At 52.3% G+C, this 56,865-nt stretch carries 50 protein-coding genes, 6 tRNA genes, 1 pseudogene and 2 riboswitches; of the genes and pseudogenes, 11 read left to right on the top strand and 46 right to left on the bottom strand.

The features are described 5' to 3' along the window. Positions 1-56 precede the first annotated feature (56 nt). Positions 57-968 (bottom strand): DMT family transporter, encoded by a 912-nt coding sequence (locus BN54_RS08705; RefSeq protein ID WP_019206809.1) that lies wholly within the window; start codon positions 966-968, stop codon positions 57-59. Between the two features lie 155 nt (positions 969-1,123). Between BN54_RS08705 and BN54_RS08700 the strand changes: the two genes are divergently transcribed. Then, a complete protein-coding gene (locus tag BN54_RS08700) occupies positions 1,124-1,783 on the top strand; it encodes an NAD(P)H-dependent oxidoreductase (protein ID WP_019206808.1) in 660 nt (219 codons plus the stop codon). A 220-nt stretch (positions 1,784-2,003) separates the two neighbouring features. Continuing rightward, entirely contained in the window at positions 2,004-2,888 is an 885-nt protein-coding gene (locus tag BN54_RS08695; protein ID WP_019206807.1) for an Rpn family recombination-promoting nuclease/putative transposase, read from the top strand. 60 nt (positions 2,889-2,948) lie between these two features. On the opposite strand, the gene BN54_RS08690 is transcribed toward BN54_RS08695, so the two are convergent. The 7 genes from BN54_RS08690 to BN54_RS08660 form a co-directional block, all read right to left on the bottom strand. Next, positions 2,949-4,340, bottom strand: a complete 1,392-nt coding sequence (locus tag BN54_RS08690; RefSeq protein ID WP_019206806.1) for a flavocytochrome c — start codon at positions 4,338-4,340, stop codon at positions 2,949-2,951. Between the two features lie 13 nt (positions 4,341-4,353). Next, positions 4,354-5,742, bottom strand: coding sequence for a class II fumarate hydratase (locus BN54_RS08685; protein WP_019206805.1), 1,389 nt, complete (start codon positions 5,740-5,742; stop codon positions 4,354-4,356). Positions 5,743-5,920: 178 nt separating this feature from the next. Further along, positions 5,921-6,595, bottom strand: coding sequence for a potassium channel family protein (locus BN54_RS08680; protein WP_019206804.1), 675 nt, complete (start codon positions 6,593-6,595; stop codon positions 5,921-5,923). Next, entirely contained in the window at positions 6,588-7,931 is a 1,344-nt protein-coding gene (locus BN54_RS08675; protein WP_019206803.1) for a TrkH family potassium uptake protein, read from the bottom strand. The genes BN54_RS08680 and BN54_RS08675 overlap by 8 nt, the downstream gene beginning before the upstream one ends. 97 nt (positions 7,932-8,028) lie before the next feature. Beyond that, positions 8,029-10,260 (bottom strand): C39 family peptidase, encoded by a 2,232-nt coding sequence (locus BN54_RS08670; protein ID WP_019206802.1) that lies wholly within the window; start codon positions 10,258-10,260, stop codon positions 8,029-8,031. A 169-nt stretch (positions 10,261-10,429) separates the two neighbouring features. After that, entirely contained in the window at positions 10,430-10,924 is a 495-nt protein-coding gene (locus BN54_RS08665; RefSeq protein ID WP_019206801.1) for a mucin-binding protein, read from the bottom strand. Positions 10,925-11,051: 127 nt separating this feature from the next. Beyond that, complete coding sequence (locus BN54_RS08660) at positions 11,052-11,351, bottom strand: hypothetical protein (RefSeq protein WP_019206800.1); 300 nt, start codon at positions 11,349-11,351, stop codon at positions 11,052-11,054. Between the two features lie 54 nt (positions 11,352-11,405). Here BN54_RS08660 and BN54_RS10330 point away from each other — a divergent pair, with 54 nt between their 5' ends. Continuing rightward, entirely contained in the window at positions 11,406-11,585 is a 180-nt protein-coding gene (locus BN54_RS10330) for a hypothetical protein (RefSeq protein ID WP_019206799.1), read from the top strand. 20 nt (positions 11,586-11,605) lie between these two features. Here BN54_RS10330 and BN54_RS08650 read toward each other — a convergent pair. The 8 genes from BN54_RS08650 to BN54_RS08610 form a co-directional block, all read right to left on the bottom strand. Then, a tRNA-Pro gene (locus BN54_RS08650) sits at positions 11,606-11,679 on the bottom strand. A gap of 8 nt (positions 11,680-11,687) precedes the next feature. Then, positions 11,688-11,761, bottom strand: a tRNA-Arg gene (locus BN54_RS08645). A gap of 13 nt (positions 11,762-11,774) precedes the next feature. Next, positions 11,775-11,846: transfer RNA gene (locus tag BN54_RS08640), tRNA-Gly, on the bottom strand. 222 nt (positions 11,847-12,068) lie between these two features. Next, positions 12,069-12,152, bottom strand: a tRNA-Leu gene (locus tag BN54_RS08635). A 12-nt stretch (positions 12,153-12,164) separates the two neighbouring features. Next, positions 12,165-12,237, bottom strand: a tRNA-Val gene (locus BN54_RS08630). Between the two features lie 58 nt (positions 12,238-12,295). After that, positions 12,296-12,937: a deoxynucleoside kinase gene (locus tag BN54_RS08625; protein WP_019206798.1), complete on the bottom strand. Its 642-nt coding sequence runs from the start codon at positions 12,935-12,937 to the stop codon at positions 12,296-12,298. Positions 12,938-13,040: 103 nt separating this feature from the next. After that, positions 13,041-14,522, bottom strand: coding sequence for an amino acid permease (locus tag BN54_RS08620; protein ID WP_019206797.1), 1,482 nt, complete (start codon positions 14,520-14,522; stop codon positions 13,041-13,043). Between the two features lie 99 nt (positions 14,523-14,621). Beyond that, a riboswitch (Lysine riboswitch) is annotated at positions 14,622-14,796 on the bottom strand. Positions 14,797-14,836: 40 nt separating this feature from the next. After that, the gene (locus tag BN54_RS08610) at positions 14,837-15,289 is read right to left on the bottom strand and encodes a GNAT family N-acetyltransferase (protein WP_019206796.1); all 453 of its coding nucleotides are present in this window, start codon (positions 15,287-15,289) and stop codon (positions 14,837-14,839) included. 39 nt (positions 15,290-15,328) lie between these two features. Here BN54_RS08610 and BN54_RS08605 point away from each other — a divergent pair, with 39 nt between their 5' ends. Next, complete coding sequence (locus BN54_RS08605; protein WP_019206795.1) at positions 15,329-16,150, top strand: lp_1002 family arylesterase; 822 nt, start codon at positions 15,329-15,331, stop codon at positions 16,148-16,150. A 129-nt stretch (positions 16,151-16,279) separates the two neighbouring features. Here BN54_RS08605 and pgmB read toward each other — a convergent pair whose 3' ends face one another. From pgmB to BN54_RS08575, 6 genes are all read right to left on the bottom strand, one after another. After that, positions 16,280-16,945, bottom strand: a complete 666-nt coding sequence (gene pgmB / locus BN54_RS08600) for a beta-phosphoglucomutase (protein ID WP_019206794.1) — start codon at positions 16,943-16,945, stop codon at positions 16,280-16,282. A 93-nt stretch (positions 16,946-17,038) separates the two neighbouring features. Next, positions 17,039-19,291, bottom strand: a complete 2,253-nt coding sequence (locus BN54_RS08595; RefSeq protein ID WP_019206793.1) for a glycoside hydrolase family 65 protein — start codon at positions 19,289-19,291, stop codon at positions 17,039-17,041. Positions 19,292-19,324: 33 nt separating this feature from the next. Then, entirely contained in the window at positions 19,325-20,668 is a 1,344-nt protein-coding gene (locus BN54_RS08590; RefSeq protein ID WP_019206792.1) for an SLC45 family MFS transporter, read from the bottom strand. 221 nt (positions 20,669-20,889) lie between these two features. Further along, entirely contained in the window at positions 20,890-21,843 is a 954-nt protein-coding gene (locus BN54_RS08585; protein ID WP_019206791.1) for a LacI family DNA-binding transcriptional regulator, read from the bottom strand. Positions 21,844-21,961: 118 nt separating this feature from the next. Next, positions 21,962-22,636, bottom strand: a complete 675-nt coding sequence (locus tag BN54_RS08580) for a phosphatase PAP2 family protein (RefSeq protein WP_019206790.1) — start codon at positions 22,634-22,636, stop codon at positions 21,962-21,964. 86 nt (positions 22,637-22,722) lie between these two features. Further along, positions 22,723-23,385: a metal-dependent transcriptional regulator gene (locus BN54_RS08575; RefSeq protein ID WP_019206789.1), complete on the bottom strand. Its 663-nt coding sequence runs from the start codon at positions 23,383-23,385 to the stop codon at positions 22,723-22,725. Positions 23,386-23,586: 201 nt separating this feature from the next. On the opposite strand from BN54_RS08575, the gene BN54_RS08570 reads away from it, so the two are divergent. Then, complete coding sequence (locus BN54_RS08570; protein WP_019206788.1) at positions 23,587-24,933, top strand: FAD-dependent oxidoreductase; 1,347 nt, start codon at positions 23,587-23,589, stop codon at positions 24,931-24,933. A 46-nt stretch (positions 24,934-24,979) separates the two neighbouring features. Here the strand turns inward: BN54_RS08570 and BN54_RS08565 are convergent, their stop codons facing one another. From BN54_RS08565 to BN54_RS08520, 10 genes are all read right to left on the bottom strand, one after another. Continuing rightward, positions 24,980-25,678, bottom strand: coding sequence for a hypothetical protein (locus BN54_RS08565; protein WP_019206787.1), 699 nt, complete (start codon positions 25,676-25,678; stop codon positions 24,980-24,982). Then, complete coding sequence (locus BN54_RS08560; protein WP_019206786.1) at positions 25,671-26,540, bottom strand: ATP-binding cassette domain-containing protein; 870 nt, start codon at positions 26,538-26,540, stop codon at positions 25,671-25,673. Before BN54_RS08560 ends, BN54_RS08565 begins: the two co-directional genes overlap by 8 nt. Then, entirely contained in the window at positions 26,533-26,904 is a 372-nt protein-coding gene (locus BN54_RS08555; protein ID WP_019206785.1) for a GntR family transcriptional regulator, read from the bottom strand. Before BN54_RS08555 ends, BN54_RS08560 begins: the two co-directional genes overlap by 8 nt. A 162-nt stretch (positions 26,905-27,066) precedes the next feature. Continuing rightward, the gene (locus tag BN54_RS08550; protein WP_019206784.1) at positions 27,067-27,768 is read right to left on the bottom strand and encodes a VIT1/CCC1 transporter family protein; all 702 of its coding nucleotides are present in this window, start codon (positions 27,766-27,768) and stop codon (positions 27,067-27,069) included. Between the two features lie 12 nt (positions 27,769-27,780). Continuing rightward, positions 27,781-28,464 (bottom strand): VIT1/CCC1 transporter family protein, encoded by a 684-nt coding sequence (locus BN54_RS08545; protein ID WP_019206783.1) that lies wholly within the window; start codon positions 28,462-28,464, stop codon positions 27,781-27,783. Positions 28,465-28,622: 158 nt separating this feature from the next. Further along, positions 28,623-29,096: a universal stress protein gene (locus BN54_RS08540; RefSeq protein WP_019206782.1), complete on the bottom strand. Its 474-nt coding sequence runs from the start codon at positions 29,094-29,096 to the stop codon at positions 28,623-28,625. A 181-nt stretch (positions 29,097-29,277) separates the two neighbouring features. Continuing rightward, positions 29,278-30,501: a CPBP family intramembrane glutamic endopeptidase gene (locus BN54_RS08535; protein WP_019206781.1), complete on the bottom strand. Its 1,224-nt coding sequence runs from the start codon at positions 30,499-30,501 to the stop codon at positions 29,278-29,280. 145 nt (positions 30,502-30,646) lie between these two features. Further along, positions 30,647-32,446, bottom strand: a complete 1,800-nt coding sequence (gene rnjA / locus BN54_RS08530) for a ribonuclease J1 (protein ID WP_019206780.1) — start codon at positions 32,444-32,446, stop codon at positions 30,647-30,649. Between the two features lie 320 nt (positions 32,447-32,766). Continuing rightward, on the bottom strand, positions 32,767-33,096 hold the full coding sequence (locus BN54_RS08525; RefSeq protein ID WP_019206779.1) for a hypothetical protein: 330 nt from the start codon (positions 33,094-33,096) through the stop codon (positions 32,767-32,769). 61 nt (positions 33,097-33,157) lie between these two features. Beyond that, the gene (locus tag BN54_RS08520) at positions 33,158-33,610 is read right to left on the bottom strand and encodes a MerR family transcriptional regulator (protein ID WP_019206778.1); all 453 of its coding nucleotides are present in this window, start codon (positions 33,608-33,610) and stop codon (positions 33,158-33,160) included. 188 nt (positions 33,611-33,798) lie between these two features. Here BN54_RS08520 and BN54_RS08515 point away from each other — a divergent pair, with 188 nt between their 5' ends. The 4 genes from BN54_RS08515 (at position 33,799) to apf (ending at position 38,071) form a co-directional block, all read left to right on the top strand. Continuing rightward, on the top strand, positions 33,799-35,286 hold the full coding sequence (locus BN54_RS08515) for an MDR family MFS transporter (RefSeq protein WP_019206777.1): 1,488 nt from the start codon (positions 33,799-33,801) through the stop codon (positions 35,284-35,286). A gap of 3 nt (positions 35,287-35,289) precedes the next feature. Next, a complete protein-coding gene (locus BN54_RS08510) occupies positions 35,290-35,991 on the top strand; it encodes a DUF4811 domain-containing protein (protein WP_019206776.1) in 702 nt (233 codons plus the stop codon). A gap of 128 nt (positions 35,992-36,119) precedes the next feature. Beyond that, positions 36,120-36,971, top strand: coding sequence for an aldo/keto reductase (locus BN54_RS08505; protein ID WP_019206775.1), 852 nt, complete (start codon positions 36,120-36,122; stop codon positions 36,969-36,971). Positions 36,972-37,450: 479 nt separating this feature from the next. Then, entirely contained in the window at positions 37,451-38,071 is a 621-nt protein-coding gene (apf, locus tag BN54_RS08495) for an aggregation-promoting factor (RefSeq protein ID WP_019206773.1), read from the top strand. Between the two features lie 60 nt (positions 38,072-38,131). Here apf and tenA read toward each other — a convergent pair whose 3' ends face one another. From tenA to BN54_RS08480, 3 genes are all read right to left on the bottom strand, one after another. Next, positions 38,132-38,785 (bottom strand): thiaminase II, encoded by a 654-nt coding sequence (gene tenA / locus BN54_RS08490; RefSeq protein WP_019206772.1) that lies wholly within the window; start codon positions 38,783-38,785, stop codon positions 38,132-38,134. Positions 38,786-38,853: 68 nt separating this feature from the next. Beyond that, positions 38,854-38,959: riboswitch (TPP riboswitch) on the bottom strand. Positions 38,960-38,988: 29 nt separating this feature from the next. Next, the gene (locus tag BN54_RS08485; RefSeq protein WP_019206771.1) at positions 38,989-39,873 is read right to left on the bottom strand and encodes an RluA family pseudouridine synthase; all 885 of its coding nucleotides are present in this window, start codon (positions 39,871-39,873) and stop codon (positions 38,989-38,991) included. A gap of 61 nt (positions 39,874-39,934) precedes the next feature. After that, positions 39,935-40,010: transfer RNA gene (locus tag BN54_RS08480), tRNA-Asp, on the bottom strand. Positions 40,011-40,139: 129 nt separating this feature from the next. On the opposite strand from BN54_RS08480, the gene mprF reads away from it, so the two are divergent. Beyond that, on the top strand, positions 40,140-42,740 hold the full coding sequence (gene mprF / locus BN54_RS08475) for a bifunctional lysylphosphatidylglycerol flippase/synthetase MprF (RefSeq protein WP_019206770.1): 2,601 nt from the start codon (positions 40,140-40,142) through the stop codon (positions 42,738-42,740). Between the two features lie 144 nt (positions 42,741-42,884). Here the strand turns inward: mprF and BN54_RS08470 are convergent, their stop codons facing one another. The 6 genes from BN54_RS08470 to BN54_RS08445 form a co-directional block, all read right to left on the bottom strand. Continuing rightward, the gene (locus BN54_RS08470; RefSeq protein WP_019206769.1) at positions 42,885-43,457 is read right to left on the bottom strand and encodes a DJ-1 family glyoxalase III; all 573 of its coding nucleotides are present in this window, start codon (positions 43,455-43,457) and stop codon (positions 42,885-42,887) included. After that, positions 43,450-44,445 carry an alpha/beta hydrolase gene (locus tag BN54_RS08465; protein ID WP_019206768.1) on the bottom strand — a complete coding sequence of 332 codons (996 nt, stop codon included), beginning with the start codon at positions 44,443-44,445 and terminating at the stop codon, positions 43,450-43,452. The genes BN54_RS08470 and BN54_RS08465 overlap by 8 nt, the downstream gene beginning before the upstream one ends. A 31-nt stretch (positions 44,446-44,476) precedes the next feature. Beyond that, entirely contained in the window at positions 44,477-45,964 is a 1,488-nt protein-coding gene (locus BN54_RS08460; RefSeq protein ID WP_019206767.1) for an MFS transporter, read from the bottom strand. A 19-nt stretch (positions 45,965-45,983) separates the two neighbouring features. Beyond that, positions 45,984-46,655, bottom strand: coding sequence for a uracil-DNA glycosylase (locus BN54_RS08455; protein ID WP_019206766.1), 672 nt, complete (start codon positions 46,653-46,655; stop codon positions 45,984-45,986). Then, positions 46,637-47,977: a threonine/serine exporter family protein gene (locus BN54_RS08450; protein ID WP_019206765.1), complete on the bottom strand. Its 1,341-nt coding sequence runs from the start codon at positions 47,975-47,977 to the stop codon at positions 46,637-46,639. Before BN54_RS08450 ends, BN54_RS08455 begins: the two co-directional genes overlap by 19 nt. 143 nt (positions 47,978-48,120) lie before the next feature. Then, on the bottom strand, positions 48,121-49,749 hold the full coding sequence (locus BN54_RS08445; protein WP_437176732.1) for a malolactic enzyme: 1,629 nt from the start codon (positions 49,747-49,749) through the stop codon (positions 48,121-48,123). A gap of 167 nt (positions 49,750-49,916) precedes the next feature. Between BN54_RS08445 and BN54_RS08440 the strand changes: the two genes are divergently transcribed. After that, positions 49,917-50,807 carry a LysR family transcriptional regulator gene (locus BN54_RS08440; protein ID WP_019206763.1) on the top strand — a complete coding sequence of 297 codons (891 nt, stop codon included), beginning with the start codon at positions 49,917-49,919 and terminating at the stop codon, positions 50,805-50,807. 42 nt (positions 50,808-50,849) lie between these two features. On the opposite strand, the gene BN54_RS08435 is transcribed toward BN54_RS08440, so the two are convergent. The 5 genes and pseudogenes from BN54_RS08435 to aroF all read right to left on the bottom strand — a co-directional run bounded on the left by BN54_RS08435 (position 50,850) and on the right by aroF (position 56,766). After that, a complete protein-coding gene (locus BN54_RS08435) occupies positions 50,850-51,434 on the bottom strand; it encodes a peptidylprolyl isomerase (RefSeq protein WP_019206762.1) in 585 nt (194 codons plus the stop codon). A 145-nt stretch (positions 51,435-51,579) separates the two neighbouring features. Continuing rightward, positions 51,580-53,619, bottom strand: coding sequence for a transketolase (tkt, locus tag BN54_RS08430; RefSeq protein WP_019206761.1), 2,040 nt, complete (start codon positions 53,617-53,619; stop codon positions 51,580-51,582). A gap of 15 nt (positions 53,620-53,634) precedes the next feature. Further along, the gene (locus BN54_RS08425; RefSeq protein WP_019206760.1) at positions 53,635-54,384 is read right to left on the bottom strand and encodes a transaldolase family protein; all 750 of its coding nucleotides are present in this window, start codon (positions 54,382-54,384) and stop codon (positions 53,635-53,637) included. A gap of 311 nt (positions 54,385-54,695) precedes the next feature. Then, positions 54,696-55,766, bottom strand: coding sequence for a 3-dehydroquinate synthase (gene aroB, locus BN54_RS08420; RefSeq protein WP_019206759.1), 1,071 nt, complete (start codon positions 55,764-55,766; stop codon positions 54,696-54,698). Positions 55,767-55,806: 40 nt separating this feature from the next. Further along, positions 55,807-56,766, bottom strand: a pseudogene (gene aroF, locus BN54_RS08415) (3-deoxy-7-phosphoheptulonate synthase). Positions 56,767-56,865: the final 99 nt, after the last annotated feature.

Here is a 56,865-nt window from a genome sequence, read left to right as displayed (position 1 = left end):
TTTAACGTTAAAAAATTAATCCCCCGGCTGACCTGATCATCAGCCGGGGGATTTTCTTATGCTAATTTCGTCAACACCACACCAATAAACATGATGATCAAGCCCAACACCTTTTGCCGGGCGACCGGCGCTTTGATGCTGCCTAAGAAGCCAAAGTGTTCGATCACTGCACTGGTGGTCAGTTGACCAAACAAGACCAACACCACAATCTGGCCGGTCCCCAGTAACGTCACCAACCAGGCTGAGCCAAAGACGTACACCGCCCCAAAGAGGCCACCCAGCCAGATCCACCAGGCCCGCGGCCCTTGCTGCGTTGCCGCCTTGATCGCCGTCAAGGGGACCCGCTTCCCCAAGCACAGCAACCAAAGCAGGGCCGCCCCGGAGGCAAAGGAGTAGGTCGCCGCGGCCAAGGCCGAGTGCTGCACCGTCCCGAGGTGGCCATTAATCGCAATCTGGCTGGCCATTAACATCCCAGCCCCAATCCCGCCGAGCTGCCACCACAAGCGGTGTGGCACCGGCGTCCGGGTCAAATTGGTTGGCCCCATGACCGTCGTGAGCACCCCGACTACAACCAAGACCAAGCCGCCGCCTTTGACCAGGGTCAAGGGGTGGACCGGCGCAAAGAAAGCGCCCAGCTGGTCAATGAGCGCACTGGCGACAATCTGCCCAAAAATTGGCAGCACCGCGGTCTGGACACTGCCCAGCTTCGGAAAGAGCAAAATATTCATCGTCAGCCCGATCGTCCCAAACAGCCCGCCGAGCCATAACCACCACGGTCCCGTCCAGTGAAATCCCGCCAATGCGCCTTGACTGAACGCGACGATTGCCAAGGCCGCGGTCCCAATCGTAAACGAAATTGCCGAGGCCAGGTACGGTGACCCGACCAAGCCCCGTAACTTGGCGTTAATCGCCGTTTGCGCCCCCAGTAAGGCCCCCATTCCAATCGGCAGTAAAGCTAGCAACCACATGTTGTTTTCCCCCGCTTCAATTAATTTGCTTTTAATTATGCACCCCCGGGAAGCGCCCCGGCAAGCAGAAATCCTGAGGAAAAGTAAGCTCAAAGTTGAAAAACCGGTTCCAATTAGGTAAGCTATTGATAAACCAAGAGAGAGAGGTAATCAAAATGGAAAAAGCAGCCATTCGCCAACAGATTTTGCACGATTTAAACCGTCGCTACGCTACTAAGAAATATGATCCCAGCAAGCACCTGGCTCCCGCCGATTGGGAAACGATTCTGACCGCCGGCCGCTTATCACCAAGTTCGTATGGTTACGAACCTTGGAAGTTTGTCCTCTTAGATCAGCAAGCCCGCCAAGACATCCAACCCTTCGCTTGGGGTGCGGTCGCCAGTGCCAAGGGGGCCGATAAATTAATTGCGATTCTGGTCCGCAAGGATGTCACTTATAACAGCCCTTATGTTCAACACTTAGTGCGCGACATCAAGCACAAAGAATTTTCCGAAACGGATCCCCGGACCCTGAACTTCAAGAACTTCCAGGAAAACGACCTGCAGTTAAAAACCGACCAGGACCGCTACAACTGGGCTAGTCGCCAAGCCTACCTGGCTCTAGCCAACATGCTGATGGCCGCCGCCCGCTTGGACGTTGACTCCTGCCCGATCGAAGGATTTAACTACGCGCAGATGAACCAGTACCTAGCCGACCGGGGCGTGATGGATCCCGCACACTGGGGCGTGGCTGTGATGGCCAGCTTCGGCTACCGCGATCAGGAAATCACCCCGAAGGTGCGCCAACTCCTGACGGATATTTACGAAGAAATGTAATTTTTAGCGACCAAGCCCCGCGCGTGGTCGCTTTTAGTTTGTGAAAAAATTTTTCCGCAAACTTGACCAACGGACCCAAACGGTTGTCCTCACTGGCCTTGCGTCCCACCCGTTTTTCTCATCAAAATTTTACCGTTCACAAAAATAATTTTCGGGCCAAAAAACGTATATATAAGTTAGGGGGAGTTTTCCCTACTATTGATTTTCAGGAGGTCATGTTATGACAACCAGTCTGGCCCAATTCCAAGCCACCACCCGCCAAATCTGGCAGGCTTGGCAAGCCAAAACGATCACCAGCGATCTGATCTTTGAGATGGTGATGCAAAATCCGACCCTGTGTACCGAACTCGTCCAGCGGGCCCTCCCCGAACTGGCGGTAGGCCCATTGCACTTGGTCAATCCCCAACAAGACGTCCACAGCGCCCTCTTGGCCCGGGCAGTCCGCTACGACATCTACGCCCAAGACGAAGCGGGGCGGACCTTTGTCTTAGAGATGCAGGTCAAAGATGAACGCGACTTAGCCGAGCGGATTCGCTATTACCAGGGGATGATGGACCAGTTGCTGCTGCGCTCTGGCGACAGTTACCGCCAATTAGCGACTTTTCCGACCTACGTCATCTTTTTCTGCCAGTTTGACTACTACGGCCGCGGCTGGGCGCGCTACCGCTTTGAAGACCGGGAAATTACCGATCCAAAGATGTCCGCGCACAACGGCCAACACAGCGTGATCTTTAACGCTACGGCCAGCGATTACCGCCGCGCCGGCGCCCTGGGCCCCTTCCTTGACCTGATGGCCGGGAACGTGAATAATAAGGATAAGTTTATCGCACAAATTCAAGCCGAAATCAAATCGATCAAAATGAACCAAGAAAGGTGGCTGGAGAATATGCTTTATGAATTGAAGATGCAGGAACGCTTTGATGCTGGGGAAGAACAAGGGTTGAACACCGAACGCAATCGGACAATTCTCAAACTGATCACCCGGGCTCAACAACGCGGTGCTGATCATACCGCCGTCATTGCCGATCTCGCTGATTTTTACGATATTTCAAAGTCAGAAGCCCAACGGTACTACGATCAAGCCCAGCTTACTAACAGCCACTAAGCTAACAATGGCCCCGACCATGTGTCCATCACACCGGCCGGGGCCATTGTCTTACTATGCTTATTTCAAGCTCCGCAAATAAAGCGTTACTTGTTGACCAGCTTGGCGCCCAAAGACGACCGTTTCGGCAATCGAATTGCCGCCCACCCGGTTGTTGCCATGCAGGCCTCCGGCAACTTCCCCGGCCGCAAAGAGCCCGGGAATTACTTGCCCGTTGCCGTCCAAGACCTGTGTTTTTGGGGTGATGTGAATGCCCCCCATCGTGTAGTGGATGGCGGGGGCCACGTGGATGGCAAAGAAGCCGGGCTGTTCAATGCCGCGTTCCATCCCCGTCGTCCGGTGGAAAGCCTCATCGTGGTGGGCTTGCACCGCGGCATTCCATTTCGTCACCGTCGCTTGCAAATTGCCCGGGTCAATCCGCAGTTTGGCCGCCAATTCGGCTAAGGTCGCCCCATGGACGACCAGCCCAACTTGGTCGTAGAATTCCAACGCCTTAACGTGGTCGCGAATGCCCTGATCTAGGATCAAATACGCACTATGGGCTGGCAAAGCCGTGATGGCATTGGACACGATCTTGCGGGTCGCTAATTCATTCACGAAGCGTTGCCCCTGGTCATTGACCAAAATCGCCCCTTCCCCACGCACCGCTTCCCCAATCAAGTAAACGTGAGGATGATCTTGTTGAACGGTCGGGTGAATTTGGATCAAATCCATTTGCATTAATTCCGCCCCGACGGCTTCGGCCAACTGCAGGCCATCGCCCGTCGCCCCGGGCTGATTGGTCGTCTTGTAGTTGGCCAGGTCCGGCCGGAAGCGGGAAATGTATTCTTTAGACGCCCCAAAGCCCCCGGTAGCCAAGATCACGGCCTTGGCCGTCACCCTCCGCTCAGTGCCGGCCGCGAGCACCTGCACCCCGCTGATCGCGCCGCTGGCATCCTTTAAGAGCTGGGTAACCTTAACCGGGGCAAAGACCGGGATTTCAGCTTCCCGAACCACGTGGAGCAACCGCTGGATCAAAAAGCTCCCAATCGGCGCTAGCGAAGCCGGCCGGTGGGTCCGCTTGCGCGACATCCCCCCGGTAATCGTCAAGTCCGTCAATGGAATGCCGTGGTCGGCCAGCCAGTCAAGGGCCGGGGCGGTGTGGTAGACAAAGTAGCCCAACAAATCCTTGTCGTTGAGCCGGCCGCCGTCCTGGTAAGTTTCGTGGAAAAAGTCCGCCACGTTGTCAATCACCCCGTGCTTTAATTGCACGTTGGTCTCCGCCGCATTCATCCCCGAGGACGCCCGGTTGGTGTTACCACCCAGCTGGGACTCTTTTTCCAAGACCACGACCTCGAGTCCCAATTCCCGCGCCTGAATCGCTGCCGTCAAACCGGTTGCCCCGGAGCCAATTACAATTACGTCATACTGGTCAGCCAGCTGGCCGGCTGGCAAGGGTTGAAAGTCTGCCATGCTTCTGTCCTTTCTAGTCGTTGCCATCAACATTCGTCATCTTGAGCAGGTCCATCCACTCATCGTATTGCGCGGCCGTCACCTGGCCGGACGCCAGCGCCGCTTCCCGCAGGGTCGTCCCGTTTTGGGCCGCGGCTTGGGCAATCTTGGCACTGGCGTGGTAGCCTAGGTGGGGCGACAGGGCGGTCACGGTCATCAAGGAGTTGGCCAGCAATTCCTTCATCCGCGCTTCATTCACCGTCAGCCCATGGACCAACTTGTCCGCAAAGCCGGTGATCGTCCCGGTCAAGAGGTCGGTTGATTCCAAGAAGGCCGCAACTAAGACCGGCTTGAAGACGTTCATTTCAAAGTTGCCTTGGGAGCTGGCCATTGAGACGACCACGTCATTGCCAAACACCCGCATCACCGCCATCGTCACCGCCTCCGCTTGGGTCGGGTTAACCTTGCCGGGCATGATTGAGGAACCCGGTTCATTCGCCGGGAGGTTTAATTCCCCGTACCCCGCCCGGGGTCCTGAAGCCAAGAAGCGCAGATCCTGGGCAATCTTGAACAGATCGGCGGCCAGGGTCTTGAGCACCCCGTGGACTACCGCCAACCCTGAGTGATGGGCGAGCCCATAGAATTTGTTGGTTTGGGCGGTGAAATGGTGCCCGTAAATAGCACTCATTTTGGCCGCAATCTGGTCGGCCATCCCCGGCGCCGCATTCAGCCCAGTCCCCACCGCCGTCCCGCCGATCGCCAGTTCCAAGAGGGTCGGCGCTAGAGTTTGCAAGTAGGCTAAATCGTGTTCCAAGGCCGCGACGTAACCGGAAATTTCTTGGCCAAAGGTCAGCGGCGTCGCGTCTTGCAGGTGGGTCCGCCCGACTTTGACGGTATGCCAGTACCGGTCCTGCTTGACCTTTAATTCATCAATCAAGTGTTGGACGGCCGGCAGCAGCTGATCGAGGGCTTCGACGGCGACGATGTTCATCGCCGTGGGAAACGTATCGTTGGAGCTTTGCCCCCGGTTAACATCGTCGTTTGGCAAAATGGTCAACTCCGGCTGCAGCTGCTTGCATTTATTCGCCACCACTTCGTTGACGTTCATATTGGTCTGAGTCCCCGACCCCGTTTGATAGACCTTGAGCGGAAAGTCCTGGCGCAAGGCTTCATCATCCAGCGCCAGCAGTTCATCAATGGCTTGGACAATCAATTGGCCCTTGGCAGGAGTGAGTTGGCCCGTGGCCAGGTTGGCTTGGGCCGCGGCTTTCTTGATGTTGAGCAGGGCCCGGATGATTGCTAAGGGCATGAATTGCCCGGTCGGAAAATTATGACGACTCCGTTCCGTTTGCGGCCCCCACAAAGCGGCCGCTGGGATTTGCACGGGACCTAAGGTATCGGCTTCAGTACGAAATGCTGGCATCTTGCTTTCCTCCGTTTAACTGGTTTTGTGAATCGTTACACGTTTCGGGTTGGCTCTATCCTACCCGCCCCGGTCCAGATAGTCAAATTTAACTGGCGCCATTAATTTTATTTATCCTCCGCTCTTCCTTAACGTCCCTACGCAAAAAGGCCGGCCGTCAAACTGACGGTCAGCCCCCTTATTTTTTCTGCAATAAATCATTTAATTCGCCCACGGCTTCGATTGGCCCAATCACCGTCAGCTTATCGTGCTGGTGAATCCGGTCGCTGCCCTGGGGCAGTTGGTTGATTTGATCATCCTTATCCACGCACAAAATCACGTTCACGTGGTAACGGTTCCGAAAGTCCATTTCATCCAGGGTCTTGTCATAAAAAGCCGGGTTGTTGACTTCGATTTCCGCCAAGGTCACATTTTTGCTGATCCGGACGTAATCCAAAACCGACGGGTGCAGCTGGGAAAAGACCAGCCGTTCCGCCAAATCGTGTTCTGGCCGAACGACCATATCAGCCCCGATCCGTTCCAAGACCCGGGCGTGGTTGCGGTTTTCCGCCCGGCACACCACATCCTTAACCCCCAGATCCTTGGCAATCAGCGTTGCCATGATGCTGGTTTCAACGTGCTTGCCAATCGAGATGTAGACATGATCAAAATGCCCGAGGTCTAATTCGCGCATCGCGTCTTCATCTTGGGCATCAGCAATCACCGCCCGCATCACCAGATCGGCAAAATCGTTGACAACGGCTTCATTAACATCAATCGCCATGACTTCCTGGCCGGCCCGCACTAAGGCCTTGCAAATTGCCGAGCCAAATTGGCCCAGCCCAATCACCGCAAAACTTTCCTTCTTAGCCAATTAAAACACCTTCCTCTGGATACCGATAACTTGGTTGCTTCGGTTGGGCATTAAAAATCGAGAACATCACCGTGTAGATGCCGACCCGCCCAATGAACATCAAGGCCATGATCACCAATTTGCCCAGTAAATTCAGCTTCGCCGTGACCCCCAGGGAAATCCCAGTGGTCCCAAAGGCCGCCATCACCTCAAAGGTCAAATAAGTTAAGGGATTGCGCTCCGGTAAGACCTGGGTCTCCGCTAAAATCAAGATCGCCACGGCAATAATGATCAAAGCGACAAAGAGCAGGGTCAAGGCCCGAAAGACGTTGTCCTGGCGGAAGCGCCGGTGGGCCAGGGTCGGATCGCGGTGCCCGCGCAAGGTCGCCACCGCTTGTAAGGTCAACAGGCCGACCGTCGTCGTCTTGATCCCCCCGGCCGTCGACCCTGGTGTCCCCCCGATAAACATCAATAGCATCGTATACGACAAGCCGGCCGCCGACAGGTCGGTATAAGAAAAGGTCGTCAACCCAGCCGTGCGGGGCGTGATCGCCATAAAAATTGAGTTAACCAACCGCATCCCCCAGCCCATTTGGCCCTCAAACTGGCTGAGGTTTTTTTCAGTAATCAAGTAGACGATGACCGATAGCACCATGATCGTCGCTCCGGTCTTTAAGGCCAGGTGGGTATGCAAGGACATCCGGTGAGCCTTTTTAAATTGCAATAAGTCTTGCCAGACCAAGAACCCAAAGGAGCCGGCAATGATCAAGACCGCAAAGATCACCAGCAGGTACGGGTCGTTGCGGAAATTGGCCAAGGAATTGCCAAAGAGGTCAAACCCCCCGTTACAAAAAGCCGAAATCGAATGGAAGAAACTGTACCACAGGCCCTTGCCCCAACCATAGCGGGGCCCAAAGTCCGCGTACAACAGGGCGGTCCCCAGCAACTGGATCAACAGTGACAATTTAATGATCAGGGTCACGACTTGGATTTGCGAAACATTATCCAAGTTCAGGGACTCCTGAACCAAAAACCGGGTTGACATCTTCAAGCGGCGCCGAATCAAGAGGGAGGTCATAACGGCAAAGGTCATAAACCCCAGCCCGCCGATTTCCATCAAAAAGGCAATCACCAGCTGGCCAAAGGGGGTCCAGTGCGTCGCGGTGTCGACCAGGGTCAGCCCGGTGACACACGTGGCACTGGTGGAGGTAAACAGCGCCGTCATCACCCCCGTCTGGCTACCCGGCCGGGTCGCAAAGGGCAACAGCAACAAGATCGTCCCGACCGCAATCACCGCCAGAAAGCCCAAGGTCAGCAGTTTGGGAAAGGAATACCGGTGGTGATTAATTTCGATCATCTTACTTGCCTCCAATCAACAGTCATTCTCGTTTATTATACCATGCTAGTAAAGAAAAACAGGGATCCGAGCAACCTCAAATCCCTGTCTGTGATTATTAATAGCTTAACGCCCGTTGTGCGTCCTGGTTCCAATGTTGGTAGAACTCAGCCACGCTCATGCTTTCCTTGCGGGCGGTCCATGGGTTGTTAAAGTAAAGGCGATCGTTTTGATAACCGGTCAAAGCAATGGCGTGGTTGACAAAACCATTGACGTTGGCCACCCACGCGACAACCAAGTGCCCTAAAATCAACTTAGTCTTGATCGCCGCCAAGCTGGCACCCGTCATCACTTCACTGTGGCCGAGGTGGTGATTGACCACTGGGGCAACCCCAGTGGGGAAGATCCACCAACCGGTCACACTAAAGGGATCGCCAACGAAGCCCTTATTGCCGTCGTTACTGCGGGGCATTTCGCGGGCAAGTTGAATCTTATTGACGTCCTTACCAGCGTAACGCAGCATCATCGTAACGGCCGTAATTTCACACCCGGTCGGCAGTTCTGGATTTTGACCAATTACTTCCGCATCATTATAGACCCCTTCGATCGCACCGGATGCCCGGTTCGTGAAGTAGGTAATCCGGCCGGCTTGGACCCGGCCGTATTGCATTTGCCCGTTGGCTGCATAGTAGACGTAACGCCCGTCTGGCAGCTGGGTTAACCCCGTGCTGCGGTGGCCATCCACGGGGTTAAAGTAATACCAATGCCCCGCCAGGTAGCGTTCACCTTTTACCATTGCGGCCGTTGCCGGATCATAGTAGACGGTTCGATTGCCAGCAATTACCTGCCAGCCCGTCAAGAGCCGTCCCGCTGCTGAGACGAGGTACCAGTTGGTGCCGACTAAGTTTTCCCCCAGCTTTAAGGCTAAGTAACCCAGCTCGTCGGCTTGGTACTGCCCCTCGGCCCGGACAGTTTGGCGCCTCGCCAATTTACCATCGCTGCCGTAGTACTGAAGCTTACCGACCTTGGCCAGGTAGTGGGCGTAGTTGGTGTGCAAGGCCCCATTCCAGTCATTAAAGTAATAAATTTGGTCCCCTAGTTGCTGCTGGCCGTGTAACATCCCACGGCCTTGACCATTGGCCTGCAAGTCATAGTAGACCTTACGCCGGTCTGGCAGGTTAAACCAGCCACGGGCCATCTCTCCAGACTGCGGATTGAAATAATACCACTGGTGGTTAATCGCTTGTTCGCCATACTGCATCTCACCGGCACCGTTGTAGTAAACCGTCCGCCCGTCCTTGAGCTGAACAAAGCCGGTCTGCATCATCCCGTCAGCCCCAAAGTAACGCCAGTGCCCGTTGGCGTAGGCTTCTCCGTTTTTTACCATTGCCGGGGCATAGTAATAGGTCTTGCCCTGAACTTGTTTCAAGCCCGTCACTTGAGCCCCATTCCAGTCGTCAAAATAGTAGGTCGCCTGACCCACATCCTGTTGGCCGTGCAGCATCCCACGGCCTTGACCATTGGCCTGCAAGTCATAGTAGACCTTACGCTTATCCGGCAGGGTAAACCAGCCCCGCTTCATTGCTCCATTCACCGGGTCAAAGTAGTACCAGCGATGATTGATGGCTTGCTCGCCATAGCGCATCTCACCAGCGCCATTGTAGTAAACCGTCCGCCCGTCCTTGAGTTGAACAAAGCCGGTCTGCATCGTCCCGTCAGCCCCAAAGTAGCGCCAGTGCCCGTTGGCGTAGGCTTCTCTGTTTTTTACCATTGCCGGGGCATAGTAATAGGTCTTGCCCTGAACTTGTTTCAAGCCCGTCACTTGAGCCCCATTCCAGTCGTCAAAATAGTAGGTCGCCTGACCCACGTCCTGTTGGCCGTGCAACATCCCGCGCCCACTTACTTGGTGGTCACCTTTGGTCACGTCGTAATAAACTTGTCGCCCGTCCGGTAGCTTATACCAGCCAGTTTTGACGTCCCCATTTTGCTGATCCAAGAAATACCACTGGCCGGCCACGTTTTGTTCCCCGTATTGCATCTGCTTGGTCGTCGGATGATAGTAAGCCAGCCGCTGATCAGACAGGTTTTGCCACGCACTCAGTGATTGATTCTGGGCATCTTTTAAGTACCAGTGCCCATTTTCGTACACTTCGTGACCCGCAATCGTTGGTGCCTTCGGTTGGGTGGCCACCTGCTTTGGCGTCGTTGCTTGAGGCGTCTGTTGCGGGGCCGGCAGCGGCCCCTCATCCGCGTGAGCCAACACCGGCCAGCTAACGCCCATCACCACGATCCCACTCAACAACCACCGTTTGGTGAAACGAGTAACGGAGTCCCTGCGCAATCGTTTCATCACTTTTTCCTCCTTAAAAATTCACATTTATCTGTTTATTGTACCAAATGCGCAGCAAGCCGGCGACCACTTCGCCAAAAAAAATACCAAAAGCCGCGGCCCCCTAACTTTGCTTAAGAGGCAACGGCTTTGCATCATTTTAATCCTTATTCACTTTAGTTGAGCGCGATTAACCTCCTTCACCTTCATCCCGTCGTTTCCGCTTCAAGCCTAGCAGGGTCAGCAGACCCAAGAGGCTCCAGCCGAGGACACCAGCTGAATTGGTTTGGTCCCCGGTTTGCGGTAAGCGGGCCGGCTGGTCAGTTGGGTGGGTCCCCGCTGAGTCCAGTCCTACGACGTCCTGCAGCTTACCACCAGCCGGGGTTGACTTGACCACCGGTGGTTGCGCCAGCTGATTGCCCTTTGCGGCTTGCTCCCGCGCGTACGTAATCATAACCGTTTGGTCCAGGGTCGCCGCGTCAACCATTGCGCTAGCCACAGCTGCCCGGGACGGCGTGTAGCCTGGGACGCTTGGCACCACATAACTTGGCCATTCCCCGGTCGACCAAGCACTGTAAGTAACTGCTCCCGTCACCTCGTCGACATCCGCCGTCCGAGTCAATGTAGCAGTTTGGCGGACCGACGTTACCGCACCAGTTAGCTTAGGCCGCGTTTCACTTTCCATAAATTTATTACCAATAGGATTCAGCACTTGCCACCAACTTAACTTTTTAAATCACACAAATTATAAAGTATATTATAAGAAACTAAAGAAATCCTCCGCGTCAAACACGCAAAAACCTTACGTTAGACTAATTTTTCGCATACTTCACGTAGACAATTACGATAATAACTATTGAATATCCAATGACGAATGCGAGCACGATGTTGGCTAGCCTTGACAATTCAAAAGCATAAAACAGTAAGGCTATCCTTGGTGTAATGATTGCTGGACTGACAATCTTGCCCATTTTTTTGGCTGCTTCAGAATTGACATTGTTGTTTTCATCACCCCAAAGATTACCAGCTAGTAATCTTAAACTTTTCCCCCGCAGAAAATTTATTCCTAATCCGATAAACAAGACTCCGAAAATAAAAAGAAGCTCTTTCATGCGACTCTCCTGCTATGTAAAACATGGAACAACTCTGGACGAAAGGAAAGCCCAATGTCGACGTTTCAAGCGCTGACGCTGATGATTGCCTTGCTGAATTTTGATTACAGAATCGGCCAAATCTCATTACAGAATCTATTACAGAATTTACCCGGCGAAATGAAACCGGGTGAATTTTGGTGCAATCTCAAGAACGCAAAAAAGGCTTCACCACAAGGATTTAACCTTGGGTGAAGCCCCCTTAATAGCTCAAATCGGAAATACACGATTTGAACGTGCGACCCCTACGTCCCGAACGTAGTGCTCTACCAAGCTGAGCTAATTTCCGAGAAAAAATGCACCCAGAAGGAGTCGAACCTTCAACCTTCTGATTCGTAGTCAGACACTCTATCCAATTGCGCTATGGGTGCGTAATAATTAAAAAGCGGAAGACGGGATTCGAACCCGCGACCCCCACCATGGCAAGGTGATGTTCTACCACTGAACTACTTCCGCAAATGTTTAACTTAGCTTTGAGAAGTTATCCTCTCAACAGTTATATATATTACCGGATCACCCCTGAAGTGTCAACACTATTTCAAAAGTTTTTTGCGAAAATTTGGCCCGTTACGTTTGCCGCTTGATTATCGCTTGCGGGACACTACTTTTATCGTAACTTCGGGGCTGATTCTTCGTTACAAACAGAAAAGCCGGTGGTCTCCCACCGGCTCGCCGATATGCGGATAAGAGGATTCGAACCTCCACGCCACAAGGGACACAAGAACCTAAATCTTGCGCGTCTGCCAGTTCCGCCATATCCGCATAAATAAAAAATGGAGGATACAGGGCTCGAACCTGTGACCCTCTGCTTGTAAGGCAGACGCTCTCCCAACTGAGCTAATCCTCCATGTGTTGAACTCAAACAACTTCTATAGTTTAAGCCCAACGGTGAGATTTTGCAACCCCTATTTCAAATTTAATTCCGTTAATTTTTGATCAACCATCGCCAAGACTTGCTTGGCCGCGGCGGGACTCTCGACAAAATTGTACTTGTCGCCGTCAATCATCATCTTCGGACTTTCGTCGTAGTGCGTATACCAGTCCACGTAGCGCTGATTCAATTCTTCATAATATTGATACAAGCTCGGGTCAGCATCAATTTGTTCGTAAGCTCGGCCCCGCTTTTTAATCCGTTCCAACATCGTCGGGAAAGAAACCTTGATGTGAATCAAGAGGCTCGGCTTCTTGGCTAATGGTTGGTTCGGTAGTTCTTCCAACATATTCCCCAGCAGTGAGGAGTAAATATCGGCTTCCGTCCCCGTCGCCCGGCCCAAATCAGCATTCAAGCGGAACAACAAGTTGTCTTCAAAAATCGACCGATCCAGCACGCTTAACTTGTGTTGGGCCGCTTCCTTGATTTCATCCAAGCGGCGGTTTAAGAAGTAAATTTGCAAGAGGAAGCCGTACTTTTGCGGATCCTGGTAAAAGAGGGGCAAAATCGGGTTGTCATCAACCGATTCATAGTAGGCCTTTGTCCCCAAGTGCTCAGCTAACATTTGCGTCAGACTGGTTTTTCCCGCTCCAATCGTTCCGGCAAGTACAATCATGAATATCCCTCACTTAATTTTTTTGATCCAAAAGTGCAACGCAATCTATTATAACTTTTTCCGACAAAAAAACCACGGGGAAGTCCCCGCGGTTCCAAATTTTTTATGCTTCGTGGTGCGCTTCATCCTCAAAGCTTTCGCCCTTGGTCTTGCGTGACAAGTCGACTTGGTCGAGCGGAATCAACTTTGAACCATAGCGGAACTTGTAGTAGAAGAAGAGAATCAAGACCAGCGGCAAACTCATGTAACTGATCAAAATGTTAGACCAATCCAGCTTTAAGAAAGCATCGATGTTTTGCCCGGCAATTACGACAATGCACAAAATAAAAGCAAAGATCGGCCCAAATGGGAAGAGCAAGGCATGATACTTTAATTCCTTCACGTCATGCCCTTGGGCAATGAAGGCCCGACGGAAGCGGTAGTGGCTGATCGCAATCCCAAACCAAGCGATGAACCCACACAAGCCCGAGGCCGCGACTAAGTAATTGTAGGCTTCCGGTCCGATAAACTGGGTCAACCAAACCAAGACCCCGACCACCGTGGTCCCTAACAAACCGTAGATTGGAATCCCCCGCTTGTTGACAATCCCGAAGATCTTCCACGCGTAGCCTTCTCGCGCTTGGGAGTACAACATCCGCGTTGAAGCATACATCCAGGAGTTGGCCGCCGACAGGACCGCGACTAAGATCACGGCGTTCATCACACTGGCCGCCGCCGCCAACCCGGCCCGTTGGAAGACCAGGGTAAACGGACTCGTCACAATGTCTTGGACGTCGGCACTCAAGAGGTTCTTATTCGTGTACGGCAAGATTACGGCAATCACAAAAATCGTCAAAATGTAGAACAAGAGGATCCGCCAGAAGGTCGACTTGATCGCTTCAGGCACGCTCTTTTCAGGATTGGCCGATTCTCCGGCCGCAATCCCGATCATTTCCGTCCCTTGGAAGGAGAATCCGGCTACTAAGAAGACCGAGATAATCCCGGGCACCCCGTGGACAAACGGCGCATCCTTATAGGTAAAGTTGCGCATACCAATCGGCGCTTGGCCCCCCATAATCCCAAAGATTACTAAGACCCCGACGATTAAGAAGGCCACTACGGCTAGGACCTTGATCAAGGCCAGCCAAAATTCGGTTTCCCCGTAGGAGCGGACCGACAGGTAATTGATAATGAAGATGACTAAGAAGATCACCCCACTAAACATCCAGGCCGGTACGTGCGGGAACCAGAAGTTCATCACCAGCCCGACGGTCGTAATTTCCACCGGCACAGTAATCGCGGCGTTAAACCAGTAGTTCCACCCGAGGGCAAAGCCCAAGGCCGGACTGACAAACTTACCGGCATACGCCGCAAACGAACCGGTCAGGGGGATGTAGGTTGCCATTTCGGCCAAACTGGTCATCAAGAAGTAGACCATAATCCCCATCACCCCGTACGCAATCAACGCCCCCCCGGGACCGGCGGTGGTAATTGCCGAACCCGAAGCGATGAACAACCCGGTCCCAATTGAGCCCCCGAGGGCAATCATCGACAGGTGCCGAGTTTGAAGGGAGCGCTTAATCTGCCCTTCATTCTTTGTATCCATTTCAATTTCCTCCTAAGCTGAAATTATTGCAGCTAATTTTAAAGCTAAGAAAAAAGGGATTGACCGCAAAACGCCCGGTCAATCCCACTATTCCAGCGATGAATTGGAAGCGCCCCGCGATATTCGCGACAGTCCGTGACCTCTTAAGCCACGACCCAACCAAAACAGCCACAAGCCTATTTTGATTTCGGCACCCCGCCCTTTCCTTTCCGTTCCCAGCCGCTTGCTCGGCTCCCACAAAGTACTGATGAAGGGTGCAACCTCTTCTCTTAAACTTTTTTCATTATAACGACCCGGTTGGCAGAATGCAAGATTTAATCTCGTCCGCGTCGGTACGTTAAGACGGCCCCCTGCGTTTGGCGCTGGAAGTCATTGTGTTCCAACACCCGCTGGGAAGCCTGGTTGGTAGCTGTTACTTCCGCCACCAACGCTAACGTCGGGTTGGCCCGCAAAAAAGTAGCCACTGCCGCTGTCATCAAACCGTGGCCTTGCCAAGCCGGTGCTAACAGGTAACCCAACGCCCACTCAGCTTCCGCTTGCGGAAAGGTCGCAATCATCCCCACTAATTGTTCTCCGGCCCACAAGCCCCATAAATACCGCTCTTGCAGCCAATTGATGACAGCCCACTGACGCAAGGCTGGATCTGGCGCCAAGGTCAAACCGGCCGCCCGCGTCAGGGCGTCATCCGCTAGCAAAGCCATCACCGCTGGCAAATCAGCCGACGTCAGCCAACGACCCTTTAACTTTGCTTGTTGAGCATTTTGCATTACAATTACCCCCAGACGACACAATTGAGAAAGAAGTTGATGACGATGCAAGTCCAAACGTATTCACTAACGACCGCCCACCGGACCACACCGGCGACTTTGACGGCCTACCTGCAGACCCCGACCCCTGGTAGTACGGTTCAGCAATTTGCGCCGCTCTTAATTATTCCAGGCGGCTCGATGACCCATATTCCAGTTGAAGAAACCGAAAAGACGGCCCTCGCCTTTGCCAGCCGGGGCTTTCAAGTTTTCATTCTACGCTATTCCTTTGTCAGTGACCAGACCCCGCTCTATCCGGCGCCCCTGTATGATTTGGCCCAAGCCGTCGCCATGATCAACGCCCACCGGGCCCCTTGGCACCTTAATGACCAACTCCACCTCCTCGGCTTTTCGGCCGGCGGCCAAGTCACGGCCCTCTTTAATGATTACTGGGACGCCCCGTGGCTAGCCCAGGGCGCCGGCGTTTCGACTGCTGAGTTGGCCTTTACCGATCTAATTTTGGGCTACCCCGTGATCGATCTGGACGCAGGTTTCCCAACTGACGCGCCGACCCAGGCCCAGTGGACCGATACCCCGGCCCAGTACAATGCCAGCCAGCACGTGACTGCCACCAACCGCCCGACCTTTTTATGGGCCACGCTGGACGACCCGATCGTCCCGGTGCAAAATACGATCAATTATTTCCTGGCCCAACAAGCCGCGGGTATTTCCCAGGAAATTCACCTCTTTGAACACGGCCCGCACGGCATGGACCTGGCCAATGCCCTGGTCGCCCATCATCCAGCGGGCAACCAGCCCCACGTGGCGCACTGGGTCGACTTAGCAGTTGAATGGCTCCAGTCTGACCATCACCAATTCTAAGAGGCTGAGAAGAAACTATCTTTTCGGCTAAATCTTAGCAAGTAGCGACAACAAAAAGCGCTAGAAATCAACGTTTTCAGTAACGTGGTTTCTAGCGCTTTTGAACTTTTAAGACTTTTTCCCAACTTCTTATTCACCTAAGGCTGCTCGCAAGTTAGCCAGGCTAACCTGGGCGGTATCGGTAAACTTCACAGCGGCAGCACTCAATTGGTCACCAATCCCAATTGACAGCTCACCCGCTCCGTTGATTGATTGGATCCCCGCCGCGGAGTCTTCCAACCCGGCGACTTGATCAGCCGGCAGGTTCATTACTTCGGCCGCCCGGGCAAAGATTTCCGGGTCCGGCTTACCGGCGTGCAGGGTCGCTGGGTCGACAATCCCGACAAAGTAATCGGTCAAGCCCAGGTACTTGAGAATCTTTGGTGCATTCTTCGACGCTGAAGCCAGGGCCATTTGGTAGCCCCCGGCGCGTAATTCATCCAAGAACGCCTGCATCCCCGGCAGGATGTCAGCCGGCGTCAAAGTGGCAATCAGCTTGCCATAGTTGTCATTCTTTTCCGCCGCCAGGGCTTCCTTTTCGGCTAAAGAGTAGTCATTTTTGTGCCCCCCGGCCTTGAGAATCATTTCCAAGGAGTCCATCCGGCTGACCCCTTTTAAGGCTTCTTGCAATTCGGGGGTCCATTCGGTGCCGACTTTAGTGGCCGTCTGGTGCCAAGCCTGACTGTGGAACTTGGCCGTGTCCGCAATTACCCCATCTAAATCGAAGGCAAATCCTTTTATGTCTGCAAATTTCATGAATAATTCCTCCCGGTTAAAGCCAAGGGGGCGGGGTTACCCCCGCCCCCTTAGCGATCGTCTATGCCTACAGCGTGTTTTATTTCAACTTAATTACTTTAATTCTAACTTTTCACCAGCCAGGTCAATCGTCAGTGGTTCCCCACTGATCAATTCAGCCTTGGCCCCGTCTTTATCAACCGTGACTTCAATTACCCGGCCGCGGAATTGTTGACGGAATTGGTAGGAATCCCACTTCTTTGGCAGGAATGGGGCGTAATGCAATTGGCCATCCCGAACCCGCATGCCCGCGAAGCCTTGCACGATGTCGATCCAACTCCCGGTCATGGACGTAATGTGCAGTCCATCGGCCGTGTCGTTGTTGTAGTTGTCCAAGTCTAAGCGGGCAGAGCGTTCATACATTTCGACCGCCTTATCTTCGTAACCAATATCAGCGGCAATGACCGAGTACACGGATGCCGACAGACTGGATTCGTGGACCGTAAATTGTTCGTAGAAGTCGAAGTTGCGCTTCTTTTCTTCCGGCGTAAAGTCATCCATGAAGTCCCAGATCCCTTGGATGACGTCCCCTTGCTTCACGTACGGGGAACGCAGGATCTTGTCCCACGACCAATTTTGGTTCAGTGGCAATTGGTCACTTGGAATCTCACCCACTGGGATCAGATCCTTGTCCATAAAGCCGTCATTTTCTGGGAAGATCCGCCGTTCTTCATCGTACGGCAGGTACATATTATCCACGATTGACTTCCAGTGGCGCTTTTCGTCTTCAGTGACCGCTAAGTCAGCCGCTACCTCGGCGTCCACTTCGGCCAAGACTTCTAAGGTGTACTTGAGCGTCCATTGGCACAGCAGGTTGGTGTACCAGTCGTTATTGACGTTGTTGTCGTATTCGTCTGGTCCCGTGACCCCGTGAAGCATGTACTTGTTGGCCCGTTGGGAGTAGTGGACCCGGTCGGCCCAGAAGCGCGAAATTTCGGTTAAGACCTTGGCCCCTTCGTGCAAGACGTAGGACTTGTCGCCGGTGTAGTTGGTGTAGTTATAAATGGCGTAGGCAACGTCGCCGTTCCGGTGAATTTCTTCAAAGGTAATTTCCCATTCGTTGTGGCATTCGATCCCGTTGAAGGTCACCATCGGGTATAAGGCCCCCTTAAGCCCTTGTTCTTGGGCATTGATGTAGGCCCCGTCCAATTGGTTGTAGCGGTACATCAAAAGGTTGCGCGAAATTTCTGGATCAGCAACCCCTAGGTACACTGGCAAGCAGTAGGCTTCCGTATCCCAGTAGGTCGCCCCACCGTACTTTTCCCCCGTGAAGCCCTTCGGACTGATGTTTAGGCGGTAATCATTGCCGTAGTAAGTCGAGAAGAGTTGGAAGAGGTTAAACCGAATCCCTTGTTGGGCCCCCTCATCCCCGTTGATCTTCACGTCCGACTTGTCCCAGCGGGCTTGCCATTCGGCTTCGTGGGCCTTCAATAAGTCCGCAAAACTTTGGTCCGCTAAGCTGGTCGTTAATTCATCGACCCGCGCTAACAGTTCGGCTTCGGTCGCAAAGTCGCGGGAAGTCGCCACAACCGTCCGCTTTTCTACCGTCAAGCTGGCTTGCGGGGCCAATTCCCCGGCAAAAACGTTGGCGACTTCCTTATCGGCAACGTGGTCCGTCGTGTGTGGCAAGGCCGTCAGCGTCGTCGTCTTCATCGCAACCGTAAATTGCGGCGTTCCAAAGTCGTTGGGTTTGGTCTTAGAAACCAACAATGCGTGTTGACCACTGGCTTGCCGGTCTAAAACATCCCAGAATTGTTCATCGTAGTTCGCATCTTCATTGTAGACGTCACCATCAATGGCACTGGTAACTTCAAGTTGCACGGCTTGGTCACTCAAGTTGGTCAAGGTTACTTGTTGCCCCACCAGTTCCTTTTGGACCGCCGAAACAAAGCGGACAAATTCGAATCGCATCTTTGCGCCCCCGACCGTAGCCGTAAAGGTCCGGGTAAAGGTCCCGCGTTGCATGTCCAAATCAAGGCTGAAGTCACTTGGCGTTTGCTTGGCTAAGTCCAGGGCTTCGCCGTTAACGGTAATTGGCAACTTCAAGAAGTTGACCGCGTTGATCATCTTCCCAAAGTACTTGGGATAACCATTCTTCCACCAGCCGACCCGGGTCTTGTCGGGGAACCAAACCCCACCTAAGTAGACCCCTTCCATCTTGTCGGCGGAGTAACCTTCTTCAAAGAAGCCCCGCATCCCCAGGTTTTCATTGGCCAAACTGGTCATTGATTCTTGGAGGCGCTTGTCTTCAGGTGACCACTTGGTCGTCTTGACGTGCCAAGGTGCAATATCAAAAGTTTGTTTCATTGGTAAAATTCCTTTCTCAACTTAACGCATGAATTATTCGGCAAACGTTTCCTTAATGGCGCCAACGCTTAGGGCCCCACAAGCTAATACCAACCCCGCCAACAAGAACATGTTGACTTGCGAGTTGCCCAGCAGTGGGAAGAGGGCGAAGCTGGCGAGGGAAGCCACGATCTGTGGCAAACAAATTGAACCGTTAAACAGCCCTAAGTAAGTCCCCATGTGCTTCCCAGACAAGGCGTTGGTGACAATCGTCAGCGGGTAGGTGTTCATCCCGGCCCAAGCAACCCCGACGAGTGTGTATGAAACAATCAAGGCCCCTTGGCTGTGAATAAAGAAGACGGAGATAAAGCCCAGCGCCCCTAACAATAAGGTCGTCGCGTAGCCAGCCTTGTGGTACTTATTTGGCACCTTAGCCAAAATGTAGGAGCAAACCACCGCGGCGATTGATTGGACCGCCGCCAAGACCCCGTACCAGTTCCCGGCCGCTTGGTAAGCCGCCGACGTAGCATTGGTCGTGTGCCATACGTTCTTGGCAATTGCCCCGGCCGAGTAAGTCCACATGTATTGGAAGGCAAACCAGCAGAAGAATTGAACTAAAGTTACCGTCCAGAAGGCCTTTGGCGCGTGCTTCAACAGGGTCAGCCAGTTGCCACCTTCCTTATTGTCATTTTCCGTAATCCCGTGGTAACGAGCGTAGGTCGCCGGATCATATTCCTTCACCCGGAACACCGTAAAGGCACTCGTTACGATCAACAAGACCGCCCCAACGTAGAAGGAAATGACCACGGATTGTGGGACGACCCCCTTCTTAGCCGTGTTGGCAACCCCAAAAAACGTCAACAGGAAGGGGAAGATCGCCGCTAAGACCGCCCCGGTGTTGGACAAGAAGCTTTGAATCCCGTAGGCGTAGCTCTTTTGATCGTCGTTGACCATGTCCCCGACCATCATCTTAAAGGGCTGCATGGCAATGTTGGATGACAAATCCAAGAAGGCCACGGTAATCGCCCCAAACCAGAGGGCCGCGAGAGAACCGTACCCGAAGCCGAAGCTCCCGGAATTTGGCAGCAACATCATGACAATTACGGCCACCAAGGTCCCTAAAATCAGGTACGGCAACCGCCGACCGCCCAGCTTTGGCGCCCAGGTCCGGTCAGAATAGTACCCCACAATTGGTTGGACAATCAGCCCGGCCAACGGCGGCAAGATGAAGAACCAGCCCAAGTTATTCGGGTCAGCCCCAATCGTTTGGAAGATCCGCGACATTTGCGAACTTTGTAAGGTAAAAGCGGTCTGTACCCCCAAGAAACCAAAGTTGATCATCCAGATCATGTTTCTCGAGAGGGTTGGCAACCCCGCACTCGTAGCTTTTTCACTCATAATGACAACAGTCTCCTTCAAATAAGAACAGGTCCAATAATTGCAAGAGATTTGTGGAAGCGCTTCATAAATCTTTTTCGAATAATAATATATCAGCTCCACCAATTTTGTGCAACCGTTTGCGCAAAAATTATGCAAACGGTGGCCTAAGTTTGGGAAGCCAAAAATCGGTTCTCCCCTTGTCCCACTTAGGCCTAGGATAAACCGATTTCAAAGAAAAATTATTTTTCATTTGCGCTCACGATCCGAAAGCCAACCAACTGGTGCGTCCGGTGCTTATCAAACAACAAATTGATCGCCTTGGCCCCCAATTGGCGGGGCATCATATCGACTTTAATCACCGCCGGACTGGCGAGACTCAACAGGCGACTGCGGTTAAAACAAATCGCCGGCAATTGTTTGGGCCACGTGACCGTTTGCAATTGATTATAAAAACTCAACAGACTGATATCATCAACGGCAATAATCCCATCCACACTCGGATGAGCCGCAAAAAAAGCGGCGGGTTCATCTTTTTGCAAATCATAGCTCAGCGCGGTGCCCCCCTGGGCCGCTAAAGCAGCTTGATAACCAGCCTGCCGATCCGCTTCATAGGCCCAGTGATGACCCGAGCACACTAACAGCGGCTGGCGAACCCCCTCTTCAATTAGTAAATGGTGGGTCGCCTTTTGCCCCGCCAGTTGATTGTCGTTGTTAAGGTAGCGGTCCCCCGGTTGGCTGGGATGGCCGATAATCACAAAATTTTGTGCCTTTTCGCGGAGGTAAGCCGTGACCGGATCGTCGGCTTTCGTATACAGCACCAAGAAGTTATGAATTTGCGATTGCTCAACCATCGCCTGGACATTTTTTAGCAAACTGGCCTCATCTTGACAGATCGCCGTTGCCAACACGTAATTTTTCGCTACCAGTTCCGTATTGGCCCCCCGAATAATGTCGAGTTGGAAGGGATTGGCCGGGGCGTGTTCATCCGTGACCGGAAAAATCACTCCCACCACGCTGGCTTCCCCCTTGGACAAGGTCTTCGCAGGACCACTGGGGCGGTAATCCAAGGCCGCCGCGACTTGTTTGACTTTGGCAATCGTCGCCGCACTAATGCGCGGATTGTCATTCAACGCGCGCGAAGCCGTCGAAACCGAAACCTGCGCGGCTTTGGCGACATCCTTAATCGTACTCATTGTTTCCCCCTTCAGTTATCCCCCGGTCCTAATTTCCCGGGAAATAACTTCACCTATCAAATTCACTTCCTCAATTATACCAAAAAAGCCGGGGCCTGCCGCCCCAGCCTTGTTAAGCTTAATACTGTGAATTGGCCACTAACTGCCAATGGCTCAGCCGCGGCGCGATAATCACGTACAGGTATTCCGCTACTTGCAGCCACGTGTAGGCTAACAACATCGCGCCGACCGTGTCCATTGGGAAATGAGCGTATAAGTAGACCCGGGAAATGGCCAACAGCACCACGTAAAAGATCAGTAACAATTGGCAAATTACCCGCACGGCGGCCCGTTGAATCAGTGGAATCACAACCAACATCAAGATTCCTGCCACCAAAAAGGCCCCTAAAACGTGTCCACTCGGGAAGGAGTAGCCATTATCCGCCGCCATGTGTTGCGCAGGCCGTGCCCGCTTAACCAGGTGCTTGGCAATCGTGCCCAAAGCATCCCCACCGATGATTACCCCTAGCGACCACAGGGCCGGAATCTTGTACTTAAAGCCCCACAGCAAAAAGGCAATTAAAAAGGCCCAGACCAAGTCCAGCTTGGGTTCACCCAAAAAGGAAATCAACGTCATCAAAGTCTTCATTCCCCCGGTAGCATTCGGGTGGTTATTGGTAAACAGCGCTTGTAAGACCGAATCAAGGGTCCCGATCAGCATCGTATTTTTGTAAACCATCGCGCCCACCACGACAAACAGCACCCCACTGACCAGGAGGCGTTGCCAACGGTTGGCATCATTTTCAATCAACATATTTTTCTCCTCAAAATTAATTTATCTTGGTAAGTGTATCACACTTGGGCCGCCTTTATCAGGAAGCCCCCAATTTTGGTTAATTTTTAAGCTTCGGGCGCTTCATTGATAAATAAGTTGTGCGCCGCCTTGTAAGAAATACTGATAGGATCCCCACCAGCAACGGGCTGGACAACCACCGGTCCTTCAAACGGTTCGTGTTTAACAATCGTCAAGCGATCGTAGAGGTGGACCCCCAGTTCGGACAGGTAGGTCAGCAATTCGTGGTTGTCCAAAAAGCGTTCCACAACGACCGTTTCGCCATCCGCGGCATCCGCTAACAAGCGGTGGCTGACCGCCCGAAATTCCCCCGCCGCACTCGGAATTACCCCGCCGTGGGGACAATTTTGGGGATGGGCCAAAAAGGCATCCAACGCAGTCGCCAATCGATCACTGGTTTCGTGTTCTAAGACTTCTGCTTCCGGGTGCACATCGGCGACGTTGTAACCCAGCTTATCAACCAAAAAGGTTTCCCATAACCGGTGCTTACGAACCAGTTCGGCCGCATACTTAATCCCCTTTGGCGTCAGCTGAATTCCGGCGTATGGCTGGTGAGTCACCAAACCTTCGTCATCCAATTTCGTAATCATTTCCGTGACTGAGCCCGCAGCAATCCCCAGCCCCAAGGAAATTTGCTTGTTGCTAACCTGTTGCTTTCCGCCTCCCAGTTCAAAAATAATTTTCAGATAGTCTTCTTTCATCGGCGTCATTTTCTCGCCCGAAACCCTCTTTCTGTATTGGTTAAATGCATAGTTGGTAAAGTTAAACGAATTATATCATAACATCAAACCCTGTTGTTTGGAGAACCTAACTTTAATTTTTTAGTACCGCTGAGCAAAATCATTGTCCACCATTTACTTACTTTTTATAATTAAACGCAAACATTACCAAATCCAGAAAGGATGCTAACCATGGAACATTTTACTAACATTGTGATCGGCTTTGGTAAGGGCGGCAAGACCCTAGCGAAATACTTAGCAACCCACGGTCAGGACGTCTTAGTCATCGAACGTTCGGCCCAAATGTACGGGGGAACCTGCATCAACGTCGGCTGCTTGCCATCGAAAAACTTGATCTTAAACGGGCAAAAGGGAGTGCCCTTTGCCCAAGCAACCCAAAAACGGGCCGAAATGACCGCCCAACTACGCCAAAAAAACTACCATTTAGTGGCCGATGAACCACGCGCCCAGGTAGTTAACGCCACCGCGCAATTTTTAAACGACCATAGCTTATTGCTGACCGCGCCGGATGGACAAACCGAACAGGTCAGTGGCGAACGGATCTTTATCAATACTGGTGCCACTCCAAGGATCCCGGCCATTCCGGGCTTAAAGTTAGGGGAGCGGGTCCTAGATTCACAGCGGGCGATGGAACTGCCCCAGCAGCCACACCGGTTAGCTATCTTGGGCGGTGGCCCCATCGGCTTGGAATTTGCAGCAATGTTTGCCAGTTACGGCAGTCAGGTGACCTTATTTGATCCACATGAGCAACTGTTACATGGCTTTGAGCCCGAAGTCCAAACCGCCGTCACCGCCGATTTACAAGCCAGTGGCTTAACTTTACAACTAGCTAGTCAGGTCAGCCAAGTCACCATCACCACTGATACCGTGACCTTAACCTACCATCAGGCTGGCCAAACCCAAACGGCCCAATTTGATTACTTACTGGTAGCCACTGGTCGCCAACCTAATACCGCTGAACTGGGCTTATCAAATACCACCATCGCCACGACCCCGACCGGGGCAATAAAAGTCGATGAGCATCTCCGCACAACCGCCCCAAATGTTTGGGCCTTAGGGGACGTTAACGGCGGTCCCCAATTTACCTACATTTCCCTGGACGATTTTCGGATCGTAAAGGACCAGCTCTTCGGATCGGGAACCCGGTCTACGGCGGATCGGCACTTCATTCCTACAACCACGTTCTTGACACCGCCGCTAGCAACGATTGGTTTGACGCAAGCGGCCGCCCAAGCCGCTGGACATCAGGTCTTAGTCTTCCAATTAAAGACCCAAGCAATTCCAAAGGCCCGGGTAATGGAAGACCAGCGGGGACTGTACAAAGTCATCGTTGATCAACACAGTCATGAAATCTTAGGCGCCACACTGTACGCCCAAGAAGCCCACGAGGTGATCAACTTAATCGCCCTGGCCATGAACGGCCACTTAAAATACGAACTGTTAAGAGACATGCTCTACACTCACCCGACGATGGCCGAAGCTCTGAACGATCTTTTTCAAACCCCACTTCAGCAATAGCTCAAAAAGGCTGGGTCCCAATTGGCCCAGCCTTTTTGATTGCCGCTTAATCACGACGCAGTTGCATTTTCATAAAGAAGCAGTAGTTTAACGCCACCATCACCGCTAACCAGAGGAAGATCCCAATCATGACCGCCGTGTGGGTGGCCAAGAATTGCAAGCTACCAAAGACAGTTGCTGGATCTAAGTGTAAGGTGACAAAGAGGAAGCGCACCAGGGAAACCATGATAAAGATCAAGACAATTGGTCCTCCGATCCCAACGATCCACTTCCAGAGCCGATTCAAGAGGGCAAAGCCAGCCCCAATCGTCGCCACGGTCACCACCCCGACTAAAATCGTCAGCAAGGTCCAACCGGCCCCATCCGCAAAGTGACTCAAGTGGTGAGTTGAATAAAGGAACAGGTTCTTGAGTAAGGCCAAGCCCCACGAAGTAACTACTAACACCAAGAGCAGGCAGGAATTAGCCAGCCAAGTATGGCGCCGGGTAATGTTGTACTGCAGGCCCCACTTAAAGATCGTATACGGAAAACACAGGGCAAAAATCAGGACGGCCATATTCCACGCCACATAAACTTCCCCGGCCAAGAAATCGCCAAAGTCAAATAAACTCATCCGACTGCTGCCGATCAAAGCAATCAAGCCACTCACCAAGTGCAGCCCCACCAAGACGACAACCATTACCCCAAAGGCCCACGCGACCATCCGCAATCCCCATTTCACTAGGGCTAACGTTTGTTTACTCATGTTTTTCTCCCCCGTTCGTTAATGCCGTAAAGGTTTTTTGTAAATCCAAATGTGCTAATTTAACCTGATCCGGCAAGACACGGTGGTCATCCAAGGCGGCTACCACCGTCACCGCTTGAATCTTGCCTAACTGTCGACTGGTCAGGATTTGCATGCCGGCCGTGTATTCGGCCACTAAATCAGCAGGCCCGCTGATTTCATACGCATTCGCCAATAAATCAGTAACTGCTTCGTTCTTAATGATTGTAGCGTGATCCAAAATAATCACATCTTCTAACAATTGTTGCACTTCGCTGATCAAGTGGGTTGAAATTACAAAGGTCCGCGGCCGTTCTTCGTAGGTCCGCATCAGTTCTTGATAGAAAAGTTCCCGGTGGTTGGCGTCCAACCCGAGGGTCGGTTCATCCAGGAAAATGTAGTTGGCATTAACGTTCAGCGCCACCGTTAATTTGGCGGCGGTTCGCAGCCCCGTTGACAGTTTAGCCAAAGTATCTTTTTCACTAATCCCAAACGCGTTTAACATCCGGGTTGCATTGGCAAAGTCAAATTGACCATAAGCATCTTCGGCCATCGCGAAGGTATCCTTAACTTTGGTGTGCTTCATCAACAAGTCAACTTCACTCATCAAGTACAGCTCACTCAGGGCCGCCTGATTATTGGCAACCGGAGTTTGGCCCAACAAGACCTGCCCCTGGTTGGCAAAGATTCGGTTGGTCATAATATTAAGCAAAGTACTCTTACCAGCCCCGTTGCGCCCCAGCAAACCATAGATCTTGGCTGGCGCTAACTCAAAACTGACGTCATTTAAAATTTGCTTGCGCCCAAAGCGCTTCTTAACGTGTTGGATCGTTAACTTATTCATGATCGTACCCCCGTTTAATCAATTCCAATAGGTGTGCTTCCTCAATCCCTAATTTCTTGGCTTCGGCCACTAAACTAGCGACGTAGGCCTGATAAAAGGCTTCTTTGCGTTGGGCGACCAAGCGCTGATGGGCACCAGCCTTGACAAACATCCCCCGGCCCCGCCGCTTTTCTAAAAGTTGTAAGTCCACCAGCTGGTTCATTCCCTTTAAGACTGTCGCTGGATTAATGTGCAATTCCTGTGATAGTTGCGTTGTTGATGGCACTTGCTCGCCCTCCTCAAAAATCCCGGTAAAAATAATTTCTGCGAGTTGGTCCGCAATTTGCTGATAGAGCGGTGCGGATTGATCAAATTCAAATTGCATTTTTTCACCACCTTAACCTGATTGGTTCATCGGTTAATTACTTGTGTAACTAACTATATAACTAATTAACGATTTTGGCAAGGGCGGCGGCCACTTTTTTTGCGTAAAAAAAAGCGCGCCCCCGGGAACCCCCGGCTGACGCGCTATCCAGCAATTTAATTTTTAGAAGAGTTTGCCGACCCCATAGTGAATCGTGATCGTAATCAAGCCAATGATAATGTTGCGAATCACCGCTCGTTTGACCAAACCGTCGCCCAACTTCGCGGAAATCAACCCGGTTAAAGCTGAGGCCAAGGCCACCGCTAAGATCGTCGCCCCCCACTTTAGGGGCCCCGTAACAAAAGTCATCGCCATCAGCGGCAACAAACCGCCCAAAGCGGCCGCAAACAAAGAAGCGTAGGCAGCATCCCAGGGATTTAAGTAGTGCCCCAGTTCAATATCGTACTTGATCCGCACCACCGTCGCCAACGGCTTCTTTTGCATTAAGTCCGCCGCAATCGCCGCCGCCGTTTGTTCGTGAACCCCCTTGGCAACATAGTGCGCTTTGACCGCCGCAACTTGCTCGGTCCAGGCCGTCTTTAGCAGTTTTGCTTCCTTAGCCACGGCCGCTTTTTCGGTCTCCTTTTGGGCTGACACCGACGCATACTCGCCCGCCGCCATCGAAAAGGCACAGGCTAAAAGATCGGACAGGCCGGCGATAAAAATCGTAAATTCATTGCTGGTCGCCGCAGCCACGGAGACCAAGACCCCCACGACGGTCAAGATCCCATCGTTGGAGCCTAAGACCCCCGCCCGCAAGGTGTTCAACTTTTCTTCCATCGTTTGGGCTGTTTTGTCGATTGTTCTTACTTTCGCATTTGTCATTTCTGCTGCCCCCTAAGCATGAAAAAGCTGACCAATCACAAAGGTCACCACCATCGTCAATAAGCCAGCAGCCACATTGCGCAAGACTGCCTTGCCCCGGGCCGGGTCATCCCCCAACACCGCCGCTAAATAACCGGTCAGCACTAACGCCACTAACACCGCCACCATCGTGACCCCAATCCGGAGGGCCGGTGGCGCCATCGTCACGGCCACCATCGGCAGAATCGATCCCAACGGAAAAGCAATGAAGGACGCAATCGCCGCTGCATAGGGACTGGTAAAGTCCTGCGGGTTAAAGCCATAACGTTCCTGGACCACCGTGGTTAACGGATCATTGCTCATCAATTCTTGTGTTGCTTGCTGGGCTAACGCCGGATCAATTTCTTGGGCTAAGTATTTTTGCTTGACGTAATCAAACTCCGCTTGAAAATTATTGGCCAGCCGCTTTTGCTCATCGAGAATCGCCCGTTGTTGCGAGTCCTTTTGGGTACTGACCGAAACGTATTCCCCCATACACATCGAGATCATCCCCGCTAAACTCCCCGACAACCCCGCGATTAAAATCGCGTAGGCATCAGCCGTCGCGGCCGCCACCCCGATGACGATGCCGGCGACGGAAATAATCCCATCGTTGGCGCCCATCACGCTGGCCCGTAAAACATTGATTTTCTGTGCTAATGACATTTGCTTTGCCATTTTCTCTTCCTCCCACCTTTGTTTATAATCATTATAAACTAGAAAAAATGCAATGCAACCATAATATTGAAATATTCCATTATTATTTAGACACAATCTAAAAACCGCAAATCCACCAACGGGAATTTGCGGTTGCCGGCCTCAAATGGCCACCGGGGTTATTCAGCTGCGTCTTGGTTCGTCCGAATCACAAAGACTGACGTCCCAGCGTGCTTAACCATATAGGAAGCTTGGGAACCCACCGTCTTGCGACTGCCAGATTTCCCAATCGAGCCGACAATCAACAGGTCGGGTTCAAATTCAGGAATCACGTGGTTGCAAATCCGTTCCGCGGGCCGCTCACCTTGATCGACAATCGCGGTAATCTTCTTGGGATCCACTCCGTAATCAATCGCTGCTTGCACGTATTGATCGATCCGCTTCTCCATTTCTTCCCGACTGGAGTGCGTGAAGTCCTTGTCTAAGAACTGGTACACGTTCACTCCACTGGTTTCGTAAATCGAAACAATCCCTAACTCTGAATTGTCGCGCACCGCCTTATCAACGGCGTAAGCAAACGCCGCGCGGGCGTCCGGGGCGTCGTCAACCCCGACTAAAATCCGGTGGAACCGTTTGGGTTTGATTTCAAACATGCCTGTCCTACTCCTCTCTTATGGAACTATTGCTAGTTCCGCTCGGCTTAGTTCCTATGTTACTACTCATTTTGTAATTGTAAACAATATTTTTTAGTTTTGCCTAAAATTATTTTACCCGCGTTTGAGAATTCCTGAAGTTAAAAAAACGCGCGGTCAAGCACCACGCGTCCATTAGCCACTATTCAAACGTTAACCGATAGCCAAAGCGTTGATTTTCACCAGTCAGCCGCCGGGCGTGACGTTCCATTACCTGGTAGCGATCACCTAAGAACATCCAAATCGTAATCCCGGTAAAGAAGAGCACTTCGACCGCCAACAAATACCAATCCGCCAAGGTCGGATTACCCATCATCGCGGTCGAACCCGACGTGGAAAAGGCCAGCCAATCCAACAAGAAGTGCAGCAGCATCGCTAACCATAATTGGCCCGTATAAAGGTAGACGACCGCAAAGTACAAGCCCATCCCAAAAGCCGAAATGGTTTGTAAAATGGTAATGGCCAGGGGCTGCTCCACCAAATTCCCTAAATGCAGGGCCCCAAACAAGGCGGAAGTCAACAAGACCGCCCCGAGAATTTGCCAGCGGAAGTTGCGCAGGGCATACAAGCAAACCCCCAAAAAGCCGAACCGACACAACGTTTCCTCGGCCACGCCGGCTTCAAACGCTGTCAGTAGATATTCCCGGTTCGGATGAAAATTAGCAAAAGAATAACTGGTCAGGATATTTTTCACACTATCACCACTGGAAAAAGCATTGATAAAGATAAATATTCCTCCGAGCCCCAATAAAATTGCCAAGGATAACCAACTAAAGCCGCGCCCAAACTGCGGGTTAATCCCCGGCCACGACAAGTGCCAAGCCCGCATGGCCGCCACCATCATCAAAAACAGCGCTAAAGCGCCCAACGCCCCCGTCTGCAAAATTAAAGCAAACAAGTGTGGCCCAGCAAACTTGGCGGGGTAAATAACCCCAACAATGCCCGTGACGATCGTAAACCACCAGAAGGGGTAGAAGAGCCGGGCGACGGTCCACTGCAATTGACCACCGATAATTCCCGCCATGGGGGCAAACATCACCACATAATAAGTCATGGTAATTACCATGACTCCGCGCGGCGGCAACTGCAAGCGCACAATTATTTCCCGGGTCATAATCGCCCAAACCACAACTAAAATAATCGGTTGTAGCAAACATTGGATCCACCGGTTGACCGCTTGCAGCCAGCGGGGCAAATCATAAGCTTCGGCCACCAGCGCCAGCACTAAAATCACTGCCATGATGATCATCCACGGGACAAATGGCAAGTGATGATAAAATTCCCATCCCCCGATTACCGCCACGCAAAATAAAGCAATTGACACTTGCGCCCGGTACCAAATACGGAGATAGTCCGTTCCAGACATTGAAAGTCCCCCCGTCCAAAATTAATTCTTCTTAATGGTAACAAAGACCCCGAGCCAAAAAAAGGGCGGGCCCCCAGTTTTTCCAAAATCAATCAAAAAAGACCAGCTAACGCCACAGGCTTCAGCCAGTCTAAGGTGATTTCAATTATTCCGCGGCGGCTGGTTGCCGCTTGGCGCGGTTATTTCGGTTGCGCCGGGGCCGGGCAGGCTTGGTCGACGCAGCCGGCTTATCTTCCGTGGTAGATTGGGCATCCGCATTTAAGATCGTCACCATGGGAATGATCACTGGGCGCCGCCCCGTCCGTTCATACAATAAGCGTTGCAAGCGCGAAACAATCGTCCGGTTAATCGCCCGGCGGTCCACCTTCTTGTGGTTTTTAAAGGTATTTAAGATCGCCCAGAAGACTTCGTGGTTGGCGGCCTTAATCAATTCTTGGGATTCATGCATGTACACAAAGCCCCGCGAAACGATATCTGGCCCCGCCACAATCTGGAAGTCCTTTAGATCAACCACCGCAATCGCCGTAACGACCCCTTCTTCGGAAAGGAGCCGCCGTTCGCGAATTTCGGGACTGCCAACGGCATCATCGACATCACGGCCGTCAATATAAACGTCGCCCATCGAATCAATGTGATCAGCCAACCGACAAGTATCCTTGGTTAAGGCTAAGACATCCCCATTGGCCAAAATAAAGGAATTTTCCCGAGGTACCCCGGTTAATTCGGCCAACTTGGTGTGGATCTTTTGCATCCGGTATTCCCCGTGGACCGGGGCAAAGAACTTCGGCTTCATCAAGCGCAACATTAATTCTTCGTCAATCTGGCCCCCGTGACCCGAAGTGTGGATATTGTTGACGTAGCCGTGGATGACTTCTGCGCCACCTTCTTCGAGTTTATTGATCAAAGCGTTAACGCTGGTCGTATTCCCTGGAATCGGGTTGGAGGAGAAGACAACCGTGTCCCCTGGTTGAATACTGATTTGCCGGTGGGTCCCGTTAGCAATCCGCGACAGGGCCGCCATTGGTTCCCCCTGCGAACCAGTACACATGATCATCACTTGTTCGGGTGGGTAGGAATTGATTTCATTCGGGTCAATCAAGGAGTCTTCGGGAATCTTTAAGTACCCCAAGGCTTGGCCAGCCGTAATCGCATTTTCCATACTCCGGCCAAAGACCGCAATCTTGCGGCCCTGCTTAATCGCCGCATCGCTGGCTTCCCGCAGGCGGTAGACGTTAGACGCAAAGGAAGCAAAAATGATCCGGCCCTTAATCCGTTCAAAAATCCGCCGGATGTGAATATCAACCCACCGTTCCGACTTCGTAAACTCCGGTCGTTCCGCGTTCGTCGAATCCGAGGTCAATAACAAGACCCCTTCCTCACCCAACTTGGCCATTTGCTGGAAATTTGGGGCCGGTAAGTTGCCCACCGGCGTGAGGTCGAACTTAAAGTCCCCGGTTTGTACAATCGTCCCTTGCGGCGTGTGGACCGCAACCCCCAGGGTATCCGGGATCGAGTGGGTCGTCCGGAAGAAGCTGACCCACAGCTTCTTAAAGTGGACGGTATCAAATTCATTGATTTCATGCAACTCTGCATCCCGCAAGAGGTGCTTTTCATCCAACTTCCCCTTAATCAACGACATCGCAAACGGTCCGGCATAAATTGGCACCTTGACCTTTTGCAAGAAGAAGGGCAGCCCCCCAATATGGTCTTCGTGCCCGTGAGTGATAAAGAGGCCCTTGATCTTATCCTTATTTTCAATTAAGTAGTCATAATTTTGGATAACATAATCAACCCCCAGCAAATCATCTTCTGGGAAGAGGACCCCACAATCAATAATGATGATTTCGTCTTGGAATTGGACACAGTACATGTTCTTCCCGATTTCGCCAAGGCCCCCGACTGCGTAAAAGGCCACTTCGTTATTTTTGATATTTAACTTTGTCATAAGTCCCTTTCTAATCCTTTATCGTTATGATGTTGATAACGTCCCCCACCATCAGGACGCGCCGATCGCGATAATTGGCCAATTACAGCCCATCATTTAACTCCTTGACCGGTCACCTGCGACTGGTTGATTGTCCCCGTAACTGGACCGGGGTGCGTTATTTTTCCGTTCAGAATAATCTGAAAATATTTTATCACAATCGAAAAGTGAATGGTAGTCATCGCCCTTGGCTGCGCCGTTCGGCTTCACTAGCGCTAAATAAAAAACGACCAGTGAGCCAATAACCTGCTCACTAGTCGTAATCACCAACCGACCGGGCTTTAGAAGGTCCGCAAGGTGGCATGGCGCTCGGCCAACCACGTTTCCCAAGGCAACGCGGCGTTACCAAAATCATCAAATTCCATCGCTGATTTTGCCAACAAAGCAGCAAAGAGGTGCTTAGTCAACGGTAAACTGACCGTTACCAATTGCTCCACGGTCATAAAGCCATTCGTGCGCAACACCCGGTTAATCATTGCTTGCTGGCTGTCAGAAGCCAATTCCGTCAAAACCTCTAAATCATCGCGCTTAAAGTGTCGAATGTAAAAAGCCATGAATTCGCGTTCCGCTACCGTTTGGGCCGCTGGCGTCAAATCTTGAAATGCTACCATCTTTCATCCATCCTCTATATTTTTCTTACTTCTTTAGAATAGCACTTAGGAAGCGATTTCGTTAATCGATTGGTTGATGTTTTTTCAAAATTAATTTCACTGGCTGCCCAGCCTTAACTTGAGCCACTACGATCTTGGTCTCATCATTATCCAAGGGCCCTAAATTAATTTCGACCCCTTCTTGATAGGCGGCCACTTCTTCCACCCCTAACAGTCGCTCGCTAATCAAGCGCCGCACGCTACGCAAAATATTTTGCCGTTCGCGTTGCTTTTCGACCGCCGCTTGCAAAGTGTAGCCTTCATCCAAGAACTCTTTGATCTCCATTACCTTTAATAAGGAAAAAAAGTTAAATTTATGGTTCTGATTTTTTTGGGCTTGGTGAGAAGTAATATAGCCCTTCTTTTCCCAATACCGAATTTGCCGGGCTGAGACCCCCGCGACCCGGGCCATTTCCGATAAGGGCAATTGAGCCTTTTCCATTGCCGTCTTAAAGACTTTGGGAAAGATTCGCATGATTTTCCCCCCTGTGTAATTTGCCAAAACTTGGGGAACTGACCAGCGTAACATACCGGCAACTCCCCGCCAACAAAGAGTAGTGTCACACTTTTCGCTAATTTTGTCAAATTATTTGACAATAATAGTGGAAAGAGTTACATTAGTTGCTGTTGATTTTTACTAATAAAAAGAAAGAAGGGTTTGCCATGTCTGCCAATCATACGGCAATGGATATCAACGGGAAGCCATACAACCGGACCGTGCTCGTCGCGGTCTTGACGATGGGTTCCTTCTTTACCATGTTAACTGGGACCTTCTTAGCGACTGCCTACCCCGCAATTATGAAGTCCTTTGACGTTTCGACTTCGACGGTGCAGTGGCTAACGACGGCCTTTATGCTGACTAACGGGATCATGATCCCGGTTTCTGCTTGGTTAATCAATAAATTTAACTCCCGGACCATGTACCTGGGGGCCATGGCAACTTTCCTGCTCGGGACGGTGATTGCCTTTGTCGCTCCCAACTTCCAGATCTTAATTGTGGCCCGGATCATCCAAGCCCTGGCCGTGGGGGTAACCATGCCCCTTAACCAAACGATCATGCTGTCAGTCTTTCCTCCTGAACAGCGGGGGAGTGCCATGGGCATGGTCGGTATCGCCATGGGATTAGCCCCGGCCGTGGGACCAACCATGTCCGGGATCATTGTTGACAACTATTCCTGGCGGGATCTCTTTGGCGTTATCATTCCCTTTATCATCATCATTTTGATTATCGCCTTCTTTGTGATGAAGCCGGTCTTACGGGTTCACCAACAGCCCCTCGATTTCTGGTCGGTCGTCACCTCAACGATCGGGTTTGGGGGCCTATTATACGGGGTCTCGGAAGCTTCCAGCCGCGGGTGGGGCGACCGCTTAGTGCTGGGCTTTATCATTGTCGGGCTGATCTTTATCGCCCTCTTTATTCACCGGCAGCTGAAGTTAAAGGATCCGTTCCTGGAAATGCGGGTCTTTAAGCACCCTGAATTCGCCTTGGCCGCCGTCTTGTCCAGTGCGGTCAACCTGGCCATGATCGGGGTTGAAATGCTGTTGCCAACTTACATCCAAACGATCCGGGGGGAAACGGCCTTTCACTCTGGCTTAATGTTATTGCCCGGGGCTTTGATGATGGGGTTCATGCAACCAATTACCGGACGCCTCTTTGATAAGTACGGGGCCCGGCGCTTGGCAATTGTTGGTTTAACGATGCTCTTGATTGGGACGGTGCCCTTTATGACCCTGACCGATAAGACGCCGGTCCTTTCCATTATTGTCTTCTACGCCATTCGGCTCTTTGGGGTGTCGATGGTCTTCATGCCAGTCACAACTTCCGGGATGAACGTATTGCCGATTGCCGAGATGTCCCACGGGACGGCCGTTAACAATACTTTCCGGCAAACGATGAGTTCGATTGGGACTGCCATCATGACGACCGTCTTAACCAACGTTCAAGATGCCACCAAGCCTGCGCACAGCTTGTTGACCTCGGCGCCCCTGGTTTACAAGGGCCATGCCATCAACGCGGCCTTAAATGGGTTCCGGGCAGCCTTCGGGGTGTCCGCCATTTTTGCCGTCGCCGCCTTGGTCTTAGCCTTCTTCTTAAAGAAGGAAAATACCGTGCGTTCTATTGATGTCACCGATTTACCAAAGGAGGGTTAAGCGATGATTATTTTACTGGTTATTCTCAGTGCCCTGAGCTTTTACCTCTTTGGGGCCGTATGGGTCGAAAAAGCCAGTCACTTACTGTGGGCTGGGCTGTCCTTAATCATTTTGGTGGCTTCCGTAACGGTCTTTGCCCTCCATGATGTCAACCACTTGGGGATGAAGACGGTCACCACCACGCAGACGGTTTCCCTGGCTTCGGTCAATCCGCAAGCTAATTTGCTGGTGTACAAGCAATTGGGGACCGGCAATGAAAAAGTCTACGTTTATAAGACCGACATTCACCAAAAAAAGACCAAGCACACCTGGGTCGACAGCAAGGCCACCACGAAGCTGACGCAGACCACCGGGGACGCCAAAGTGGTAATCAAAACGCAAAAGTACGTCTATGCCAACGGCTTTGCCAAGGCCATGTTTGGGATTTTAGGGGATAACAACGAAACCAAGCACCGCAGCTACGATTTCCAAGTCAACCCAACCTGGGCGGTCATCAATACGCACCAGGCGGCCCAACTTACCAAGCAGCTTAAGCAGCCTGCCGCCCAAGCGCAAATGAAAACGGTGATTGCCAGCCAAGTTAAGCAACGCATGGCCCAAGCCCTGCAACAAAATCCACACTTAACGCCGGCCCAACAAGGGGCCTTACAGCTGCAATTCACGAATGAAGCTAAGGCGCAAGCCATTCAACAGTTAGTCAAATAGCAAGGCTAGGAACTCCGGGACCCCAGCGGCTCCGCGGTTCCTTTTTTCTTACTTTTAATCAGTTTAAAAGCGCGGTAAGATAGGGATAATGATATGTTTCTACCTATTAATAGTTTGGAGGGAAAATTATGACCCAGTTGCAAGCTCAATGGTTAACCTTGGCGGATGGCCACCGTATGCCCCAAGAAGGCTTTGGCGTCTATAAACTGACCGACCAGGCCAGCATGACGACCGCCATCAAAAGTGCCTACCAAACCGGCTACCGGCTGTTTGATACCGCCCAACTCTATGAAAACGAAGCCTTGCTGGGGGTAGCCTTAAAGGAATTAGCCGTCCCCCGGGATAATTATTTTGTAACCACGAAAGTCGCGGAACAAAACCAAGGTTACCAGACCACTATCCAGTCGGTTAAGGAATCCTTGCGCCGCTTGCAGTTAGATTACGTCGACTTGCTGCTGGTGCACTGGCCGATGCAAGCCCACTTCTTTGCGACCTGGCAAGCCTTAGAAGACTTGCAGGCCCAAGGTTTGACCAAATCAATTGGGGTCTCTAACTTTGGGATCGTTCACTTGCAGCTGTTAGCCACGCAAGCCCACCAACGGCCGGTCGTCAACCAAGTCGAACGGCACCCGGGCTTAAACCAAGCGGCCTTAATCAAGTACCACCAAGCCCACGGGATCGTAACCCAAGCCTGGTCACCCCTGGCCCGGGGCAAGTACTTACAGGATCCGGTACTGACTAAAATCGCGGCGGCCCACCAGAAATCAGTCGCCCAAGTAATTTTAAAGTGGCATTTACAAGGCGGGGTGGCCATCATTCCAAAATCGGCGCACCCGCAACGGATCGCCGAAAACGCCGCGTTGACTGATTTTACCCTCAGCGCTGCGGAAATGGCCCAAATTGACGCCCTGAATCGCTTTGCCCGGGATGGGCGCGAACCCGAATTGGTTTATGAAAATAACGTGCAATACCCCCGGTAAGCAAAATTTGATTATCGTCCTGGCCTTGCTGGCCAGGACTTTTTTTGGTTCCCCGCCCTTTATGACAAAAGATTACAAAGCGCGCAAGGCTTGTCCTGACTGGGTTTGGTCCTTGTGCTTACCTAACTTGGCTCGCTAAAATGACGATCGCAACCTTTCTGTAATAAACCAGGCAAATTTGAAGCTTTTTCCCCCGTTTATCGCTGGGAAGCAAAAAAAGTTGACCTTTTTCGAATTTTTTCCGAGATTTTTTCGCTCTTTCCGCCGGCAAAGTTTGGTCGGCCAAAAAAGCGATCAGAACAGTCATGCTTCCCCTTACATTCAAGTTAGGTAAATCGTTATATTACAAAAGATTACGAAATCCCCCCGTTTTCCCCGTCCTTCGCAATTCGCTTGTTATCTGTTCGTAACCTTGAGCGGTTATGATAGTAACCGTCGAAAATATGAACGAACAAAGAAAAGGATGGTTAAATTACCCTATGTTAAAGAAAAGCATGTTAACTACTGCAGCAACTCTTGGCATCGCCGCTTTTGGGATCGCAGCCGGCTCCACGGTTGCCAGCGCGGACACGACGTACACCGTACAAGCCGGTGACACCCTGTCTTCAATTTCCCAAAAGTTTGCCAACAGCTCCGTTGACAAGCTGGCCCAAGACAACAACATCCAAAACGTCAACTTGATCTACGTTGGCCAACAACTCTTGATCAAGGACAACGGCGAAACGACCCAAGCGCCAGCTCAAACGGCAGCCCAAGCTGCGCCAGTCCAAACGACGCAAAGTCAAGCTCCGGTTTACTACGCGCAACAACCAGCTGCGCAAAGCAACTACGGCTACCAAGCTCAAGCTACCAGCTCATACACGGCGAACCTGGGCGGGAACGAAGCCGCAGCCCAAGCTTGGATTGCCCAACGCGAATCTGGTGGAAGCTACACGGCCCGGAACGGCCAATACATCGGGAAGTACCAACTTTCCGCTGCTTACTTAAACGGTGACTACTCCGCTGCCAACCAAGAACGGGTTGCCCAACAATACGTGGCTTCCCGTTACGGTTCTTGGACCAACGCCCAAGCCTTCTGGCAACAACACGGTTGGTACTAAAAATTACTTTAACTGAATGTAAAAAAAGGAATGGCGCTTTCATGCCATTCCTTTTTTGCGTTAGCGCCACCTTTGTTGTTCGTAGGCCATCTGCCAAAATTGTTCCTCATAATAACAAGATTTTACAAAGGCCTGGCGCATCTGCTCGTGGGCCGCTTCGTCCAGTGGTGCCGCCAATTCGTCGACGATCGCCCGCATCTGGTTGGTACTACTGGAAAAATCATCACTGGCGTAACTGTCGAAAAACTCCTGGTAAAGCGGGTTGGGACTGTGTTTTTGCGCCAACCGTCGGCCAACCTCATTGTAGAGCCAGTAGCACGGCAAGAGGCCGGCCGCCAGGGCCGCCTTGCCGTGGGCCTGGTTTTGGTAGGCCATGTGAGTCTGATAGGCATAATTGGTCGGCGCCGGTTTGGTGGCCGCCAATTCGACCGCCGAAAGCTTCAACTCAGCGTGGAGGCGCTGACGGGCCAGGTCTTCCCCCTCACCGAGGCTGGTCAAAATTTGGGCCAGCGCCGTATTAAGCTGGGCGGCCAGGACCTCGTGCAAGCGACCAAACATTTCTAGGTACTGGTGATCTTGGCGCAAGTAGTAGCGAAAGGTCGCCAACGGCAGGGTCCCGTCACTCAGGCCAACGATAAAGGGGTGAGCCAGGCTGCGGGCCGTGGCAACCTCAATCACGGGAGTCAAAGTAGCGGTAAACTGTGTCTCTTTCATAACTTCCTTTCCGGACGTTGCCCCGCCCCGCCGGAAAAGGGACGAAAAAAGCGCCACTTCTCCCGAAACAGCGCTAAGCGTAACGTCCCTTCGCGAGGATTAACTCACAGGTTCAAGGGATCCGTCCGTTTGCGGACATCTCAGCTCGGCACACGAGCACTCCCGGTTACAATGGTTGTTTTTATTATAAGCCCAACGTCTCCCTAAGCCAACTGGTCCCACAAAGTTTGCAGGGCCGCCGGCAGGGGACTGGTCAGAGCCACGGGGGCCTGGGTAAAGGGATCGGTGAAGGCCAAGCTGGTCGCATGCAGGGCCTGGTGATCACTGCGGCTCAGGTCACCGCCGTAGAGGTGATCGCCCACCAAAGGATTACCCAGCCAACTCAAGTGGACCCGGATCTGATGGGTGCGGCCCGAGTGCAGGCGCAGACGCACCAGGCTATAGCCGGCCTTTTCTTGTTCGACCCAGTACTCGGTCTTGGCGGGCTGGCCGGCCGGATCAATCACCCGGGCCGCCTGGCCGGCTACCCGCAGAATCGGTTGGTCAATCACGCCGTGCGCGGCCGGTAAGTGCCCACTCACGATTGCCCGGTACTCTTTTTTAACCGCGTGGCTTTCCACCTGGGTGCTGATCATGCTGGAAGCGACCCGATGCTTGGCCACCAGCAACAAACCGCTGGTAAACCGATCCAAGCGGGTAATCAAATGGGGCCGCAAATCGACACTCTTTTGGGCCACTAAGTACCCCTTGACCCGGTTTAAAGCGGTATCGGCTTGTTCCGTGGGTCCCGGGACTGAAGCCAGCCCCGCGGGTTTGTCAATCACCAGCCAGTTGGCATCCTCATAGGCAATCTGTAAGGGGCCATGACTGACTTGGACGGTGGGATCCGCCATTTCTGGTGCCACCTTAATCGTCAGCGGCTGGTTGGGTAAAATTTTGGTCGTCGGGCGGACCGGCCGGTGATCAACCAAGAGCTCTCCGGCCCCATTTTTAATATCATTGAATAAGCGGTGTCCCATCCCCAACGACTGGAGGTAACGCTTAATTTTAATCGGCTCTGTGCCACGGTACTGCCAAGTATTTTCCATGCTTTCATCCTTTCTTTGCCAAGAAAAAAGAGGCCGGGAATTTCCCGACCTCTTACACATACGGTCCATACGAGACTCGAACTCGTGATCTCATCCGTGACAGGGATGCGTCCTAACCAAAACTAGACCAATGGACCATTTCCTTAAGCACAAATAATAATATACCGGAAGTCCCGGCCGCCGTCAACATTTTTCCATGAATTCTTGCGAAATTCCCGAAAAAAATGTAGGTTAGTAACAGAAGTTATCTTTCGTGAGGGGGAACTATGCAAAAAATTATCCAAACCAGCCAAGCCCTGTGGCAACGCTACGCGAAGGGCTTGAAGCTGGTCTTCGTTACTTCCGTGGTGTTATTTGTCATCATCAGCTTAGGAAACTTTTTTAAGACGGTCAATTGGGACCAAGTCACAACCGAACTGACCCGGCAGTCGTGGACCACTTTAGTGCTCTTAAGTCTGGGGGGCCTCGTCGCCGTCTTGCCGATGACTGGCTACGACATTGCCATCACGCACCTGTTACCTGGTAAATTTAAGCCCTTTTACATCTTTCGCAGCGGCTGGATTACCAATACATTGACCAACGTGGCTGGTTTTGGGGGCTTGCTGGGCGCAACCTTACGGGCCCATTTTTACGGCCAACAAGCCAGCCGCAACCAAATCCTCGCTGCGATTGCTAAAATTGCAATCTTCTTGTTGGCCGGGCTGTCCTTGCTTTGTTGGCTGGCCTTGGTGATGATGTTTGGCTTCCATCAGGGCGGACACTTTAACCGGTACGCGATCTGGTTAGTCGGAGGTGGGCTGTACTTCCCGGTCGTCCTGCTTTTGACCCGCCAAAATAACGGCCTGCTCTTTAAGGAAATGTCCTTTAAATTTAAAGCCTGGGTAACCTTCACCTCCACTTTGGAATGGTTGCTGGTCGCTGGTTTCTTCATTTTAATTGGGGCCAGCCTGGGGATCCACACCAACTTAGCGGCAGTCTTTCCCCTCTACGTGGTCGCCCAAGTCCTCGGGGTGGTGTCGATGTTGCCGGGGGCGATCGGGTCCTTTGACGTCATGATGCTGATTGAATTGACCCTCCTGGGCGTGCCCCGTTCGACTGCCGTCGTGTGGCTGCTATTGTTCCGGGTCTTTTACTACCTGCTGCCCTTGGTGTTAGGGTTAATCTTTTTTGTTCACTACCTCGCCGTTCGGATTAACGCCTTTTTTGACGGCATTCCCGCCACAATGGTGCGCCAAGCCGCCCAGGTGGTAATTACCGTTTTCATGTACGTTTCGGGGATCTTTATGCTGCTGGCCGCTTCGGTCCCGGATCTGACGGCCTCCAACCGGCTCTTACAACGCCTCTACCCTTTTAGTTTCTTTTTCTTGCACCAACTGACGACCATCCTGTTTGCCATTGCGATGCTGGCTTGTGCCCGGGGGATTCAAGCCAAGGTCAAAAAAGCCTACTGGCCGACCCTGTTGTTATTGTTAGTCGGTATTGTTAATACGTGGCTGAACCTGGGAACGCCGTCCTTAACGATTTACCTGGCGGTGTTGCTCTTGTTGGTGATTTTAATGCGCAACACCGTCTACCGGGAAAAACTCCAATACTCCCTCGGTAAATTTATCGTTGATGGTTCCATTTTCGCCGGCAGCTTGATTCTTTATTCGCTTGTCGGCTTGGTGAATTCCCCCACCTACACGGCCAAGCACAAGGTCCCGAGCTTTTTCCTCTTCCCCGGGGAAAAAATTTGGCTTTCCGGCTTCTTTGGCATGTTGTTGGGGCTGTTGATCATGGTCCTGATTTTCCGCTACTTTATGCATGGCGCTGACCCCTTTGGGATCAAACAACCCCTGGCGGCTGACCGCGTCCGGGCGATCATCGCTGAATTTGGGGGCAATGAGACCAGTCACCTCGCCTTTTTGGGTGATAAAAATATCTATTACTATACCGTCGACGGCAAGGACCAACTCTTCTTTATGTACCAAGCCCGCAATGGGCGCCTCGTCGTGATGGGGGATCCGGTCGGTAATCACGCGGTCTGGCAAGAAGCGGTCTACCAATTCATGACCACCGCTGATCGCTATGGCTACCAACTGGTCTTCTATGAAGTTGGCGAAGAAATGACCTTACTCTTGCACGAGTATGGCTTTGACTTTTTAAAAACGGGTGAAGATGGCCTGGTCAAATTAGCCGACTTTACCCTGGCCGGGAAAAAGCAGCGGTCCCAGCGGGCCTTAATGCATAAGTTTGACCGGGAAGGCTACCAGTTTTCAATTATTCAGCCCCCCTTTGACGACCAGTTCATGCGCGAACTCAAGGCCGTGTCCGACGAGTGGCTCGGCCATCAAGTCGAAAAGGGCTTTTCGTTAGGCTATTTTGATCCTGCCTACCTCAATACCGCTCCAATCGGCATCGTCACCGACGCTCACGATAAAATCGTCGCCTTTGCCACCTTTATGCCAACCGGGGGCAAAAAAATTCTGACGATCGACTTGATGCGCCACACCCACGACGCGCCGTCTGGCATCATGGACAAAATTTTTATCGCGATGTTTGAATACGGCCAACAACACGGTTACACCTACTTTGACCTCGGAATGGCCCCCTTGGCCAACGTTGGTCACTCCCAGTTTGCCTTTAACGCCGAAAAAATTGCCCACTTCATTTATGAATACGGGGCTGACCTGTATAGTTTTCAAGGCTTGCGGCGCTATAAGGAAAAATATGCCTCCCTGTGGCGGCCGCGTTATACCGTCTACTTTAAGCAGGGATCCCTGGTTGCAGCCATGATTGCCGTCGTGGCCGTGGTCAACCAACGGATCGACCAACGCCCGCTGCCCGCCACCTTCAAATCCTCATGGTTGTTATGGTGGAAGCATTAAGGCCAACTTGAAGCTAGCAAGAAACTAGCTTTTCGACTAAAACTTAGCAAGTAACAACCAAAAAGCGCTAACAACCAACGTTTTCAGTAACGTGGTTGCTAGCGCTTTTGAAAGCTTAAGCCTTTTTCCAGCCGCTTCGTTAAGTTAAATTTCTTGTTTCAAATAGGTGTACAGCATCTCATCTTGCATTGTCGTCGTCGCAATCCCCAAGACCTGGGCAATTTTAAAGGCAAAGGCCAACGCCGTCGCCGGGCCCCGGCTGGTAACCAAGTGACCAGCTTCATCAACCACGGTAATCGCCGGTGAAAAGACGGCAGTTGGGTTGGTTTGCCCAATCGCTTTTTCAACCCCCGGGTAACAGGTATAACGGCGGCCGTCTAAAAGGCCATACCGCGCAAACGCCAACGGCGCCGCACACATCGCCGCATTCCACTGGCCAGCTGCTTGGCGGGCTTGCATCAAGGCCATTAATTCATCACTGGCCCGCAAGTTTTCCGCCCCCGTCGAACCCCCGGGGAAGACCACGCAATCATAATCCGCTAACGCCGCACTTAACGTCGTATCTGCGGTCAGTTCAATTCCGTGGGCCCCTTGGATTTTCAATCCGGCTAACCCCACCATCGTTACCTCCGCCCCGAGGCGGCGAAGGACATCCACCGGCGTTAGGGCTTCGATTTCTTCACAACCATCGGCTAATACCACTGCGACACTAGTCATGTTTAACTTCCCCCTTAATGGTCTTTGCCATTGCCAACAACGCGGCTTGCCCCTCCGGCGTTGCATGCAGCGGATAGGCATGGTACAAGCCCCGCCCGATGACTAATTGGGCGGGCACGTCCTCACTCGCCAAGCGGTTGGCAAATTCAATCGTATCTAAACACATCAATTCCTTGGTCCCCACAAACAGTTGGACGTCGCGCATCCCATTTAACGGGCCCCGTAACGGTGCAACCCGGTAATCCACCGCCGACCGGCCCCCCGCAAACTTTGCGCCCAACGCTTGCAAGCCCGCTTGGTCCAACAACACATCGCGCCGTGCGTAAGCGGGCAAGGCTGGGTTGGTCAAGTGCAAATCCAACCACGGTGATAACAACACCAAGTGCCCGGGAACCGGCAACCCTTGGGTCACCAACTCCTCGGTGAGACTGGCCGCCAACCCGCCACCAGCCGAATCCCCCAAAAGGGTAATTTGACTGACCGGGGTCTGATCATACAAAGCTGCATAGAGGCGGTGCAGATACGCCAAGGCTTGATCAACCGTGGCCCCCGGTAAGTGCGGATAGTCCGGTACCCAGACTTGGGCTCCGCTGGTTTGCGCCAAGCGGTCGTAGAATTGCCAGTGCACCTTCGTTGGGGCCAATACATAAGCCCCCCCGTAGAGCGCCAGGACCACTGGTTGGGGGCCCGGTTGAGCGTTAAGCACCATCACTGGCCGACCAGCAAAGCGCTTCTTGGTCACCGAACTGGTCAAATGGACGGAACGCGGCAACCCAAAGGGGGGCCGGCCCGCTGTCTGGAGCAATTTCGCCCGCCCCGTAGAAGTGCTTAGTTGCCGCTTTAAGCCCGACAACTGCAAACTCAAGCTGACCAGCATTGCTTGCCGAGAAAGGTGCTCCCCGCATTGAGTCAATTCCACCACACTGTCTTTTAAATTGCCAGCCATCGCCTTGAGGGTTTGCTGGTCAATTCCGTATCCTTTGTTCATTGTTTTTTACCATTCCTTTGCCCTAATCCTATCACGACTCCGGCAAACTTGCACCTTGCTTTCCTAAACGCTGGCGACGGACTAAGACCAGTAAAATTACTACGGCACTGCAAATCAAAGTAAAGGCCGCCACAACAATGTGGTGATACCCAGTATATAAAATCTGCCGCAGCAAGGGCAGCTCGGTCGCCGGCAGCTGGGCAGCTGTTTTGGCATTGCTTAGCTGATTTAGCATCTTTAAGTTGATTTTAGGATGCCCTGCCACCCCCCGGACCAAGGCTAAATTCAAGATTACGCCGTACACCGCCGACATGAGGGTTTGACTTAAAATCCGAACTAGGTAGGCCAGCGAAGTCGCAATCGGGACATCGGGCAAGGCTACGTCCGTTTGAACACTGACTTGCAAGACATTAAAGACCATCCCAACCCCAAAGCCTTCAAAAGCACCAAGGATCAACAACAACCAAAACGGGGTCTGCTGGCCGCCCAGCAGTAAGCCCGCAAAGGCCAGCAGAATGGTCAACGCCCCAATCAAAACCAAGCCATACTTACTAATTTTGTGTTGAACGTAAGGAACCAATTCGGAACCGATAAAATTCGTTGCCGCGCCGGGAATCTGGGTTAAGCCCCCCACTAAGGCCGACAAACCCAAAATTCCCTGCGCCCACATCGGAATATAAGTAATAAAGGCAATAAACGAACCCCAAATCATCACAAACAGCAATAAATCGACCATTAACTCCCGGTTAGTAAACAAACGACTGGGAATAATTGGATCGACGGCCCGCTGGTCAAGCCGGTACATTAAAAGGAGGCAGATTACCCCCACGCCTAACATCACGCCGACTACCCCAAAGGTCAGTTGGCCAATCAATTGAATGCCAAATAAAATCCAGGCCAGCCCACTGATTAAAAGCAGACCACCCCCAAAGTCAAAGGGCCGCCCCGCTGCTTGCGGCTTGGGGCTGCGGTAGATTAAACCGATAATGGCAATTGCAATCGCCGCAACCGGCAAGTTCACGTAAAAGACCCAGTGCCACGTTAGATTATCAACAATCCAGCCTCCCAGCAAGGGCCCGACAATGGAAGCCGTCCCAAAGCAGGCACTGGCCAGCCCGACAACTTGTGAGCGTTGCTTTAAATTCGGGTAAAGATGGGCAAAGACAATAAAGGGAATCGTGTTCATCCCGCCGGCCCCAATTCCCATCACGGTCCGGGCCGCAATAAACCAAATGATCGAGGGGGCTTGGGCTTGTAAAATGGCCCCGAGCGCAAACAACGTCGTGGCCGCCACGTAAGCCCAACGGTTGCCCTTGTGCTCCCCCAACTTACTCCAAAATGGCGTAGCCACTGACATCCCAAATAAAAAGGTTGCGACAATCCAGCCGGTATACTGAAGGCCATGCAGGTCACTGGTAATGGCCGGCAAGGCCGTGTTGACAATCGTCCCGTCCATCCCGGCCATAATATTGGATAACAATAAGGCAAAGGTAATCAGACGGCGGTGGGTAATTTTCATCTTTTCCTCCCAAACTGCTTTAATGATCTGTGTACTGCGCTTGCAACCAGGCCCCCAATTGCGCCCAATCGTTGCGGACCGTTGCTTCGAGGCGCCGGGCGTACAAGTAGGCGGCGGGGTGATACATCGGCACCACCCAGACTGGTTTATTTCCCGGGGAATATTGGTCGTCTTGCCAGGTTAAGACTGGGGTTTTTAACACTTGGCCGTGCAAGGTCCCAATCGTTGCCTGCGGTCCGACCAAGCGCTGCAGGGCTGTGTTGCCTAAAGGAATCACGATTTCCGGGGCAACCGTGGCAATTTCCCAGTCAAACAGGGGCGCAAAGGCCGCCACTTCACGCTTGGTCGGGGTACGATTCGGGCGTTTAACCACAGCTCGGCCGGCCCGATCTTGCCCGTGGCGCAGGTGGTAGGGGCGGCTGCGGACCACACTGGTAATATAAACTGCCGACCGTTGTAACCCCGCCAAGGCCAGCAACTTGGTTAGTTCTTGCCCCGAAGCGCCCACGAACGGGTGCCCCGTTTCAATCTCTTGGCGGCCGGGGGCTTCGCCAACTACCATCACCCGCGTCGGGAATGGCCCCTCTCCCGGCACAAAGCCTTCTAAGGGCCGCCCTTGGACCGCTCGTTGCACTTGGGCCACCAACGTCGGCGGGTAGGTCAGCCGCCGGGTCAACTTTTGTACCGCCATTTCGGGTCCGCAATGATCCGGGCGGCAATCAGGCCCAACGGCAAGAAGACAACAATCAACGCCGCCTTAGCCGCCCACGTGCCGGCCACACTCAGCGAGTTCAGCCCTAAGTTATAAACCGCTGAATACATGTACAGCCCCGGAACCATAATCACAATTGAGGGTACGGTAATCGCAATCCGCGGATAGCCAACCCGCCGGCGCGCTAAGGAAGCTAACAACCCGGCCAACAGCGCCCCCGCAAAGGCTGCGGGGCCAGCCGGCACGTGGGCTAAATCAACCATTTCCAAGCGAAGTGTGTTGGCACAGGCCCCGATCACACCGGCCGTTGCCGCCATTTTTAAGCTGCTGTTAAACATAATCGAAAAGCCAAAGACCCCGCAAAAGCTAAAGACCAGGCGCAAAACCAAATACAGGGCCGGCGAAAGGGCCAGGGGAATGAAATTTTCGGGCTGCAGATCCATCGCCATGGCCACCACCCAGCCGACCAAAGTCGCGACCGTGATGACCATCAAAGCAAAGGCCCCCCGCTCCAACCCAGAGCGCATATCCAACTTGGAAAGGTCCAAACCACTAGTGATGAACGGAAAGCCCGGAATCACAAACAGCATCGCCCCGATATAGCCTGCTTCATGGTGTGAATTAACGTGCAAAAAGTACTGCACCACGTTAAACGAAACATCATAAGCCACACAAGCGACCGCCACGGCCACCGTTAAGCCCGCAAAGAGGGTTAGTTTGCGATCGCCCATCTTACGCCGGACGTAATTGCCAATGCCGGCCCCAAAAAAGCAACACAACATTTCTACTGGGCCCCCACCCAGCAAAAAAACGAAGGCTGAACAAGCCAAGGCCGCGGCTAAGCCCACCATCCACGGCGCGTACAAACCGCCGATGCTTTCAATCCGATTTAGGGCGTGGTGAATTTCCCCGGTTGTCCAATTTTGCCCTTGCTGCTCAAATTCGCGAATATAATTTTCCAACGCATTCAGCCGGGCGGTATTAACCCCCGTACTAGGGAGGGCCAGGGCCTGGGTATAACTGCGGTGGTTATCCATGCACGTATATTCAATTGACACCAAGCCAATATCCGCTGAACAAGTCATACCCAAGGTCTCGGCGGCGACATTCATTGAATTGCGAACCCGCCACGCTCCTGTACCGCAGGCTAACATCATCAACCCGATTCGCCCGACGATCGTGGCGCGTTCCACCAGGTTAGCCTCTTTAGCCGGCGTGACATTATCATCCGTGACAAAATCATGCCAGGGAATGGCCATGTGGTGTTGATAGCCACTCTCCGTTGGTGTTTGTTTCTCCATTCTCAAATCCCCTTTATTGCCAAAAACTCCCTTTTATTATACGAGGAATTTTGGCTGATAACAGAAAACATTTCTGTGGAATCGCTTTATCTTGCCGACGAAAAAAAACGTGCTGAAGCCCCCATTTGCTTCAGCACGTTTAATTAATACTTGGCTTGCCACCGTAAAGTCGCTACGGCTTGCTTTGCATCAGTAATCGTCGGGTCCGCCAACCCTTGGTCAAGTGCCGTTTGGGCCACCACTTCGGCTACTTTGGCCGTAAAGGCCGGCAATTGGGCGACTGGTGGCAGGACCGCCGCGCCGGCTTGGTTTACGTCGACAATATCAGCTAAGGCGTGGGCGGCCGCCGCTAACATTGCTTCATTGATCCGCTTGGCTTTGACCGCGATCGCCCCAAAGCCAACCCCCGGGTAAACCAAGGCGTTATTGGCTTGGCCAATCCGGTAGGTTTGACCATTGAGCGTCACATCCGGGACCGGAATCCCGGCCGCGACCAGGGCCCGGCCGGCCGTCCACTTCAGCAAGTCGGCTGGCATGGCTTCAATCAGCTTCGTGGGATTAGAAATCGGGAAGATGATCGGGCGAGCGACGTGGGCCGCCATTTCCTTGACCACCGCTTCGCTAAAGGCGCCCGGTTGCTTGGAAGTGCCAATCATTACCGTTGGCTGAACGGCTTTGACGACCGCCAACAGATCGGTCAGTTCATCCGCATTCGCAAACTCAGCGCGTTGCCGGGTAAATTCCCGTTGCTCCGGGGTCAGGTTGGGCGTGTCATCAAAGAGCAACCCCTGAACGTCTACTAAGTAGAAGTGCCGCTTGGCTTCTGCTGGCGCCATTCCCTGACGGACCATTTCATCAAAGAGCATCTTGGCAATCCCCATGCCAGCCGTCCCGGCGCCAAAGGTCAAGAACTTTTGGTCGGCCAGTCGTTGCCCTGATAGCTTCAGCGCCCCGAGCACGCCGGCTAGCGCAATCATCCCGGTTCCTTGGATATCGTCGTTAAAGATTGGAAATTGATCCTGGTAGCGCCGCAAAATCTTGGCGGCATTGGCCCGGCCAAAATCTTCAAAGTGCAACAAAGCCGTCGGGAACAATTCGTGCGCCGCGGTCACGAAACCATCGATTAACTGATCGTAAGCCACTCCCGTAACGCGCCGGTGCTTAAGCCCCAGGTAGGCGGGATCGTTAAGTAAGCTTTCGTTGTTCGTACCGACATCCAAGCCGACCGCTAAAACGGACGCTGGATCAATCCCAGCCGCCGCCGTGTAGACCATCAGCTTGCCGACTGCAATGTCGACCCCGTTGATCCCCCAGTCACCGATCCCGAGGATCCCTTCCCCATCGGTCACGACAATCAGCTTGATGTCACGACCGGCCGCTGCATTTTGCAGTCGCTGACGAATCGTTGCGGGATCGTCAATCGACAAAAAGGCCGCTTGTTGGGGTTGCAAGAAGCGCTGGCTGTAATTTTCAATCGAATCGGCAATTACTGGATCATAAACGATGGGCATCATTTCTTCCAAGTGCTGGCCCATCAGATAAAAGAACAGGGTCCGATTGGTGTTGAAAATCGCCATCAAGAAGTCGCGTTGTTCAATGCCGGCCTGTTTAGTTTGAAATTGGGCATAGACTTCCGTCGCTTGTTCCTCAATCGTCCGGACCTTAGGCGGCAACGTCCCTAATAACCCGAATTTTTGCCGTTCAGCCAAGCTAAAGGCCGTGCCCTTGTTTAAGTACGGATTGGCTAAAATTATGCTTGCCTTTGTCATGATCATTCCTCATTTCGCTGCTCTTTGCTTGCCAATGTTCACGGCCCACCGTGGTCCACGAACTAAACAAGGCCAGTGTAAAACCGGGTTTGCTTTATAGTCAAATCAACGATATAGTATGATTTAATTTTATATGAGCCGGCTAATTTATGAACAAGAAGGGATTTTAAATGAACATTAAAGATATTAAATATTATTGCGCCCTGGTTAAAACCAAAAATTTTTCGAAGGTGGCCGAACAATTCAACGTCAGCCAGCCCACCATTACGCTGGCCATCAAACGCCTGGAAAAAGCATTTGACACAACGTTTTTCATTCGGGACCAATCCCACCGTGAATTACGGATTACGGAAGCCGGCCAGCAATTTTTCCTGCACGCTCAGGTGATCCTCAATGAATTAACGGTCGCCCGGCAAGAAATCGCCCATGCCAATGACCGTCAAATTCGCTTTGGCCTGCCCCCGATTATTGGCAATTTCTACTTTCCCCCGCTGACGCCGCAACTGATGCAAGCCGGTTTAATGGCCCAGTTAGAGCCATATGAATACGGGTCGGCCCACCTCTTAAAAATGGTCCAAAACGGGGAGCTTGATTTAGCCCTGCTCGGCTCCCTGACCCCGATCAGTTCCCCGCAGTTGCGCACCCAAGTTCTGGCCCGCTACCCGATTAAAATTATCGTCGCTAAAAGCCACCCCCTCGCTGCACGGCAATCCAACGGGGTCGCCTTTCACGAGTTGCAAAATCAAACGTTTATTACCCTGGCCCGCGAAAATGAATTTGTCCACCAGCACGCCTTTCGCCACCTCGCCCAAATCAATCACTTCCGCCCCAAAGTCCTCTACCAAACCAACGACGTCCACATTCTTAAATCAATGGTCGCCAGCAACCTAGGCATTGCCTACCTGACCGACCTGGCCCTGTCACCATCGGACAACGTCGTCCCCATCCCCCTCACCGACGCCGACCAACCCACCTTCTTGGTTTCGGCCGTCATGCGGACGACGACCCCGTTAACCGCAGCCATCCAAGCCCTTTGGCATGGTTTAGCTGCTGGTAAATAAAAACTGCGGCAAGCGCGCCGAGCGTGTGCCGCAGTTTTTTGGTTATTCTGTAATTTCAATCGCTTTAATTAATACGGCTTCTTCTGGGCGATCTTCAAAGTTACGTTTGACTTGACTGATCTTGATTGCCACGTCCAACCCGCTAACGACTTGACCAAACACCGTGTGATGGAAATCCAACCATGGGGTCCCCCCATTTTGGTAGGCTTCAATCACTTCAGCTGGGTAGCCCGCGGCTTCCATCTGCCCAATCAGGTTCGTGGACAAATTCCGGTTCGTCACGATAAAAAATTGGCTACCGTTGGTGTTCGGCCCCGCATTTGCCATTGAAACGGCCCCCTTCAAATTGAACAGTTCAGGGGAAAATTCATCTGCAAAGGGGTGCCCATAAATACTTTCGCCACCGGCCCCGGTCGCCGTTGGGTCCCCGGTTTGGATCATAAAGTCTGGAATCACCCGGTGGAAAGTAACGTCGTTGTAGTAGCCTTGCTTAGCCAATTCAACAAAGTTCTTTACCGTTTTAGGTGCTTGGTCCGGGAACAATTGTAAGCTAATGTCCCCCAAGGACGTCTTAATCGTTGCTTTGGGCCCTTTTACTTGGTCCAACGCTAATTGTGGAAATGCCATCCCGCATTCCTCCTCTTCTAAAGTCTGCCAATTATTTTACCACGGTCACCCGCCGACTAACAGCAAAGGGCTGCCGATTGGCGGCAGCCCTTTTACTGGCGTTATTTTTGTCTGTCGTTAGTTGTCTTTACTTAGGAGGTCGCTTTTAAAGAAAGCTGGCCGCCCGCGCCGGTCGTTCTTGATAAGCTGGCAGGACACTGGCCGCCCCCAATTGACGTACCCCGGCCAATTGCTTAAAGGTCGCTGCCACGTGGCTTGGCGTAAAGCCAAAGGCCGTCGCCAATTCGTGGCCGTCCCCGCTTAACCCAAAGCGGTCCACGCCAATAACCTGGCCGCGCAAGCCCACGTACTTGTACCAAGGGGCACTGGCGCCCATCTCGAGGGCTACCCGGTTTTCAATTTGGGGCGGCAGGACTTGGTCACGGTACGCTTGGGGTTGTTCGTCAAACCGGTTCAAACACGGCATTGAAACGACCCGGACGTCAAGCCCCTCCTCAGCGAGTAAGGCCTTGGCATCCATTGCTAAACTGACTTCAGAACCAGCGGCGATTAAGATCCCATCGGGGACTTGCTTAGTTGAATCAGCTAAAATATAGCCCCCGCGTTCTACTGGCGCCCCAACCGTTTCTGCCAACACCGGTAGGGCTTGCCGGGAAGTCACCAACAGTGATGGCCGGTTCGTAGTCTTGGCAATCATTTGCCAAGCCGCGGCCGTTTCATTGGCATCAGCCGGCCGAATTACGTCTAGATTCGGCATCGCCCGGAAGCCCGCCAATTGTTCAATCGGTTCATGGGTGGGACCGTCTTCTCCGACCGCAATTGAATCGTGTGAACCCACAAACACGGTTGGCAAATTCATCAACGCCGCTTGGCGCACCGCCGACTTTAAGTAATCGGTAAAGACCAGGAAGGTACTCCCAAAGGCCCGGTTGCCACCGTGCAGGTTCATCCCATTCAGCGCCGCGGCCATGCCGAACTCGCGCACCCCAAAGTTCACGTTGCGTCCCGCCGGCGTCGCGGGACTAAAGCGCCCCAAATCATTCAAGAAGGTTTTGTTTGATGAGGCTAAATCTGCCGCTCCACCCCAGAATTGTGGATTGGCGGCCGCGACTTTTTGTAAGATTTCGGCGCTGGCTTGCCGCGTTGCCACCTTGTCACCTGGTTGGTAAGCGGTCTTGACCCCGGCCACACTCAGTGGGGCGTGGGTTAATTCCGCCGTTTCTTGGGGGTACTTGGCTTGGTAAGTGGCAAACATTTTTTGCCAAGCCTCATAGCCAGCTTGCTTACCTGCCACTGCGGCAGCAAAATGATCCCGAATCGTTTGATCGATTTCAAATGGCGCGGCCTCCCACTTAAAGAAGTCCGCTAGTGCTTGCCGCCCGGCTGCATCCAACGGCGCCCCGTGCACTTTATTAGTTCCGGCTTGCGGTGCCCCATACCCAATCGTAGTTTGCACTTCAATCAGCGTTGGCTGCGCCGTTTGTTTGGCTTGCTGGAGGGCTTGCTCAATCGCGGCCACATCGGTATCACCGTGTTCAACGACCAGATAATCCCAGCCCGCCGCTTCAAAACGTTGCCGTTGGTTTTCAATGGAGGATAAGTTCAGTGGCCCGTCTAGTGAAACCTGGTTGGCGTCATGTAAAACAATCAGCTTGCCTAATTGGTGGTGACCGGCTAAGCTCAGGGCTTCTTGGCTGATCCCTTCCATTAAATCGCCATCCCCGGCTAAAACATAGGTATAGTGATCAATGATTGGCAAACCCGGCCGATTGTAAGTCGCGGCCAAGTGCCGTTCGGCCATCGCCATCCCCACAGCCATCCCCAAGCCTTGGCCTAATGGACCGGTCGATGCATCGACCCCCGGGGTCCACCCGGCTTCAGGGTGACCCGGCGTTTTGGAGCCCAACTGCCGAAAGGCTTTTAAGTCAGCTAAACTAAGGTTAAAACCATTCAAATGCAGCAAGCTGTATAACAAGGCCGAGCCGTGGCCCGCTGACAGGACAAAGCGGTCCCGGTTAAACCAGCCCGGGTCCTTCGGATTGAAGTTCATCACCTTTTCAAACAGGGTATAGGCCATCGGCGCCGCCCCGATGGCAATCCCCGGGTGACCGGACTTGGCCTTGCTAATCATATCAACGCTTAAAAACCGTAGGGCATTAACCGCCGCTACTTCTGTCTTATTCATTCTGGCGTCCTCCTATCAACGTGCACTGATGGCTTCAACTTCATCTAAAATACTGTAACCCAAGCTTTCGATATCTTGGGCAAAGCCCCGGACCGTATCTAAGGCCACATCGACTGGGGTCAGGTCCCGGCGGGTCACCCACTTATTCAAGATTGCCGGTGGCACCGTGATAATATCTAAGCCCAGTTGTTCTGCTTGCCGGATGTTATCAACTTCCCGGGTTGAGGCCCATAATAATTGCACATTCGGGTAACGGAAGGCCATCGTTGAACTGCAGATCACAAAGGACGTCGGATCGATCCCCGTATCAGCCACCCGACCGACAAAGAGCGAGATAATCGCCGGTACTTCGGGATCCAAAGCATCTAAGGCCCACCGGACCTGTTCCTTGGTTGTAACTGCCGTAATGTTTAATTTAATCCCGGCCGCCGAAAGGGTGCGAATTAAATTGATGTGGGGGGTCCCATCCAGTGCTAAGATCGGAACCTTTACGTAGACGTTCTCCCCCAGGTCGCTCAAAATTTCCGCTTCCGCTTGCATTTCGGCTTGGTCTTGAGCAAAGACTTCAAATGAAACTGGCATGTCCGGAAATTCCGCCACAACCTTTTGGGCAAAGGCTAAATAATTGGTAATCCCCGCACGTTTCATTAAAGTGGGGTTCGTGGTAAAGCCGGTTACTTCTGGTAATTTGGCCATTTGGCGCATTGCTTCAATGTCCGCCCCATCGGCATAAATTGCAATTGAATTTTGTTTAGTAATGTTCATGTGCTAAGCTCCTCGTTTTTAAGTATACCAATTTCTCAAAATTAAAAATATCATGTTTCTCATCATGACTGAATTCACTTTAATCGTCAAACTTTTATTCTCGTTTTCTCTTTTTAAATTGGATATACCAATCAAGGGCGAATGCTAAATAAATTCAATTTAACCCTTGTAAAAGCCAATCTATCAGCAAATTAAATGAATAGACCATTCAAGATAAAAGTTTGGCGAATCGGTTGCACAAATCTTCATCTCCGTCCATTACATATGACAATAAAATCATTCAAACACTCAAAAGTTAATGTAGACCATTTTTAAATAGTTTCCAATAACCAGGCCCGAGCTTGTTCAAATGCCACAGGCTTCACTTTTGGTTGTCCAAATTGAGGCAAGTAAACCAGATTTAAGTTAGCCCCCCGGTTTTTCTTATCGTTCGCGATCTTATCAATCATCGCCGGCATTTGTAACTCAGGTGCCGTAACTGGTAAGCCGATACCTGCTAAAGTGGTCGTCAAATCCGCCGCTACCGTAGCTGGCACCCAACCCAACTGACTAAGCCGTTGACTCAATGCCACCATCCCAACACTGATTGCCTCCCCATGCCGCAGCCGCCCCTGAGCCAGCGCTTCAACGGCATGCCCCAACGTATGACCAAAGTTTAAAATCTGGCGCTGAGAACCTTCGCGTTCATCAGCCATCACTACTTTGGCCTTAAATGCGATTGCCTGGGCACTTAAAGCTGGGGCTAATTCTAAAATTTGGGCCGGCGTCCGAATTTCTTTTACCAACTGCCAAAAGTCACCTCCTGCAAGCGCAGCGGTTTTAATTACCTCGGCGTGACCAGCAATTAATTCTCGTTGGGGCAAGGTCCCTAAGACGGCGGGATCAACCAAGACTAAATCAGGCTCATAAAATGCCCCCAGCAAATTTTTAACGTGGGCTAAATTTACCGCCGTTTTTCCGCCCACGGAGCTGTCCACTTGGGCTAACCACGACGTCGGAATTTGAATCAGCCTTACCCCACGCATGTATGTCGCGGCGACCAACCCGGCCAAGTCTCCAGTTACGCCACCCCCCAGGGCCACAATCCCATCATCGCGCGTAAAATGGGCTTGGGCTAACTGTGCCGCCAGAGAAGCCAACATTGACAGGGATTTCGAAGTTTCACCCGCTGGGAAGCGCAGGGGAAAAACTTCAAACCCCACTGCTTCCAATCGCTTAACCACTTGCTGTTGATATAAAGCGGCCACATTTTGATCACTAATTACCGCGACTTTGCGAGGAGACCACTGAGTAGCAACCAATTCACCAACGTGCGCCAATAAGCCCTGCTCAATCAAAACCTCATACTGCCGAGCAGCCACTTGAACTAAGATTTTTTCCATCGCTTTCTCCTTACGCTTGCTGAATTGCGGTTCGCACCCGTTAAACTTGCTGTGCCAAAGTTTGCAACTGTTCTGGTAGTAAGGCTTGGGCCCCATCCGAAAGTGCCGCCGCCGGATGATCATGAATTTCGACTACTAAGCCGCTAGCGCCAGCCGCCGTCCCAGCGAGTGCCAACGATGTGACCCACTCTGTGTGTCCCGCAGCATGGCTGGGATCAATAATGACCGGTAAGTGCGTTAATTTTTGCAAAACGGGGACCGCCCCCACGTCTAAAGTGTTGCGCGTGTATTTATTATCAAACGTCCGGATACCGCGTTCGGTGATCATAACTTGCGAATTACCCCCCGCGAGAATGTACTCAACTGCATTCAAGACATCATCAATCGTTGCTGCCAACCCGCGCTTGAGCATCACCGGTCGGCGAGTCTGCCCGACAGCTTTTAACAGGGCAAAATTTTGCATATTGCGCGCCCCAATTTGCAAAATATCTGCGTACTGCGCAGTTAACGCTACTTGTTCCGGCGCCATGACTTCCGTTAAAACATCCATGTCATATTGGTCAGCCGCTCGGCGTAATGCTTGCAGCCCGGCTTCACCCAAGCCCTAAAAGGAGTAGGGTGACGTGCGTGGTTTGAAAGCCCCGCCCCGTAGAACCGTTGCCCCGCTGCGTTTAGCGACAGCAGCCATCGCTAAGACATGTTCCGCCGACTCCACTGAACAAGGTCCAGCCATTAAAGTAAAATGGGAGCCCCCAATTCGTGAATGGGCCGTCGCAATTACCGTATCTTCAGGATGAAATAGCCGACTGGCCCGTACTGCAACGGGATGATCAGCAATGATTGTCGCCGCAGCTGCTTTTTCTTCTGGCGTCAACTCCTGAGGGGTCACCCCAAGTAGGGCAATCCGGTCCCCATTCACAAAAACTTGTTTACTTCCCGCAAAACGGGTTTGTAATTGCGAAATTAGTTCTGGATGATCTTTTCGACTGACAATAATCATAGTAAGTTCCTCCGTTTCGAATTGTCGCTGTAATAAAACTGCTAAACCAAATAAGCAGCTGACTGACCAAATAAAAAACCGGCCCCGCAAAAAATTGAC

It is taken from the genome of Limosilactobacillus ingluviei str. Autruche 4, assembly GCF_000312405.1.
GTDB lineage: Bacteria > Bacillota > Bacilli > Lactobacillales > Lactobacillaceae > Limosilactobacillus > Limosilactobacillus ingluviei.
The sequence above is the reverse complement of the archived record's forward strand: the minus strand, read 5'-3'. Positions and strand labels throughout refer to the sequence as shown.

What these genes read in the sequence shown, in the direction of transcription:
- BN54_RS08705 (WP_019206809.1), bottom strand. Translation starts at nt 968, where the DNA reads ATGTGGTTGCTAGCTTTACTGCCGATTGGAATGGGGGCCTTACTGGGG.
- BN54_RS08700 (WP_019206808.1), top strand. Translation starts at nt 1,124, where the DNA reads ATGGAAAAAGCAGCCATTCGCCAACAGATTTTGCACGATTTAAACCGT.
- BN54_RS08695 (WP_019206807.1), top strand. Translation starts at nt 2,004, where the DNA reads ATGACAACCAGTCTGGCCCAATTCCAAGCCACCACCCGCCAAATCTGG.
- BN54_RS08690 (WP_019206806.1), bottom strand. Translation starts at nt 4,340, where the DNA reads ATGGCAGACTTTCAACCCTTGCCAGCCGGCCAGCTGGCTGACCAGTAT.
- BN54_RS08685 (WP_019206805.1), bottom strand. Translation starts at nt 5,742, where the DNA reads ATGCCAGCATTTCGTACTGAAGCCGATACCTTAGGTCCCGTGCAAATC.
- BN54_RS08675 (WP_019206803.1), bottom strand. Translation starts at nt 7,931, where the DNA reads ATGATCGAAATTAATCACCACCGGTATTCCTTTCCCAAACTGCTGACC.
- BN54_RS08670 (WP_019206802.1), bottom strand. Translation starts at nt 10,260, where the DNA reads ATGAAACGATTGCGCAGGGACTCCGTTACTCGTTTCACCAAACGGTGG.
- BN54_RS08665 (WP_019206801.1), bottom strand. Translation starts at nt 10,924, where the DNA reads ATGGAAAGTGAAACGCGGCCTAAGCTAACTGGTGCGGTAACGTCGGTC.
- BN54_RS08660 (WP_019206800.1), bottom strand. Translation starts at nt 11,351, where the DNA reads ATGAAAGAGCTTCTTTTTATTTTCGGAGTCTTGTTTATCGGATTAGGA.
- BN54_RS10330 (WP_019206799.1), top strand. Translation starts at nt 11,406, where the DNA reads ATGTCGACGTTTCAAGCGCTGACGCTGATGATTGCCTTGCTGAATTTT.
- BN54_RS08625 (WP_019206798.1), bottom strand. Translation starts at nt 12,937, where the DNA reads ATGATTGTACTTGCCGGAACGATTGGAGCGGGAAAAACCAGTCTGACG.
- BN54_RS08620 (WP_019206797.1), bottom strand. Translation starts at nt 14,522, where the DNA reads ATGGATACAAAGAATGAAGGGCAGATTAAGCGCTCCCTTCAAACTCGG.
- BN54_RS08610 (WP_019206796.1), bottom strand. Translation starts at nt 15,289, where the DNA reads ATGCAAAATGCTCAACAAGCAAAGTTAAAGGGTCGTTGGCTGACGTCG.
- BN54_RS08605 (WP_019206795.1), top strand. Translation starts at nt 15,329, where the DNA reads ATGACGATGCAAGTCCAAACGTATTCACTAACGACCGCCCACCGGACC.
- pgmB (WP_019206794.1), bottom strand. Translation starts at nt 16,945, where the DNA reads ATGAAATTTGCAGACATAAAAGGATTTGCCTTCGATTTAGATGGGGTA.
- BN54_RS08595 (WP_019206793.1), bottom strand. Translation starts at nt 19,291, where the DNA reads ATGAAACAAACTTTTGATATTGCACCTTGGCACGTCAAGACGACCAAG.
- BN54_RS08590 (WP_019206792.1), bottom strand. Translation starts at nt 20,668, where the DNA reads ATGAGTGAAAAAGCTACGAGTGCGGGGTTGCCAACCCTCTCGAGAAAC.
- BN54_RS08585 (WP_019206791.1), bottom strand. Translation starts at nt 21,843, where the DNA reads ATGAGTACGATTAAGGATGTCGCCAAAGCCGCGCAGGTTTCGGTTTCG.
- BN54_RS08580 (WP_019206790.1), bottom strand. Translation starts at nt 22,636, where the DNA reads ATGTTGATTGAAAATGATGCCAACCGTTGGCAACGCCTCCTGGTCAGT.
- BN54_RS08575 (WP_019206789.1), bottom strand. Translation starts at nt 23,385, where the DNA reads ATGACGCCGATGAAAGAAGACTATCTGAAAATTATTTTTGAACTGGGA.
- BN54_RS08570 (WP_019206788.1), top strand. Translation starts at nt 23,587, where the DNA reads ATGGAACATTTTACTAACATTGTGATCGGCTTTGGTAAGGGCGGCAAG.
- BN54_RS08565 (WP_019206787.1), bottom strand. Translation starts at nt 25,678, where the DNA reads ATGAGTAAACAAACGTTAGCCCTAGTGAAATGGGGATTGCGGATGGTC.
- BN54_RS08560 (WP_019206786.1), bottom strand. Translation starts at nt 26,540, where the DNA reads ATGAATAAGTTAACGATCCAACACGTTAAGAAGCGCTTTGGGCGCAAG.
- BN54_RS08555 (WP_019206785.1), bottom strand. Translation starts at nt 26,904, where the DNA reads ATGCAATTTGAATTTGATCAATCCGCACCGCTCTATCAGCAAATTGCG.
- BN54_RS08550 (WP_019206784.1), bottom strand. Translation starts at nt 27,768, where the DNA reads ATGACAAATGCGAAAGTAAGAACAATCGACAAAACAGCCCAAACGATG.
- BN54_RS08545 (WP_019206783.1), bottom strand. Translation starts at nt 28,464, where the DNA reads ATGGCAAAGCAAATGTCATTAGCACAGAAAATCAATGTTTTACGGGCC.
- BN54_RS08540 (WP_019206782.1), bottom strand. Translation starts at nt 29,096, where the DNA reads ATGTTTGAAATCAAACCCAAACGGTTCCACCGGATTTTAGTCGGGGTT.
- BN54_RS08535 (WP_019206781.1), bottom strand. Translation starts at nt 30,501, where the DNA reads ATGTCTGGAACGGACTATCTCCGTATTTGGTACCGGGCGCAAGTGTCA.
- rnjA (WP_019206780.1), bottom strand. Translation starts at nt 32,446, where the DNA reads ATGACAAAGTTAAATATCAAAAATAACGAAGTGGCCTTTTACGCAGTC.
- BN54_RS08525 (WP_019206779.1), bottom strand. Translation starts at nt 33,096, where the DNA reads ATGGTAGCATTTCAAGATTTGACGCCAGCGGCCCAAACGGTAGCGGAA.
- BN54_RS08520 (WP_019206778.1), bottom strand. Translation starts at nt 33,610, where the DNA reads ATGCGAATCTTTCCCAAAGTCTTTAAGACGGCAATGGAAAAGGCTCAA.
- BN54_RS08515 (WP_019206777.1), top strand. Translation starts at nt 33,799, where the DNA reads ATGTCTGCCAATCATACGGCAATGGATATCAACGGGAAGCCATACAAC.
- BN54_RS08510 (WP_019206776.1), top strand. Translation starts at nt 35,290, where the DNA reads ATGATTATTTTACTGGTTATTCTCAGTGCCCTGAGCTTTTACCTCTTT.
- BN54_RS08505 (WP_019206775.1), top strand. Translation starts at nt 36,120, where the DNA reads ATGACCCAGTTGCAAGCTCAATGGTTAACCTTGGCGGATGGCCACCGT.
- apf (WP_019206773.1), top strand. Translation starts at nt 37,451, where the DNA reads ATGTTAAAGAAAAGCATGTTAACTACTGCAGCAACTCTTGGCATCGCC.
- tenA (WP_019206772.1), bottom strand. Translation starts at nt 38,785, where the DNA reads ATGAAAGAGACACAGTTTACCGCTACTTTGACTCCCGTGATTGAGGTT.
- BN54_RS08485 (WP_019206771.1), bottom strand. Translation starts at nt 39,873, where the DNA reads ATGGAAAATACTTGGCAGTACCGTGGCACAGAGCCGATTAAAATTAAG.
- mprF (WP_019206770.1), top strand. Translation starts at nt 40,140, where the DNA reads ATGCAAAAAATTATCCAAACCAGCCAAGCCCTGTGGCAACGCTACGCG.
- BN54_RS08470 (WP_019206769.1), bottom strand. Translation starts at nt 43,457, where the DNA reads ATGACTAGTGTCGCAGTGGTATTAGCCGATGGTTGTGAAGAAATCGAA.
- BN54_RS08465 (WP_019206768.1), bottom strand. Translation starts at nt 44,445, where the DNA reads ATGAACAAAGGATACGGAATTGACCAGCAAACCCTCAAGGCGATGGCT.
- BN54_RS08460 (WP_019206767.1), bottom strand. Translation starts at nt 45,964, where the DNA reads ATGAAAATTACCCACCGCCGTCTGATTACCTTTGCCTTATTGTTATCC.
- BN54_RS08455 (WP_019206766.1), bottom strand. Translation starts at nt 46,655, where the DNA reads ATGGCGGTACAAAAGTTGACCCGGCGGCTGACCTACCCGCCGACGTTG.
- BN54_RS08450 (WP_019206765.1), bottom strand. Translation starts at nt 47,977, where the DNA reads ATGGAGAAACAAACACCAACGGAGAGTGGCTATCAACACCACATGGCC.
- BN54_RS08440 (WP_019206763.1), top strand. Translation starts at nt 49,917, where the DNA reads ATGAACATTAAAGATATTAAATATTATTGCGCCCTGGTTAAAACCAAA.
- BN54_RS08435 (WP_019206762.1), bottom strand. Translation starts at nt 51,434, where the DNA reads ATGGCATTTCCACAATTAGCGTTGGACCAAGTAAAAGGGCCCAAAGCA.
- tkt (WP_019206761.1), bottom strand. Translation starts at nt 53,619, where the DNA reads ATGAATAAGACAGAAGTAGCGGCGGTTAATGCCCTACGGTTTTTAAGC.
- BN54_RS08425 (WP_019206760.1), bottom strand. Translation starts at nt 54,384, where the DNA reads ATGAACATTACTAAACAAAATTCAATTGCAATTTATGCCGATGGGGCG.
- aroB (WP_019206759.1), bottom strand. Translation starts at nt 55,766, where the DNA reads ATGGAAAAAATCTTAGTTCAAGTGGCTGCTCGGCAGTATGAGGTTTTG.